Raw genomic sequence first — 54,176 nt, 5'->3', positions numbered from 1 at the left:
GCATCTCGCCGCGCTGGTGGTCGGCATAGTCGCGCAGCGCGGCCAGCAGGTTGCCCAGCGGACCCTCACCACTGCGGTAGAGGATGCGCTTGCCATCGCGTCGGGTCTGAACCAGGCCGGCACGGCGCAGCTGCTGCAGATGCTGGGAGGTATTGGCCACCGACAGCCCGGTCAGTTCGGCCAGGCGCTCCACTGCGCGCTCGCCCTGGGCGATGTGCTCCAGCAGGGCCAGGCGATGGGCATGGCCGAGCGTGCGGGCGATTTCGGCCAAGGCTTCCAGCGGTGAGAGCGGTGGCTCTGTTGCAGCGTTCATGCGGCGCACGCTAGCATCGCTCTATCATTCAAGCAAATAATTGAAGGTGCGCGATATGGCTGGCTTGGCGACATTCGTGATGGATGCGGTGGTAGTCGGCGTGGGAGCGACCGCTGTGATGGACCTGTGGGCGCTGGTGCAGCGGCGGCTGCTCGGCATTCCCTCGCTGGATTTCGCGATGGTGGGCCGCTGGTTGGGGCATCTGCCGCGCGGGCGCTTCCGCCACGATGGCATCGGCCGCTCGGCTGCGGTCAGTGGCGAGCGCGCGCTGGGCTGGACCGCGCATTACGTGATCGGTGTGGTCTTCGCCGCGTTGCTGCTGGCCGTGGTGGGGAACGGTTGGGTGCAGGCGCCGACACTGTGGCCGGCGCTGGCCTTCGGCATCCTCAGCGTCGCCGCACCGTTCCTCATCCTGCAGCCGGGCATGGGCGCGGGCATTGCCGCTTCGAAGACCCCGGCGCCGGGCAAGGCGCGCCTGCGCAGCCTGGTGGCGCACAGTGTGTTCGGCCTGGGCATGTACCTTTCCGCGTTGTTGTTGGCTGCGGTCCATGCAGGATGAGCGAGAATCCGTGGGGTCACCGGCAACAGGAACACCTCGGCATGGAAGCACCCAAACCCATCACTGATGACATGCCGCTGCCGTGGGCGTGGCAGGACGCATTGGCCGATGCGCGCATCGAGCGGCAATCGATCGGTGTGTCGCGTGCGGATGTTTCCCGCGTGCATCGGCCGGGCCAGGCCGATGCCTTCCTGAAGTCGGAAGTGATCGACGCCTTCAGTGAGCTGGGCGATGAGATCGCACGCCTGCGTTGGCTGCAGGCACAGGGACAACCGGTGCCAGCGGTGATTGCCACTGCCGAAGAGGCGGGCCGGCGCTGGTTGCTGATGAGCGCGCTGCCTGGCCGCGACCTGGCCTCGTCGCCGGAGCTCGCGCCGCAGCAGCTGGTGGAGCTGCTGGCCGACGCGCTACGCGGGCTGCATGCGTTGCCGGTGGCAGCCTGTCCGTTCGATCAGCGACTGGCGTCGCGCGTGCAGGTCGCGCAGGCCCGCATTGAAGCGGGCCTGGTGGATGCCGATGATTTCGATGATGAGCGCCTGGGCCAGAGTCCGCAGCAGGTCTTCGCCGAACTGTGCAGTACCCGGCCCGACCATGAAGACCTGGTGGTCAGCCATGGAGACGCCTGCCTGCCGAACCTGATGGTGGCCGGGGGCCGCTTCACTGGTTTCATCGACTGTGGCCGGCTGGGTGTGGCCGACCGCTACCAGGACCTGGCGCTGGCCGTGCGCAGCCTTGTCTACAATTTCGACAACACGCGTTGGGTGGCGCCGCTGTTCAAGCGCTACGGCATGGTTGCCGACGAGCGCCGGCTGGCGTTCTACCGGTTGCTCGACGAGTTCTTCTGAGGCAGAAGCCGCGCGCTGACCTGCAACAGGCCGTTGCCGGCGGCTGCCGCGCCTCTGAACTGCAGCGCCACGGGTTCCGGCAGTACGTCGAAGAGGCGTACGCCGCCGCCCAGCAGGATGGGCAGCCAGGTCAGCACCAGATCGTCCAGCAGCTGTGCCTGCACCGCCTGGCGGATGATGGCGCCGCCATCGACATAGACGTCCCTGCCGGCGGCGAGGGTACGTGCGCGCTCGACCAGTACCTCGATGCTGCCCTCGGCAACCTGCACGCCATCGGGCGCATCCTGGAGGGGGCGGTGGCTGGCTACCAGGACGGGCAGGCCGGCATACGGCCACTCCGGCATGGCGGCGACCACCTCGTAGGTGGTGCGGCCCATCAGCAGGCAGCCGATGCCAGCAATGAAGCCTGGGTAGTCGAGGTAGTCCGGCGACGCGGGCAGGTCGCCTGCACGGGCGTGGTCTGCGCTCAGCCAGTCCAGCTCGTTGTCGGGGCCGGCGATGTAGCCATCCAGCGAGCTGCCCATGTAGGCACGGATGCGTGATGAAGTGTGGGGCATGATCAGGTTATATATAAACGAACGTTCGTTTATAGTAGTTCCATGGCGCGTACCAAATCCATTCCTGATGAACGTGTGGTCGAGCTGGCCGTGGAACTGCTGGTGCAGGCCGGACCGCAGGGCTTCACTCTTGCCGCACTCGGGGCGCGGGCGGGGCTGTCGGCGGCGACGTTGGTGCAGCGCTTCGGCAGTCGTGCCGCCGTGCTGGAGCGGGCGATCATCCGCTCCAGCGAGCGCATGGCAATCTCGGTGCCGACAGCGGATGCCGCGACGGTGGATGCGTTGGTGGGCTGGCTGGGGGCGCAGACCCGCGGCATGGAGACACGGCAGCGACTGGCCGGGCACATGACACTGCTGATGGAAGACCTGCGGGCAGCGGGTGGGCGTCGGGCGACCCTGGCCAATGCGCATGTCATGGAGATGCGCCACGGCATCGCCAGCCAGCTGCGGACGATGGGATTTGCCGACGCAGAGGCCGCCGCCACGCTGCTGGAGGCGCACTGGCATGGCCTGGTGATCCAGTGGGGGCTGGCGGGCAAGGGCAGCCTGCGCAGCTGGGTCGAAGCTGGCCTGCGCCAGGCGATTACGTTGTTGCCACAGGACTAAGCGGACGAACGCGTAGCGCGCAGCTGCGCGCGCGCGTGACTGGCAATGGCCGCACAGATCAGGCCACCGACCACGCTCAGGTGCTCCAACGCGAAGAACAGGGCCAGTTGCTGTTCGGCACCGTGCTTGCTCCAGAAAGTGTGCACGATCACGATGGTCAGCAGCATGAACACGCCCAGCGCGCCGCTGCCCAGCCAGAGCAGGCGATCAAGCAGCAGGCACAATGCGCCGCCCAGCAGCACCACGGCGCTGGCGATGTTGAACAGCACAGGCGGTTGCAATCCGGCCGCCTGCATTTCGGCCACGCTGTTGTCCCACGCCAGCAGCTTGGCCAGGCCCGAGGACAGGAACACCACGGCCAGCAGCAGTCGGGCGAGGAGCCACAGCACGCGGCTGTCGAGCAGGGTGGTGATCATCCGTGGCATGCAGGAACTCCGGGTTGAGCGTGGGACAGGCCACGCAGCATCGGGCCTCAACTGCAGTTGAGGTCAAGGCTGGCTGAACGGAGCCCGGCGTTGGCTGGATTGCCAGCTTCTAATCGGACGAACGTTCGTTCACTATTTGCGCCATGAACCGAGCCGACCGCAACGAGCAACGCATCGCGCAGATCCTGCAGGCCGCCCTGCAGTGCTTCCTCGTGAAGGGATTCCACCAGACCAGCATGCGTGACATCGCGCAGGCGGCCAGCGTCAGCCTGGGCAATCTCTACAACCACTTCCCGGGCAAGGAGGCGATCATCCTTGCGGTGGCGGTGGCCGAGAGCGAAGAACTGGCACCGTTGCTGCAGCGACTGGCCGCGTCCGATGGCGAACGCACACAGGTGATGGCCTTCCTGCAGGACTTCCATGCGCTGTGCCGGCAGCCGGAGTGGGCAACACTTGCGGTGGAGGTGCTGGCCGAGAGTGCACGCAATCCGGCCGTGGCCGAGGCCTTCGCGGCCAATCGCAGGCAATTGCAGGCGACGCTGGCCGAAGCCCTGCAGCAGATTGCACAGCGCGAACGTCGGCGTCCCGTACTGGCGCCGGCACTGCAGGCGCAGGTGCTGCTGGATGCCATCGAAAGCGATGCGCTGCGTCGGGGGCTGGGCGAAGCCGAGGGCACCGATGAAGCATCGCTGGATCTTGGCCTGCTCGCGCTGCTGCTGGGGGCGCGTGCATGAGCGCCGTGGACCGGCGGCTGCACGGCCTGGATCTGGCACGCTACCTGGCACTGGCCGGCATGGTGCTGGTGAATTTCCGTCTGGCGATGGCCGTGCCGGCAGAGGGTGAGCGTTGGCTGGCAGGGTTCTTCCATCTGCTGGAAGGCAAGGCTTCGGCGACGTTCGTTACGCTGGCTGGCTTGGGCCTGGTGTTGGCCACGCAGCGGCAAGGGTGGTGGCCGGCCAGCGTGCAGACCTGGAGGCGCGCGCTGTTCCTGATGGTGCTGGGCCTGCTCAACCTGACCCTGTTCCCGGCCGATATCCTGCACTACTACGCGGTGTATTTCGCGTTGGCAGTGCTGTGGCTGCGTGCCTCGCCGCGGGTGTTGCTGGCCAGCATCGTGGGCCTGGCGGCCTGTTCGTTCTGGGCGTTGCTGCATTGGGATTACAGCCAGGGATGGAACTGGCAGACGCTGGAATACGCCGGTCTGTGGCAATGGCCGGGCGCGGCCCGCAACCTGCTGTTCAATGGCTTCCACCCGTTGATGCCCTGGCTGTGCTTCTTCCTGCTGGGCATGCTGCTGGCGCGCCTTCCGTTGTCGCAGCCGCGGGTGCAGCATGCATTGCTGGTGCTGGGGCTGCTGCTGATCGGCGCCGGCCAGGGCGTGCAGCATCTTGCGCACGGAACGCCGTGGCAGGCGTGGCTGGGTACGCAGCCGATGCCGCCAGGACCCGCCTACGTGCTTACCGGTGCGGGCGCGGCCTGCAGTGTCATCGCCGCCTGCCTGTGGCTGGCACGGGTACATCCGGGCGACTGGCTGGAGCCGTTCACCGCGGCCGGGCGCATGACCCTGACCCTGTACGTGGGTCACATCCTGCTGGGCATGGGCACGCTGGAAAGCCTGGGCCTGCTTGATGGCAGTGCCTCGCTCGCGTCGGTGCTGTTGTGGGCGCTGCTGTTCCTGATGCTGGCGACCGGCGCGGCGTGGCTGTGGTCATGGCAGTTCGCGCGCGGTCCGCTGGAGGCGGTGATGCGCCGTATTGCAGGCTAGTTCTTTGGTCGTGCCGAGGTGATGTTGTGACGGACATGTCTGTGTCGTGGCGAGCGCATCTGCGATAGTGGCGGCAGGTAACACTTTCCGCTTGCATCCATGTCATTCGCTTCGGCGCAGCATCTCGGCGAAGTCCTGCAACAATCCTATGGCATCACCCCCACCGCCGTGGTGCCACGCCCGGTGGGCGCCGACGCCAATGCCAGCGTGTATCGCGTCGATGCGCGGCACGGGCAGTGGTGGTTGAAATGCCGCACCTACCAGGTCGACCCATCGGTGTGGGACAGCCTGCACTGGATGCGCGGCACGTTGGGAATCGATGAGATCGTCGCGCCGTGGCCGGCACTGACCGGTGGTGCGTCGGTACAGCGCTGGGGATTGCAGTTCACCCTGTTCCCTTACGTGGAAGGCCAGTCCGGGTTCGAGGCGGCGTTGAGCCGCACGCAGTGGAAACGATTGGGTGAGGTGCTGCGGCGCCTGCACGGCGCGCAGCTGCCAGCGGAACTGCAGCAGGCGTTGCCGATCGTACGGCTGGAAACCGCGGCGCTGGAGACCGTCGGGCAGTGGTTGGCCGGCGAGGGCCTGGCGGCCGCGAAGGACGGGCTGGGCCGCGCATTCGTTTCGGTATGGGACCAGCAGCATGCGCGCATCGCGGCGCTGCATGCGCAGGCACGGGAACTGCTTGCGGCCTTGCAGGACGTGCCGGTAGACCTGCACCTGTGCCACACCGATCTGCATGCCGGCAACCTGCTGATGGGCAATGACGGTGGGCTGCACCTGATCGATTGGGATGGCCTGTCGCTGGCACCGCGCGAGCGCGACCTGATGTTCATCGGTGCGGCGGTTGGCGGGCGCTGGGGACGCGAGAATCCGCTGGGCTTCGAGGACGGCTACGGCAGCGACCGCGGCGACCCGCGCTGGATCGCCTGGTACCGGCACTGGCGCATCCTGCAGGACCTGATCGAGTTCCAGCAGGTGCTGCTGGGCAGCGATGGCGAGGAGCGTTCGCCGCAACTGCGCCGACAGTCGCTGCATTACCTGGGCGAGCAGTTCGCACCGGGTAATGTGTTCGATGCGGCGGAGCGGGTGTATCGCGCGTTGTAAATGCACGTCACCTGCCATGGGTGAACCGTCGCGCTTCGCGCGATGAGTCGAGCATGGCTCGACTCTACAGTTACGCTCGGCAGCTCTTTGTGCCGCCATCGTTGATCGGGCGGACAGGAATCATCCGCGCATGGCGCGGATCTACTCGGCGGGCTTGGCTGCTGATGAGGCCGCAGCGCTCGCTGCGCGGCGCGACAGCACGGCCTCGCGATGGGCGATGTAGGCGTTGGCGGCGAGGATGATGCCGGCACCGATGATCGTCCAGCGGTCTACCGTTTCGTTGAACAGCAGCCAGCCGAACAGCGTCACCAGTGGCAGTTGCAGGAAGCTGATCGGGGTCAGTGCCGAGACTTCACCCAGGCGCAGCGCACGCGTCCACAGCAGCTGGCCGATGGTGCCCAGCACGCCGGTGGCCAGCAGCCACAGCCACGCCATGCCGGTGGGCCAGACCCACACGAACACGGCCGGCACCAACGACAATGGCACCCAGAACACGTAGGTATAGAGCACCACGGTGTCGGCGCTGTCGATGCGGGTCAGCTGCTTGATCTGGATCGCCACCAGCGAACTGAGCACGGCCGCACCCACCGCCACCAGGCTGCCTGCAGTGAAGCCCGCGGTACCGGGGCGGACGATCACCAACACGCCGATGAAACCGACCACCACCGCCGCCCAGCGACGCACGCGCACGGTCTCGCCCAGCCACAGCACGGCGGCGATGGTGACGAACAGCGGCGTGGAGTAGGAGAGCGAGACCGCCTGCGCCAACGGCAGATGGCCCAATGCCCAGAAGGCGCACAGCATCGAACCCAGGCCGATCGCACTGCGCACGAAGTAGCGCGGCAGCTGTTGGGTCTTCAGCGGCGCGTGGCCTGGCCGCAGCAGCATCGGCAACAGCGCGAGCAGGCCGAAGGCGTTTCGGAAGAACGCCACTTCCTGGGTGGGCACGTAGCGCGTGGCATAGCGGATCGCCACCGCCATCAGGCCGAATGCCATCGTGCTGCCGAGCATCAGCAGCGCCGCCCGCATCGGGGTGGCGCTGGGGGAGAGGGCGGGGGTGTTCACCACTGTGCGCCGAGCAGGCGGGGCTCCGGTTCGATCGGCACGCCGAACTTCTCCAGCACGGAAGCAGAGATGCGTCGCGCCAGCGCCAGCAGTTCAGCGCCGGTGGCGTTGCCGTGGTTGACCAGCACCAGTGCGTGGCTCGGCGCCACGCCAGCATCGCCTTCGCGGAAGCCCTTCCAGCCGCAGGACTCGATCATCCATGCCGCCGAGACCTTGCGCTTGCCGTCCTGGTCGGACGGGAACACCGGCAGCTCGGGGAAGTGCTGCAGCAGCACGTCGACCTGTTCCAGCGGCAGCACCGGGTTCTTGAAGAAGCTGCCGGCGTTGCCCAGTACATCCGGGTCGGGCAGCTTGCGGCGGCGGATCGCGATCACCGCATTGGCCACGTCCACCGCACTGGGCAGCTCCACACCCTGTGCCTGTAGTTCCTCGCGGATGCCGGCGTAGTCCATGCGCAGGTCATGCAGCAGTGGCAGCTTCAGTTCGATGGCGGTGATCAGGTAGCGGTCCATCTGCTGCTTGAACACGCTGTCGCGGTAGGCGAAGCCACACTGTTCGTTGTCCAGCCGCACCCAGGCCTGTTCCTGGCAGTCCCAGGCTTCGACGGCCTGGATGAACTCGCCGACCTGCGCGCCATAGGCGCCGATGTTCTGGATCGGCGCGGCACCGGCGGTGCCGGGAATCAACGCCAGATTTTCCAGGCCGGACAGGCCTTCCTGCAGCGACCACATCACCAGGCCGTGCCACGGCACACCGGCACCGGCGCGGATCACGGCATGGTCCGCGCGATGCTCGAGGAAGCTGATGTCACGGTTGCCGAACACCAGCACGGTGCCCGGCAGGTCCTCGGCGATCAGCACGTTGCTGCCGGCACCCAGCACCAGCAGCGGGCCGCTGCCCACCTCGGGCAGTGCCAATACCTCCGGCAGCAGCGCGGCATCGTGCAGTTCCAGCAGCTGAGCGGCGCTGGCCTGCACATGGAAGGTGTTCAGGGACTGCAGCGGCGCATTGCGGGTGAGCGTCCAGCGCAGCGGGGCGTTGCCGTCGACGGTATCCATGGGCGCGCTCACAGTGGGGCCACCGCGCCGCGGCTCGGCGCTTCGCGGCGGCGACGGATCGCCTCCACGCATTCGGAGACGAGGGCCGGGCCACGGAAGATCAGGCCGCTGTAGCACTGCACCAGCGCCGCACCAGCAGCCATCTTGGCCACGGCGTCGGCACCGGACAGGATGCCGCCAACACCGATCAGCGGCACCGACTCGGGCAGGCGCGAACGCAGGCGGCGCAGTACCAGGGTGGACTGCTCCAGCACCGGCGCGCCGGACAGGCCGCCGGCCTCGTTGGCCAGCGGGTCGCCGGCCACCTTGCTGTGGTCGATGGTGGTGTTGGTGGCGATCACGCCGTCCACCTGCAGTTCGCCCAGTACGCGGGCAGCGGCATCGATGTCGCGCTCGCTGAGGTCCGGTGCCACCTTGACCAGCATCGGTACGCGGCGACCGTGGCGGGCCGCGAGATCTTCCTGGCGGTCGCGCAACTGGCTGACCAGCTGGCGCAGCGCGGTTTCTTCCTGCAGCTCACGCAGGCCGGCGGTGTTGGGAGAGGAAATGTTGACGGTGATGTAGTCGGCCAGCGGGTACACCTTGTCCAGGCAGGCGATGTAATCGTCCACGGCCTGTTCGTTCGGGGTGTCCTTGTTCTTGCCGATGTTGATGCCGAGCAGGCCGCGGCGGTTGCGCGCGCGCTCGACGTTGCGCACCAGCGCGTCCACGCCCGCATTGTTGAAGCCCATGCGGTTGATGATCGCGTTGTGTTCCGGCAGGCGGAACAGGCGCGGCTGCGGGTTACCGGCCTGCGGGCGCGGGGTGATGGTGCCGATTTCGACGAAGCCGAAACCCAGCGCGAACAGCGCATCAATGTGCTCGCCATTCTTGTCCAGGCCGGCGGCCAGGCCGACCGGATTGGGGAAGGTCAACCCGAACACCGTGCTGGGCATCGGCGCGATGCGCGCGGCCAGCAGCGGCGTGGTGCCGGTGCGGTAGGCCAGGTCCAATGCGGACAGGCCAAGGCCGTGGGCGCGCTCGGCGTCGAGCGAGAACAGGAAGGGGCGGGCAAGCGAATACATGCGTCGGTTCAGTCCAGCGTGCCGAGGAAGGCTCGGGTTCGATATTCAAAAGCGACCTGGCCGTCGACCGCGTGGGCGGCGAACAGGTGCTGCAGAGCGTCGATCATCGGCGCGTGACGCGGATGACCGGATTGCGGGGCATAGGAGGAGGACAGCAGGCGCCCGCGCAGGGAATCGAAGTCCAGATGCTGCACGTTCGGCAGCTCGACCATGCCGCGCAGGCCGGGGCCGAACCAGGCCTGCATGGTGGCATCGTCCTGGTAGCGCTCGGCCACGGCGGAGTAGTCGGTGCCGTAATCCAGCAGCAACTGTTCGTAGCCGACCAGGAACGGACTGGCATCGAGCAGGCGCGAATTCCAGTAGATCAGTGCCAGGCCACCCGGGCGCAGGATGCGCTGCCATTCGGCGCGCACCGCCACGGTGTCGAACCAGTGGAAGGCCTGCGCGACACTGACCAGATCGATGCTGGCGTCGTCCAGTGTGGTGGCCTCGGCGCGGCCGTCGACCGCGCGGAACTGCGGGTACTGCGGTGCCAGCCACTGTTCTGCGGCAGCGCGCATGGCGGCGTTGGGTTCAACCGCGACTACCGGATGGCCGCTGGCCAGGAACAGGCGACTGGAAATACCGGTCCCGGCGCCGATGTCGGCGACCAGCGCCTCGCGGCTGACGCCCATCGGGCCGTGCAGCCATTCCAGCAGCGCGGGTGGGTAATCGGGCCGGTAGCGGACGTAATCGGCGACGCGGCTGCTGAAGCGTTCAGTGCTGTCGGAGGCGGTCATGGCAGTCAGTTCGACATCGCAGCGAGCCAGGCCAGGCCGCCGAAGAACAGGATGAAGACCAGGATGGCGGCGATCACGGCGCCGACCATCACCCAGCCCAGTACCAGACCGGTGACGGCCAAGCCATCGCCTTCCAGTTCATGCGGGCGGCGGCGGATCTCGGCTCGGGCCATGTGGCCGGTGATGATGGCCACGATGCTGGCCACGAAGGGCAGGACGGTCCAGCTGGCGATGCCCATGACCAGGCTGACCACGGCCAGGGCGCTTGTCTGTCGGGGTGCCACGCTCATCGGGGTCCTCCTTGGCAGTGTGCACATGATAGTGCCTCTGCCCGGGCAATCCCATGCCCGGCGGATGCGATGGCAGGCGTCGACCTTGGTAGACGAACGGCATTTCAGCGAGGTAGGCCTCGACCTTGGTCGACGAACCGCATTCCAGCCGTGGTAGGCGTCGACCTTGGTCGACGAAAGGTATGCCAGCCGTGGTAGGCGTCGACCTTGGTCGACGAAAGGCATGCCAGCCGTGGTAGGCGTCGACCTTGGTCGACGAAAGGCATGCCAACCAAGGTTGGCAACTACCGGCGTGCCGGTGTCAGCCCATCAACACCTGGCCACCATCCACGTTGAGCACATGGCCGGTGATCCAGCGCGCCAGCGGCGAGCACAGGAACAGGGCGGCATCGGCGATCTCACGCGGGTGGCCGAAGCGGCCGAACGGAATCTTCGCCAGCGTGCCGTGGTACAGCGCCGGGTCTTCGGTGCGGCGGCGGTCCCAGAGGCCGTCATCGAACTCGATCGAGCCCGGTGCGATGGCATTGACCCGGATCCGTTCCTTGGCTAGCGCGAGCGCCTGCGAGGTGGTGTAGTGCGACAGCGCGGCCTTGGCGGCGGCGTAGGGTGCGCCACCGGGGCGCGGCTGCTGCGCGGCGATCGAAGAGAGATTGAGAATGCAGGCGTCACTGGACGCGCGCAGCCAAGGCAGGGCCAGGCGCGAGGCCCTAACGGCGGCCATCAGATCGATCTGCAGGCTGGCCGCCCAGCCATCCTCGTCGTCGGCCATGCCATAGCCGGTGGCGTTGTTGACCAGCACGTCGATGCCGCCGAGCGCATCGGCGGCGGCCTGCAGCCAGGCCTGGATCTGGCTTGGATCGGCCAGATCGGTGGAAAACGTGTGCAGTTCGAAACCCTGTGCCTGTGCTTCGGCGCGCAGTGCATCCAGACCGGCCTGGCCGCGAGCGCAGGCCGAGACCTGCGCACCGGCGCCGGCAAACGCCAGCGCCATTTCACGGCCAATGCCCTTGCTGCCGCCGGCGACCAGCACGCAGCGGCCGGTGAAATCAATCACCGGCTTGCCAGCCTGAAGAGCCGAGCCATGCTCGGCTGTATTTCCTGCGGTGTTCATGGCGCATCCTGCCGAGCATGGCCCGGCACTACAGATAGCGTTACAGGTCGAACTTGATGCCCTGGGCCAGCGGCAGCGAATCCGAATAGTTGATGGTGTTGGTCTGGCGGCGCATGTAGACCTTCCATGCATCCGAGCCGGACTCGCGGCCACCGCCGGTGTCCTTCTCGCCACCGAAGGCGCCGCCGATCTCCGCACCGGACGTGCCGATGTTGATGTTGGCGATGCCGCAGTCGCTGCCGGCCGCCGACAGGAACTTCTCGGCGGTCTTCAGGTTCTGGGTGAAGATCGAGGACGACAGGCCCTGCGGCACGCCGTTCTGCATGTCGATGGCTTCGTCGATGCTGTCGTACGGCATCACGTACAGGATCGGCGCGAAGGTTTCGTGCTGGACCACGGCGTCGCTGTTTTTCAGGCCCGAGACGATCGCCGGCAGCACGAAGTTGCCTGCGCGGTCGATGCGGGTGCCGCCGGTTTCGATGGTGCCGCCGGCCGCCTTGGCCTGGGCGATGGCATCGAGGAACTGCTGCACGGCGCCATCGCTGTTCAGCGGGCCCATCAGGTTGGCGGCATCGGTCGGGTCGCCGATCTTGCCTTCGACCTGCTTGTAGGCCTTGACCAGCGTGGCCAGCACGTCGGCATAGATCGAGCGGTGCACGATCAAGCGGCGGGTGGTGGTGCAGCGCTGGCCGGCGGTACCGACCGCGCCGAACACGATGCCCGGCACGGCCAGCTTCAGGTCGGCGGTTTCGTCCAGGATGATGGCGTTATTGCCACCCAGCTCCAGCAGGCAGCGGCCGAGGCGGCGCGCAACCTTTTCGTTGACGGTGCGGCCAACCTGGGTCGAGCCGGTGAAGCTGATCAGCGGCACGCGGCGGTCATCGACCATCTTCTCCGACAGCGCGGTGCCGGCATCGTTGATCAGGAAGAAGATGTCCGGGAAACCGGCTTCGCGCAGAGCGTCGTTGCAGATCTTCAGCGAGGCGATGGCGGTCAGCGGCGTCTTGTTGGACGGCTTCCAGATGCACACGTCGCCGCAGATGGCGGCCAGGAACGAGTTCCAGCTCCACACCGCGACCGGGAAGTTGAAGGCCGAGATGATGCCGACCAGGCCCAGCGGGTGGTACTGCTCGTACATGCGGTGGCCGGGGCGCTCGGAATGCATGGTGTAGCCGTACAGCATGCGGCTCTGACCCACGGCGAAATCGGCGATGTCGATCATCTCCTGCACTTCGCCGTCGCCTTCGGGCTTGCTCTTGCCCATTTCCAGCGCAACCAGCGAGCCCAGGGCGTCCTTGTGCTTGCGCAGCGCCTCGCCGCACAGGCGTACGGCTTCACCGCGGCGCGGGGCCGGCGTGGTGCGCCAGACCTTGAAGGCTTCCTGGGCGCGGGCGACGACGGTCTCGTACTCGGCCTCGGTGGTCGCGCGGACCTGCGCGATCGGCTCGCCGGTGGTCGGGTTGACCGGGGTGATCAGCTCACCGCTGGTCGCGCTCGACCACTCCCCGTTGCCCAGGTACGTGCCAGCGTTGATCGCGTCCAGGCCAAGGGACTTGAGCAGCTCGGAAGACATGCAGACTCCTGTGTTTCGTTACGTTGTTTGGCGCCATCGCGGGCAGGTGGGGGACGCGATGAACAGAACCGCCGATGGTAGCAGAGGGAGGTTGCTGGGCTTTGGTGCGGTGCGGGGTGGGGTGAGCTCGAGACTGTCAATTTGCCGACATGCGATCCGGACGTGGATGGATGATTTCGACGCAAAATGACGCACATTGACTCATTGTGACACATATGAAATTCACAATAATTCTAGGGACTTACGTAACTTCCTGACGATATCTTCAGTCAGTCCCCGACTTGACGTTCCTATCTTTTGCTTCGGACTTCATTCACAATCCCTCCACATTTAATTGACGCAGCCTCGATATTTCCGTGCTGGGTGGGGAGTCCATGCACGTGACCGCGGACGCTCCGGCGTCCGGTCGAGCAGGTATTGGAGAAGTGCTTTGCTACATGGATCAGTAGAAGACCTTCCCGCAGAGCGGGCCCGGGCGGGTCGCCGTCGCGTCGAGGCCCGAGCCGCCCTCGAGTTGGGGTTGCGCTTGGGCGATCTGTTGCTGTTGCCGGGTATGGCGGTGCTCTCCCACATTCTGCTGAACGGAGCAGGCGCGCCGGATTCCTCCCAGCGCATCGTGTTCGGCGCGGTGATCCTCAGCGCCATCGTTTGCTTCTCTGTAGCGCCGATGTACCGCAACTGGCGGATCCGTGGCCTTCTGGCTGATCTTTGGCTGTTGTTGCTGGCCTGGTCCGGCACCTTCGCGTTGTTCTCGCTCTACGTCGTCCTGGTCGGACTTGCCGATGCGGTCCCCTCTACCTGGCTGATCGGCTGGTATGCCTTTGGCTTGGGCTCCATGGCTGCACTGCGCGTATTGCTGAGAGTGCAGTTGCATCGCTTGCGTTCATGCGGGATGGATCATGAGCGGATCCTGCTGGTCGGGCTGCGGGCGCCTGCCTTGAGGCTGCACCGTCTGCTGCGTGGGAAACCAGAGCTTGGCAAAGACGTCATCGGCTACTTCGCCAGCGCAGGCGATATCGCTACCCGTCGCGGTGGGGATGCGCCGTGCAGGCTGGGGCGGTTGGAAGACGTTCCGCAGTACATGGATCAGCACCGCGGCGAATTCGATCAGGTCTGGGTGTCGATGCCGATGGGGCACGCGGCCGCGATCAAGGACATGCTCAAGCAGATCGAGCGATTTCCGGTGCCGGTGCGCCTGATTCCGGACACTACGGGGCTGGGCGCGTTGAATCCCGGCGTGCACCAAGTGGGTGACGTGCCGATGATCGGTGTGCGCCAGGGCTTGGCAGACCACCGGTTCCGCCTGTTCAAACGCGTCGAGGATATCTTGGTGGCGGGTGTCGCGGTGATCCTGCTGGCACCGTTGTTTGCCGTGCTGGCCGTTGGCGTGAAGCTGAGTTCGCCCGGGCCGGTGTTGTTCCGCCAGAAGCGCCATGGGCTGGGTGGCAAGGAATTCTGGATGCTCAAGTTCCGATCCATGCGCGTGCATGCGGAGGGGGAGGGGCGGATCACCCAGGCCACGCGCGGGGATCCGCGCGTCACCCGGTTTGGCGCCTTCCTGCGCCGCAGCAGCCTGGACGAGCTGCCGCAGTTCTTCAATGTGCTGGGTGGGAACATGTCGGTGGTGGGGCCGCGACCGCACGCGATCCAGCACAACAACCACTACGAGCGGGTGATCGAACGCTACATGCACCGCCACTACGTCAAGCCGGGAATCACAGGCTGGGCGCAGGTGCATGGGTTGCGTGGTGAGACGCCGGAGCTGCGCTCGATGAAGAAGCGCGTCCAGTACGACATCGATTACATCCGGCGCTGGAGTCCTACGCTGGACGTGAGGATCATCGTGCTGACGGCGTTGAAGGTTCTGGGGCAGAAGTCGGCGTACTAAGGTGGTCGATTTCTGGAACTGCGACGTAATTCCATGAATCTGTTAGCGATTTCATCGCCTGTAGTGTGCTTGTAAGGTATGCTGTACGGCTGCCGCCGGCCCTGGATGTTCTGGTCGCGTGCGCCGCAAGGAATGCCACAGGATCCAGGTCAGTGTTCAAGAACGTTCTTTTTGTATGTGTCGGCAACATCTGCCGCAGTCCCTCCGCAGAAGTGATGCTGCGCCAGGCGGTCGAGGGCAAGGGGATCCAGGTATCCTCCGCTGGTCTCGGTGCGCTGGTTGGGCATGGCATTGATGCCACAGCGCAGGAGCTGCTGGTCGAGCAGGGCATGGATGGCCTGGCCCATCGCGCGCGCCAGATCGATGACGCCATCCTGGGAGCCGCTGATCTGGTGCTGACCATGGAGCGCAAGCACGTGCGCCGTATCGCCGAGATCGCGCCCCAGGCGTCCGGAAAAACCTTCCTGCTTGGCAAATGGCAGCAGGATCGGGAGATTCCTGATCCATACCGCCAGCAGCGCCCGGCGTTTGAGCATGTTTACAAATTGATGGCTGAGGGCCTGGAGAGTTGGGGGCGGCATCTCTGAAGTCCCGCTGCGTATTCCGCCCTGTAGCCCTTCCCTCGCATTGAAGATCCTCAATCCATGACCACTGAAACCCGAACCTCTGCACTGGAAGACACCGACGAGATCGATCTGCGCCAACTGCTTGGAACCCTGATCGATTACAAGTGGTGGATCGTCGGCATTACCGGGCTGTTCTTCGTGGTCTCGGTTGCATACGCCTTGCTGGCCACGCCGATCTATCGTGCAGATGCGATCGTGCAGGTTGAATCGAAGGTTCCCTCGCTGCCTGGGCTATCCGACATCAGTCAGTCGTTGGGGATGGGCACAGGGTCGGCGGAGGCAACCACCGAAATCGCACTGATTACTTCGCGTGCGGTGGTGGGCAGTGCGGTCGATGCGCTGAAGCTGGATATCGTGATTGAACCCAATCGATTCCCGATCCTGGGTAGCTATTTCGCCCGTAAGGCCGAGCGTGCCGACCCGGATGCTTTGGCTGATATGCGTTTTGGCATGAGCCGTTTCGGCTGGGGTGGTGAAAAGCTGGAGATCTTTCAGCTGGACGTGCCTCGCGCGCTGCTGGCGCGATCGATGACCCTGGTCGTCGGCGAGAACAGCAGCTATGAATTGTTGGACGAAGACGACAATCTTCTGTTGAAGGGGCAGGTCGGCAAGGTCGCCACCGGGAAGGGGGTCACTGCGCAGGTTGCAGAAATGCGAGCCCATCCGGGCATGCGTTTCAGGCTGCTCCGTCACCGTCATCTAACGATGGTTAACGACCTGCAGAAGCAGATTGTCGTCAATGAGTCAGGCAAGGACTCTGGCATTCTGACGCTGGCATACGAAAACGCTGACCCCGAACTGGCCCAGAGCTTCCTCCAGCAGATCGCGCAGGCTTACGTCCGGCAGAACGTCGAGCGGAACTCTGCGGAAGCCTCTGCTCAGCTCGCATTTGTGAAGGAGCAGTTGCCGAATGTACGCAACCAAGTAGACGCTGCGCAGAAGGCGCTTAGCGCATATCAGACTCGCGCGAACTCCGTGGATCTGACGCTGCAGACAAAAGGACTACTGGATCAGGAGGTTGCCGTTGAGTCCAGCATTCAGCAGCTGCGACTGCAGCAAGCCGAGTTGGATCGCAAGTTCACTCGTGATCATCCGGCCTACCAGGCATTGATGCGGCAAATTGGCGAGCTGGAAGGCCGCAAGAGCGAGTTTCAGGGGCAAGTAAAGCGCTTGCCGGAGGCGCAGCAGGAGCTTCTTCGCCTCACCCGAGATATGCAGGTAAGCAATGAGATGTACACCGGCATGTTGAATCAAGCACAGCAGCTCGACGTTGCCCGTGCAGGTACCGTTGGTAATGTACGGATTGTCGACGCTGCTGAGGTCGATTCCGCAACGCCGGTCAAGCCATGGAAATCCATGGTGGTCCTGATCGGCACGGTGCTGGGCGCATTCCTGTCGATCGCCTTGGTAATCGTTAAGCAGTTGCTCAATCGCGGTGTCGAGGATCCGGCGCAGATCGAAGAGATCGGGCTTCCCGTGTATGCGTCCATTCCGGTCAGTCCTCAGCAGGAAAGTGATTCGGTGCGAGGGAAGTTCCGTGCCGATGGTCGATTGCATCTGCTGGCAGTGAAGGATCCGGCGGACCTCGCCATTGAAGCGGTCCGCAGTCTTCGCACGAGCCTCCATTTCGCCCGCCTTGAGGCGAAGAACAACATCGTTCTGATTTCGGGCGCAAGTCCGAACGCAGGCAAAACCTTCGTGTCATCGAATCTTGCTGCGGTGATCGCGCAGGCGGGACAGCGGGTGTTGATCATTGATGCGGATATGCGCAAAGGCACCCTGCATAAAGCGCTGGGCGCTTCTCAGGCTCCAGGGCTTTCGGATTTACTGGTCGGCAAGGCGAACAGAGAGCAGGTCCTTCGTACGCTTCCCGGACTGGATAATCTCCACTTCGTCACGCGAGGCGATGTGCCGCCAAATCCTTCAGAGCTTCTTATGCATGCCAACTTCACCCGCCTTCTGGAAGAGCTATCGCCGCAGTATGATCTTGTAATTATTGATACCCCGCCGATTCTTGCGGTCACGGACGCAGCGATCATTGCGCACCACGCCGGTACCTGCCTGATGGTCGCTCGATTTGGTTTGAATCAGGCTAAGGAGCTGGCATTGGCAAAGCGTCGGTTCGAGCAAAACAGCGTTCGTATCCGAGGCGCGATTTTCAATGCAGTGCAGCGTCGAACGGCCGGCTACTACAGCTACGGTTACTACGAGTACAAGTCAACGCAGTAGCCCCTCTGGGCGCTGAGTTGTAAGGATGGGGCATTTCAGGTCTGAGAGGCTTCCGGGCATAGCCGGATCTCAAGGGCATGGGGTACATGCGTTCTTCAGGCGGGTATTTATGTGGTCATGGGTTGGAGGGTGTAGCTTTGAACGAGAAGGTTAGAATGCTCGCTGTTGCATCCGGCGGAGGGCACTGGGAGCAACTCATGGCGATGCGGCCGGCGTTCGCTGAGGCTGAGATGTTCTACGCGACCACCATGAGCGGCTTACCCGAAAAATTTGGTCTGAAGCACTTCTCCATTATCCCGGATTGCAACCGGAACGAACCTCTCAGGTTCGTGGCATGCCTGATTGCACTATTGGGGATTCTGTTGAAGTTTCGGCCCAAGGTTGTCATTTCAACAGGCGCGCTGCCGGGTCTCGTAGCTTTGGCGCTCGGTCGCATGCTCGGAGCGCGAACAATCTGGATCGACAGCCTGGCGAACGTGGAGGGAATGTCCATGTCGGGCCGGTACGCACGAAGGTTCGCGGACCACTGGATTACTCAATGGCCTGCGGTTGCCCAAGCAAGCGGGGCAGAGTATTGCGGGAGAGTACTTTGATCTTTGTGACCGTCGGCACTCAGCTTCCCTTTGATAGGCTGATGAAGGGAATGGACACCATCTCCCGGGAACTTGGCCTTGATGTTGTCGCACAAGTGCATAGGATGCCTGCCTGGAGCACCGTTATTAAGTGTTTCGAGAAGCTGACCCCCGAAGAATTTGAAGGCTACTTCAAAGCTGCAGATGTGGTGGTCTCCCACGCGGGAGTGGGTTCAATCATTTCCGCGCGGCGAGTAGGTCGGCCTATCATTCTGTATCCGAGGAGAAGTGAGCTGGGGGAACATCGGAATGATCATCAGGCAGCGACTGCACGGCAGCTTGGGGCTGCGGAGGGTATTCGAGTGGCATGGAATGATCGGGAGCTGAGGGAGCTGCTGATCAATCGGGCCGACCTAATGGCTGGCACAGGCTTGGGTTCCGAGCACGAAAAGCTGATTGCGAATCTGGCTGCAATTATTCATGCGGTTCGCTGAAACGTGAAGATCCGGATCTGACCACGTGTTATTTGCACTCGTTGCATCATTCTCTCTACTGCTTGGTCTCGTGGCGGTTGTCGCGCCCAGGGCTTCCATTCGAGCCTATCTTGTGATGGTTTGTGTGTTGCCATCTGGGCACTACATGAAGGAGATCAGCACTTGGTCTGGCGCCTATTTTTACGATTTTTTCGCTGTGGGCGCGGTGATCGCACTGCTGCTGCGTGTCTGCGCAGGCGCGCGCCCGCAATTCAATGAACCTCGTCGAAAATGGTGGCGGTCTACCCGTTCGTGGGCGTTGCTTTGGATTCTTCTCGCTGGCCCCTATGCAATTCTTGGCCTGGCCGATGTTAACAAGTTCTACATCCGCGACTTCCGTCCCCTCATTTTCTTGCTGCAGATCGTCGTGCTGGTCTATCTAGCGCTTCATGTTCGCCGTGAAGTCGTCACTCCGCGATTTGTCTGTTGGTTGGCAGTCGCGGCAGGCGCCTCAGTGCTGCTCAAGTATGGAGTTATTCTGACTGGCATCTATCAGCAAGCGGATGTCTACTATCAGGACTCGTCCTATCGCTATCTGGATGCCAGTGCCTACTTCTGCGCCGCGTTCATTCTCTTCTACTTCTCTGATAGAGCTCAATTTGAGCGGTTGAGATGGCTCGCGTGGATCGCGTTGGCATCGTCGATTGTTGCTGTACTGATCACCAATTCGCGGTTCATTGTTCTTTCACTCGTTGCTGGCGCTTTCTTTGTTTCCAACATTAGCGCGGCAAGAAGGATCGGCCTTGCGCTCTTTGGCGCTTGCGCTGTGTCGGTATTCGTTTTGGCCAGCTACTACGCGGGCATCGAGCGGGTCCTTGGCGCGCTGACCTGGGAGGGATTGTCTGGACAGGTGGTCAGCAGGTATTCGCCTGCTCTTGAGCGAATCCACGAAATGTCGGCATTCCAGTTCATCTTTGGAATGGGGCAGGGGACGCCATTTGATATTCCTTGGTTCGAATACCGAGGGCTGGAGAGTGATGCGGGATCGATTGATGGCGCCTATCTTACGTATTACGTTAAGTACGGCATCTTCGGGCCCTTGATGCTTCTAGCCTACTATTGCGTTCAGGCCCCAATGAAGACATCCTTTCGTATTCCAATTAGTGTCTTCGTCGCGTGCATGTTCTGCGTATCGACGACGTCATACCAGCCGTACGCGGTTGGTCTGAGCTTGGCGCTCTTCTGCTTCAATGCACTCAGTGTCCGCACAGAAGTCCTGGCTTCCGACGGTTCCCGTCATGTTACGTAGACTGGTTTGGGAGCTTTTGCTTAGCATGGCTTCCACCGTGCTTAGTCGATCCCTCTACATAATCTCCGCTGTTGTGGTCGCGCGGTGGTGGGGGGCGGACGAGGCTGGGTACTTTGGGCTGGTGCAAGCGGTGATAGTTATGCTCAGCGCGGTGCCGGCGCAAGCAGCATCCATGGGGGCCGCAACCCATTTGTCCGCGGTGATCAGGGAAGGGCGGAGGCCGGCAATCCGTGACCTCAGGATGCTGTTGATCTTTTCGCTCTGTGTCGCGGCTTTGCCGGGTCTGGTGTTTCTCGTAGCGCCTGCTTGGAGTAGTGAGAATATCGTTCGCTTTGGTGGCCAGGGAATCCTACATGCTGTGGGCCTGACCATTCTCTTCACCGTTCTCGCGGCCGTTGCAAACGGGGTGCTGGTTGCATTGGGTCGATTCCGAGAACAGATGATCGCTAATGCGCTGGCCGCATTACCTGGGGCGATGGTTGTTGCTTTCGGTGGTGCAATGGCGGGGAGTGTCGGGGCGGCGTGGGCGCTTTGCCTTGCATTTCTAATGCAACTAATTGCACTTTCTTATGCTGCTCTCCGGATGCTGTCAACGGTAGTTGGATCTCCCAGCGAGAGTGGGGTTGTGACCACTCGCGCTACCTCGGCGGGGCGGAATCTATGGCTGGTCGCGGTTCCCGTCCTGCTTACCGGGGTCATGGTGGCGCCCACTGGGTGGATAGCTACGCGAATTCTCCACGAAATGGGCGGAGGCATTTCTCAGGTCGGACTTTACTCGGCTGGCAGTCAGATTCTTGCTGTCTTCTCTCAGTTGTCGGTGGTACTTGCCGTGGTTCTTGTTCCGCGCTTGACTCGAAGCTCGGGCCTTGGGGAGGATCAGATCGACGCAGTAAACATGTTGGCCGGATGGATTGCGGTTTTGGTATGCGCACTGCCCCTGTTACTGTGGCCAGAAGTCATTGGGCACGTTTTTGGCGGGCAGTATGTGTCGCAGCGCTTCAATCACGTGGTGCAGTTCCTTTCCATTGCTGCCATTCTGATGGCCTTCAAGGGAGGTATCGGCCGCAAGGTTGTTGCCAAGGGCTATTCGTGGTTCAGCGTGGTAAGTAATGCGGGATGGCTGATCGGGTTCGTAATCCTTGCTTGGCTGATGGCGCGTTATGGCGCTGCCGGCATTGCCTTTGCCTTTTTTGTTGCCCACCTTGGTCACTTCGTCGTAGGCCTTCCATTTTTTGCACGAATGGGCCTGATGCACTGGCGATATCTCGTCTCGCCTGGCGCAATCGGAGTCTGGTGTTCAGTCATCTTGGTCGCTGGCGTCGGACTTTCTGGCTATGGATTGGTCGTCCGTACAGGTGCGTTGTTCCTGGGAATTGTAGGTATCGTCTTCGGTACCTGGTATCTGCTGCGAACCAATAAGGAAATCAAGTGAAGCGAGTTAAGGCCTATATCCGCGGAGCCTACGGCCCAGGGAATCTTGGGGACGATGTTCTGATGGTTGCCACGCTCGGAGTGATCAAGACCCGATTTTCTTCGTCTGAGATTGCTATTGGTGTGGATCATCCTGTTCAAGCATCCGCGTTCGATCCCGAGGTGCAGTGGCTTCCGCTCAAGAGCCCATTTTCGGCCGAACTGGTCGTGCTTGGGGGTGGAGGCCAGTTCTTTTCATTCGCTGGACGCGCGGCGTTGAACTCGAGATCTCTATTGTCTCGCTTTGGCCAGTCAGTTCGAGCGCAAAGCAGTATTCTCTCTGGCCTGATCCGCTTGATCATGAAGGCGCGCGGAGCGGTGGATGGGCTGTATTTCGCAGACAACATCGGAACTTTCTGCATCGGTCTCGGGCCGTTTCAGGTGGACGGGAAGGGCAAGTCCAGGGCTGAGAGATTTCTGGCTCTCGCCAGTTACGTTTCTGTGCGTGATCAGACAAGCGCAGAGCACTGCAAGGAGCTCTCAGGCGTACGTGCAGAAGTTTTTAGCGATCCCAGTTTGCTGCCTGAGTTGTGGTATGGATCGTGTCCCACGCCACTGAAGCTGGCTGATGTCGAGAGCGGCTATCATTCCTTTGTCCTTCGCGACTGGCCTCTTGATGAAGCCGGTGCCGCCGCAATTGGTGCCATGGTGACGGCAGCCCGAGACCTGAGCAGCCAAGGCAGGAAGGTTCGAATGGTCTCCTTGTACCGAGAGCGTGACGCACATCTGATCGCAAACCATGCAGATTTCGAATGGCTGATTTGGGAGCCCTCGACAATGACAATTCGTCAGTTCATGGATCGCTTCTGCAATGAATCCTGCGTTATCGTCAGCGCCAGAGCACACGGTGTCTGGCTGCCTGCGGCCTTAGGTGTGCCGAGTATTGCAATCAGAATCGAGAACAAGCTGGAGGAAGTGCACAATATGCTTCCCAATGGCACGCTCTTGGTCAGGCAGCCCGGATCGAGAGCGATCTGCGACTGCATTGATGAGTTCCACGTGGGCCGGCTGGCACTAGAGGAGGGCGTCGCCGCCGATGTTGGTGAAAACTCAGAAAAGGTAAGACGTGGTGTCGCTTCACTTCTTGCTTGGATTGACTCTACTGGAGCCAGATCCCGATGAAATTTGTGCGGTTGAATGTGAAGAAGCTACTGCTGGCAATGGCCAATTTTTTGCTGAGTCTGGCGACTCTGTTCTGGCTGCGACGGTTGATCTTATGCCTGATGGGAGTAAAGGTCGGAACAGGCGTGACCATTCACCGCTCGGTTCGCCTGTTCGAATTTGGATCCTTGGAAATCGGTGCTAATGCCACGATCAACCCATGGTGCTTCCTCGACAACAGGGGCGGGCTGAAGATTGGCAACAACGTAAACATCTCCCATTCCGTACGCATATACACCATGGGCCACGATGTTGATGATCCAGCGTGCGCGGTATTCTCGGATCCTGTAGTCATCGAGGATGATGCGTGGATTTTCCCTTCGTGTCTTGTGATGCCCGGTGTGACCGTCGGGAGAGGCGCTGTTCTTTATCCGGGGTCAGTCGTCGTCAGGGATGTGCCTGCCTATGCGGTAGTGGGCGGCAATCCCGCTCGGGTTATTCGTGAGCGCAAGAGGGATCAGAGATATTGCGCTGCATTCCCCGTATGGTTTGGAGTTTAAGATGGAACAAGGAAATAATAATGGAATCTACATCGCTTGGGTGCCGTTCCAGCGGCGAGCCGAATCGATATCGAGGGTGCTCGGTCTGAGGTTGTTCTACGTCCCTCGTATTTCAAATCGCGGGTACCTGCTTCCATTTAGTTACATTGTTCAGTCCGTTCGTACTTTTAATATTTTGTGGCGGAACAAGTCGTCGGAAAATGTGTGGGTCCAAGTACCTCCGACGTTCCTGATTCACTTGTTGGCCCTGGTTCGGCCCCTGTTGTACAGGACCCGCTTCGTTCTAGATTGCCACAATTCAGCGTTTCGTGGGGTCTGGTCGAAGTTGCCTGGCGCATTTTGGCTTGCGGCGCGGCTTGGTCGTATTGTTGTACATAATCGGGAGATTTTGAAGACTCTTGGAGCGTTCGGAGTTTCACCCGGCGATGCCTACGTGATAACTGACCCTCCGGCGCGCCTACAGGCTGCGGAGATGCGTTTCGGCGTCGTTCCGCAGGCTTCCGTTGTGGTTCCCTGTTCTTTTGCAGAGGATGAACCCATTGATGCAATCATGGGGGCGGCTCAGCTCAGCCCTGAAATTACGTGGTTTATCACGGGTAGCCGAAAGAAGGCGCAAGCAAAAGGATTCGTAACCAATGCACCGAGCAACGTTGTTTTCACTGACTATCTGTCTTTGGACTCATACAATGATCTTTTTTGTCGGGTCGGTGGTGTAATTGGCTTGACGACCATGGAGGGCATTCAGCTCAGTGTTGGGAATGAGGCAATTGGCGCCGGAAAGGCTCTATTGCTGTCCAGTACGACGATTTTGAGGGCGATGTTCGAAGATGCGGCGTTGTTCACATCCAATGATGCCCAACAATTGGCGATAAATGCACGCAGGCTTCTGGAGGGGAAGGCGGCATTGGAGGCAAAGTCATTCCTTCTTAGTCGCCGGCGAGAGCAGGTGTGGATGACTGAAGCAAAGGCTGCGGGAGTTATATGATAAATTTCGCCAGGTGCATTGATGACTACGGTATGGTCGTCAGTGTTGCGCTTGTTCTGGGCCTTTGCTGGGCTCCGGGGCAGGTTTTTGCTGGCGATGACCAGAGCTGCCTCCAAGGCCTTGGCGCTTCAGCCGACAGCTTCGCATTCCCGTCTGTGCGGACGTTCTATGCGCAGGATTCCAACTCGGTTATTGATCATGAGAGCTATGCAGAGTATCGGGAGTCGATGGTCAAGGTGGATTCCCTTGCTACCAGGCTTGCCGATTGCGCGAATAGATATGTGGCAATGCGCGACTCCAGCAGCGCGGACGCGGTTCTTGCGGCACTGGTGACACTAGCGCGCAAGGGTCCAGTGCGGGGAGGGCAGAAGGGTTTTCAGGCCCGCGTTTCGGCAATGATGTATGGTCTGGGTTTCGCCGCAGCCTACGGACAGGTCCGCTCACACTGTCGGGCGGCTAGCTCATGCAGTGAAATTGATGCATGGATTGTCGCGGACGCGCGCGCGAGCCTGGATTTTTTCAGTCGCCGTCCCCCGAACAATCTGACTTACTGGGCAGCCACGCAAGCTGTGCTGGCCGGTAGACTTGCGTCGCGTCCTGATCTCGTTGACAAAGGGGGAAGGGTGATCGCGCAAGGATGGTCGAGAATCTCCGAGAATGGTTTTGAAAGCGAGCGACGGGGTGCGAGGACCCGCTTCTACAATGAGTACGCTCTGGCCGCCCTTTCCTGGGGGACCGCATTTCAAGGGCTTGATCAGCTGGAGATCACCTACAAGCAGAACTTGGGGCTGCGGTTGATGACGAGAAAGCTTGCGGCAGGAGATAGCGAGTTCAATCCGGGAGGCAAATTGCCGACGCAGGACCAGACCAGGTATCCCGCCTGGTGCGCTCCATGGTCGATTTCTGGTCTACTTTCTTGCCGCGCAGTTTCGGGTGCTGCCGGGTTCAATCGAATTCTTGGTGGCAACCCGGAACTGATGCTGAGATCAGCCTGGAATGATTGGGCGACTAGTCGCTGATCGTTCGAATATTGTCATAGAAGAAGCGTTCATCGCGGTCACCGGTCATGCCGTACAGGCCGTACTTGCGGCCGAGCATGGCGCCGCCGTCGCGGATCAGCGGGTTCCAGTTGAAGGCCGCACGGCCGCGCGTGGAGCGCGGCAGGAAGCCGTCGAGCGGAATGCTGAAGTAGATTCCCTTGTCGAAGCTGCCTTCGCCGAAGTCGCGCGCCGAGACGTTGGTCTTGGTCGCATAGGCGCCCATGGTCACGCCGTTGTTGAACACGCGGGCCAGGTCCAGAGTGGCACCCTTGTCGCCAGCTAGGTACTGACCAACCGATAGCGAGCCGATGATGCGCTCACGGGCGTCGAAGGCGTAGTAGAGCGTGGCGTGGCCGGTGGTGACGCGGTAGTCGCGCAGACCCCAGTGCTGGTCGTAGTCGCGCTGTTGCACCCGGTTGAGATTCGCACCAACCGCCCAGCGCTCGCCGCTTGGGCGATACAGTAGTTCGCCGCCGACGCCGGCATACATCCACTCCAGGTAACCCGCGTAGGCGATGCCATACAGGTCTGGTGCCAGTCGTCCGGCGATGTTGGCCTGCAGGTTGGGCAGCATGATGTCGGAAGTGGTCAGGTACTGGCGGATGTCGGTACGCACGCGCGGCAGGCGGCTCGGGGCGTTGTACTTGAACTTGTGGTAGTTGTTGGTGACATCGGCGCTGACGGTACCGGTGAGCCAGATGTTGTCGCGCAGGAACAGGCTTCCCGTGTAGTTGGCTGCAATCTGGTACAGGATGAAGCCATCAGGACCGCCAAGGTTCTGTCGGTAGCCGATGTTGAAGCCGCCGCCGAACGGGTTGCGCTTGGGCCTGTACAGCGTTTCGCGCGCGAGCGTGCCAGGCGCCTGCAGTTCCGTGCTCCGCCGCAGTACGTCTTCGCTGAAGGTGCCATCCAGGTATCCCGCGAACGCTTCGCGGTTGATCGATAGGTCGGCGATCGGCATGCCCACGCGGGTGGTACGCAGGGTGAACCAGTCGTAGTCATCGCCGGTCGCGTTGGCAAGAATGCGCGTGGCGCGGCCCAGGCCCTTGGCGGCATGCAGGTAGCGGGTCTGGTAACCGTCGATATACAGCTCGTCGCCGCGGCGCGAAATACGCTCGACACGGAAGCCGGCATTGCGCTGCAGTTCGGTGCTGATCGCTGCCCAGTCGGTAGTGTTGGCAGGTGCGGCACCAAGCGCGTTGTTGCTGGCCACAGATGCGCGCTGATCGGCGGCGACCGTCTCGGGCAGCAGTCGCGGCGGTGGCGGGTCGAACGGTTTCGGTGCAGCAGGCGTATTGCCCGGGTTGCCACGCAGGGTGAGCGAGAACATCGCCGCGTCGCCGCGCTCCCAGGCTGCAGTCAGCTCGACATTGCGGCTGGGGACATAGACAAGGCCCACGTTGATGGGCGTGCGCTGGCGCAGGTTGTTGTTGCGGGGTTCACGGCGGTAGTCGTTGCCGTCATATTCGACCTTCAGCAGCAGTGCGTCCATCGGCGTCTGGTAGGTGATGCCGCCGAAGATGCCGACCGGCCCCTTGAACATGTTGCTCAGGCCGAACTTGCCGGCTTCGGTGGTACTGCTGATGGCTCCGCGGCGCCGATTCTTGAAGCGATCATCAATCGCGCCAAGCGGATTGGAAAAGTCGCCACGGTTGCCAATATAGCCCGTGGCCAGCCCGATCGACGCGTCGATCGGGCCAAAGTTCTTGTTGGCGACCAGATACTCGCTGGAAAAGAAGCCGGTGCCGCCGAAGTCACGCACGCCGAATGCTACTTCTGGTAGAAGGCGGGACTCATCCCAAAGGCGCAGCTTGAAGTCGATCGACTTGTCCTTGTAATGCTGGTTGCCAGCATAGCTTCGTCCGTAATACAGGTTATTGACGTTGATGTAACGGAACGAGGCCTCCAGCCATGGGAACGGCTGCATGGTCAGGTTGTAGCGTGCATACGGAGCGTTGTACGACGCCGTGAAGTTCAGGTCTCCGTCGCTTGCCATGCGCGCGGTAGGCGTCTGCAGAAGGCCGATCCCGCCCCATTCGTTGGCGGTGGGGGGCGGTGCCTCTTGGGCATGCAGTGCGCAGGACAGCGAGAAGGCGAGCGCGCTCAGTGCGAAACGGGCGGGGCGCACCGGATGCGCGCGCAGGCAGGACTGGGTCATCACGGATTGATGGGCTGGGTGGCGATGAACGCGGCGAAATCGCTGTTGAACAGCGGGTCGATACGCTTGATGAGGGAGGCACGTACGGGCACGAAGACCGTACCTCCTGGCGCGACAGCCTGGGGATCTGCGCGGTTCCACAGGCCGATGCCCAACTGCTGGATTCGCCCGTCGGGCTGGATCACGTAGATGTCGTTGCGGTCCGCGAGTGGGCTGCGATGACAGTCACGCAGATAGTCGCGTGCATCGCGCTGCGGGTCGTGCAGCAGCTCGCATTCCTTCTCCACTGCGCCCATGACGGTGATTGTGCGTGGCCGTAGTGGGAACCGCAGCCTATCGCCCGTGGCTAGTACAGGGTTGTTCGCGGGCTGCACCTGGATCAGTCGTGCGGGGCCGATGATGGGCGTCCGGCCGGTGGCCGGATGTGTCTCCAGCCAGGTCTGCAGGGCCTGCGCGAGCGTCACGACCTGTGCGTCGGCAGACTCTGCCAGCTGCCCAGCGCCATACTGCAGCCCCGCGCGCAGCCGCACCTGAGCCTGCAGGGCCTGCGGGCGTTCGAGGCTTGTCCCCAGCAGGTAGGCGTCGGCGTTTGGGCGGGCCAGCAGCAGGCCCTCGGCCAAGCGGGCGCCGGCGCTCAGCTCGTACACCCCGACCGCTTCAGCGGCGCCGTCAATATGTATCTGCGCGGCCTGGACAGCATTGGTGGCAAACAGCGTGGCGAGGATAGCCGGGCTGAAAAATCTGAACGTCATGGCTCAATCCTTGGCCGTGCGATAGGGTTTGAGCTGGGTCAGTTCTGCGACGCGACCGGGCGCCAGATGCTGTCGGCTCTTCCAGATGAAGCCGGTGGCTGGGTCTGCCCAGTAGACATTGCGGCCACTCATGCCGCCGCCCTGCAGCTGTTCGTCGAACCGCTGCAGGGTTCGGCGCGAACCAAGGATGTCCACCTGCTCCAGTGCACCCCTGCTAAGGGTGCCGGTCACGGCGACGTCGACCTGGTAGGCGGGCACCCAGTCGTAGCGGCGCTGCACGCTCACGGGCGTGGTCACGCCCCTCAGGTCATCAAAAGGTGACGGACCGATGATGCGGGCACGCCATTGCTGTCCCAGACCGCTGCCGCCCAGAAGCAGGCCATGGTGGTCCATCTCGAACACCGCGTGTGTACCTGCGAACCACTGCTGTCGGCCCGCATCGACGTAGCCCAGTACTGCCACGGCGACGATGTCAGGTGTGTCCACCTGCATCTGCGGGAAGCGGTTGTTGGCCACGCCTTCTGCGGTCGCCTGTGCCGGGCGATGGGTGATTAGCCGGAAGGTATCCACTGTGGAGCGGCTGCCGGTGGTGCACCCGGTGAACAGCAGGGCGGCGGCGATGGCCAGCAACAGCGCGCCATGGGCGCGATGTGCCGGGCAGTGGCAGGCCGCATCCATGCGAGCCATGTCAGTTGTCCTTGATTTCGGTTCCGGTACGCGCCGCGTTGTACAGGATATTGGTGAAGGGCAGCAGCTGATTCACAAAGCGATTCCAACGGCTGACGCCGGCTGCGCCAACAAATACCACGTCCCCTGGCTGCAGATGGAACTGACTACCAGCGGCAAACGCGGTCGGCGAGCGCGCCTCCAGCTGATAGACCATCGAGGGCTCCTGCTGCAGATCCGTGCTGCCGCGGATGACATACACGGCGTTGCCGTTTGCGGTCTGTTGAAGCAGGCCGCGAGCACGGCCGAGTGCCTGGTTCAGCGAGACATCGCCAGTGCGGAAGCTGTAGGCGCCGGGCTGATTGACTTCGCCCACCACGAAGATCTCTTTGCGATCAAGGTAGGGCACGAAGATGGAGTCGCCATCCTTGAGGAGCAATTGGCGGCCGCCAAACTCGCGGGCCAGGGTTTCCAGATTGATCGTGTAAGTGGTGCCTTCCCGGCTGAGCTGGATGCCGGACAAGTCGGCTTGCTGGTTGTCCAGTCCGGATTGGCTGATCGCATCCGCCAGCGTCAGCGGCGAGGTGCCCAGAGCAATCGGCGAGGATCGCTGGGCAGCGCCTGTCACCCAGACTCGCTGGCTGCCATAGGTGAGGACGGATACGTCCACTTGCGGCGATTCCACGTACTTGGCCAAGCGGGTGCTGATCTCCTCGCGGAGCTGCATCGGCGTCTTGCCTGAGGCTGTGACCTTGCCGATGTACGGGTAGAACATCGTGCCGTCACTCTGCACAAGGCGCCCTGCCAGAGCACCCTGTTGCTGGGGGCCGGCCGGCACGGTCAATTCCGGGTGATCCCATACGGTGACATAGAGAATGTCGCCGGCGCCGACCGTGTACGGTGCAGGCTGATAATCGAACAGTGCAGCTGGGAGTGAATTCTGCGTCCGCGCGGCGTTTTCCTGCGCGATCAGCTTCGGCGTGATGGTGACGATTTCCAGCTGACCATCGCCGCTCTTGCGGTCAACGGCGACGTCGCTGCGGCGCAGGTGCTGTCCCGGCGCAAGCGCACAGCTGGACAGTGCCAGTGCGGTCAACGCAGCGGCAAGAAGGCGAGGGGTGATGTTGTTCATGGGAATGAGAGTCTGGCAGGCATAAAAAACCCCCGCCGGGCCGCGCCCGGCGAGGGCCTGAGTGGTACGCGGTGCGCTGATCAGCCGCCGGTGCCGCCCGTACCGCCGGTGCCGCCCGTACCGCCGGTGCCACCCGTACCAGGGCCGCCCGGACCCGGGCCGCCCGGATCAGTGCCGCTGCCGCCGTCATTGCTGCCGCTCGTGCTGTCGCCGCCGATGCTGTAGGCAACGGCAGCGGCGGCCACGCCGATTACGGTGGTGCCCACGACTGCAGCGGTCGAGATGCCAGCAGCTTCTGCGCCGGCAACTTCAGCCGCAGTAGCCTCCGTGCCGGCCGTAGCCTGCGCTTCCTGCGCGAAACTCATCATCGGGGAGGCGGACAGGGCCGCCAGTGCCACAACTGCGATCGTCTTCTTGAACATGGGAGGCCTGCTCCGTCAGGGGAAATTCCTTTCACATATTCTGCGGATGAACCCTTGCTGTCAAGATTTGTGAAAACTCCGTGTCTAATGATGGCTTCTGTCTGGCGACGAATGGCCGCGTAGATTCTGGCGCTCGAATGCCTGCGCGCGGCCGGACAGTGTCTTCGCAGCGGCCTTCACGAGGTCATGAGTGTGTAAATCTGCGAGCAATATCGGCGTGGTCATGGCGGCGGCAATGGCCAGCAACGCGGCGCGGCCATGCACCGCCAGGATGTTGCCCAGCGTCTGTCCGCGACGCAGCACCCAAGCCGACGCAGCCAGGCCGAGGCTGAGTCCTATGATGATCTCGGAGGGGGAATGGGCCCGCAAAGGCAGTCGAGAGTATCCGATCGCGACTGCAAGCCCCGCGCCAGCGACGGCCCAGGCCCGCAAGTGTCGGCTGCGGCCGCTGGCCAGCAGCCATAAGGTCACGGGATAGAGCACGCTGGACATGGCGGCATGCCCGGAGATGCCGGTGAAATCCAGATGCTCCAACCCGAAACCCCAGCCCATGAAGGCGATCTTGCTGGCAAGAGTGGTCGCGGCGACCACAGTGATGGCCACGGCCCAGCGCCACAGCAGGTGGCGGTGAGAGGTTGGCAGGAACAATGCGAGTACAGTGGCAAGCGGAAACAAGGCGCGGCTGTCGCCGAGTGCAGACAGGCTCTCCCAGAAGGTCATCATGCGGCGACGATATAAGTGCAGCGGGTAGATGCGCACAGAATACTGATGCTGGGCGTCCTGCAGAACGCCCCGCGCTTGGTCCATTCAGCCAGACGAGGTATCCTTTCCCGCTGCCAATGGCCCCGTAGCTCAGCTGGATAGAGCGTCCCCCTCCTAAGGGGAAGGTCGCCCGTTCGAATCGGGCCGGGGTCACCATCCGGCACTGCTGCATTGCAGCCGCTGGCGGGTGTTCTACAACAACCCCAACCCACCCAGCACCGCCGCCACCTCCTCGCGCTCGCCACCACGCAGCCCCTGCAATGGCAACGGCAGGCAGTCCTCGCCGCACAACCCCAGCAGGATCGCCGCGCAGGCCATGACGCGAATCCCGCCAAAGCGGTCATACAGCGACCACAGCGGCGCCAGTCGTACGGACTGGGCAATCGCACCCTCCTCATCGCCGTTTCCCACGGCCCGCACGATCTGCAGCGCAACCTCTGGGAACAGCCCTGCTGTCACCGAGTACCAGCCATCACATCCCGCCAGCAGACCACGCACCGCCGAGGCGTCGCCACTGACGCCCAGCGTCACATGCGAAGGGACGCTGGCGCGCAATGCCGCGACACGTGTGGCAGCCTCAACCGGATCATCAGCGAGGCGCGGAATCTTGATCGAAGCGATGTTGGGCAGCGCGGCGATCCGGCCATGCAAGGCATCGGAGAAGCGGAAGTGCGTGGTGCCCGGGTTGTCGTAGACGCAGATCGGTGTACGCACCGCCGCACAGACGGTTTCAAACAGACCATACACCTCATGGTCCTTCAGGGGCTGGTAGGACACGGGCGCGAGTAGCAGACCCGCTGCACCGGCATCTTCGGCATCCAGGGCCAGCTCCAGCACATCCCGGGTGCGTAATGCACCGATGCCGGCGATGACCGGTACGCCTCCGGCGTGTGCCAGGGCTTCGCGCAACACGCGCTTGCGTTCATGCGCCTGCAGATAGGCATAGCTGCCGGTAGAGCCAAGGACGCCCATCGAATCAACACCGGAATCGACCAGGCGCTCGACCAGGCCGGTAAACGCACGAAAGTCGATACCTGCTTCAGAGAGCGGGGTCAGTGGAAACGCGCTGAGGCCTTTGAACATGGGATCTCCCGAGAGGGGAATGGGCTGGACGCCTGGCATTGTTTATTGTCCTATGACAAAACTCAAGTGCCGTCCTGCAGTGTGTCTGCCCAGTGCAAATGGCGCACCATGAGCGTCATGGAACCGAACCTCTACGCTGTCCAGCCTTCGCACTACGCCACCATCGCCGGCTGGCTTGATTCCGCCGCGGCCACCCAGCGCTGGGCGGGCCCCGGCGTGCCGTTTCCCTTGCCGCCGGAACGGTTCGCGCAGGTGCTCAAGCTCGCGGCGCGGCCGGGCTGGGCACTGCTGGACGAGCAGGACCAGTGCCTGGGCTTTGGCCAGTACTGGATGACCGACGCCGGCACCGCGCACCTGGGCCGCATCATTGTTTCCCCGCTGGCACGCGGGCGCGGCCTTGGCCGGCTGCTCATGCAGGCCTTGAGTGCACAGGCCATGTGCGAAGCCGGTGTGCAGTGCCTCACGTTGCGTGTCTATCGTGACAATACGGCCGCAGTGGCCCTGTACCGCGATCTCGGTTTCCAGCAGGTCGAAGCGTCCTCGACGCCAGAACTTCTGTTCATGCAGCGAACGCTGGCCTGAACTCTGCTCAGGCCGGCGAGGTGGCCTGCAGGGCACACCATTGTTCTCGGGTGATGCGGCTGATGTGCTCGGTCCGATAGTCGCCGAGGAAGCTGTTGAACTTGTTGATTTCGGTGTGGTGATGCTGGAAACCGCATTTGCTTTGCGCGGCCAGCGATTGCAGGTTGTCGGCGAAGTAGCCGCACCACAGTGCGTCCAACTCCAGGTCCATGAAGGCGTGCCGCATCACTTCGCGCACCGCTTCGGGCACCAGTCCGCGGCCCCAGTACGGAACGCCGATCCAGTAGGCGATCTCGCCTTCGCGGTCACTGATCTCGAAGTTGCTGTCAGCGCCGATCAGGATGCCGACGCAGCCGATCGCGTGGCCGTCCTCGCGGCTCTGCAGGGCGTAGACCTCTGGCCGGTTGAAGACGGTGCGGATGACTTCGGTACTTTCCTCGATGCTGGTGTGCACCGGCCAGCCAGCGATCGGCCCCACCCGCGGGTCGCGGGCGTATTCGTACAGATCAGCAGCGTCGGTGTCGCGCCAAGCGCGAAGAATCAAGCGTTCGGTGTACAGCTGCATGGCAGTTCCAGAAGAAGAAAGGACGTTCAGACTAGGCCCCGGAGCATCGCGGGCACAGGGCGGGACCTTGATGATTTCGGTACTTTTCGAAACATGCCACGAAGGCCCGCTATGCTGTGTCCCGGAATCCAGTAGGAACGGCCCATGGACCGCATACCCCAGCTTCTGGATCAGGACGAATCCATGCGCCTGGAGGTCAGCACGCTGGCCGAAGGGCAGGGCGTCCCGTTGTCGTTCGGCCACGCTTATCTGGCGGTGCTGGTATGCGTATCGGGGCGCGCACGCTTTGCACTGAACTTCCGCGAGGTAGCGGTGCAGCGGCACGATGTGCTGGTGCTGGCAGAGGACACGCTGGCGCTGCTGCGGCAGCGCTCACGCGGCTTTCTGGCGGTGGTCTGCCTGATGCCCAAGGCGCTGGCATCGGAGGTGGCCTATGTGCTTCCCAATGCACTGTTCAAGTTCCTGCACGATCAGCCCCACTGCGTGCCGTCGCCGCTGGACGTGCCGCTGCTGCAGGGCTGGCTGCAGCAGTTGATGGATGCGCAGCACAATGGCGGCCGCTATCGTCACGTGATGCTGCGCAACCTGCTGCAGACGTTCTTCCTCAAATTCGCAACGCTGTTGCCGGCGCGCAGTGTGGCCGTGGCGCAGGTCAGCCGACGCGAGCGCTTGGCCTGGAATTTCTGGGAACTGGTCGGTGAGCGCAGCACGCGCCAGCGCGACGTGCAGTCCTATGCCGACGCGCTGTGCATCACCCCGTTCTATCTTTCGCAGCTGACCCGCGAGTGCTTCGACGAAACGCCAAAGGCGTTGATTGATCGCCAGGTGGTGCTGGAAATCAAGGCGCTGCTGACCTACAGCGAATTGCCGATCGGTCGCATCGCCGAGCGACTGTGCTTCGAGGATGCGTCCTACCTGTGCCGCTACTTCCGGCGGCACACCGGGCAGTCGCTGACCGGCTATCGCCGGGCAGGGCAGGGCGATACTAGTGCGACACGAACAAGGGCGCCGGTACTTCGGCCAGCAGATCCTCGGTGACCCCGCCGAGCACACGCTCGACCACCCGGCTGCGGCTGTAGGGGCCCAGCACCAGCAGGTCGGCGTCGGCATCGAGCACGTGCTGGCGGATGGTCGCGGCAACGCCGCCCTGGCTTGAACTGATCGCCTGGATCTCTACTTCGACGCCGTGCCGCGCCAGGTGCTGGGCCATCTCGGCGCCAGGTGTGGCCTCGGCCTTGGGCGTGTCGACCATCAGCAGGTGCACCGCTTTCGCACGTGCGAGCAGCGGCAACGCATCGGCTACCGCACGACGTGCCTGCTTGCTGGCATTCCAGGCCACCACGATGCGATGGCCGACCTGGTCGCCTTGCCAATGTGGTGGTACCAGCAGCATCGGCACGCCGGTCTGGCGCAGCGTTCCCAGCGGGTGCCAGCCAGAAGGGGCGCCGGGAGTACGCGGATAGCCGGCGATGATCAGGTCGCAGTACAGCGACTGCAGGGCCAGGTCGGCGCCGCCGAGATAGTCCGAGACGATGCGCAGTTCGGTGCTGATCTGCAGCGGCTCGGACACGGCACGCAGGTTCTGCATCAGCTGCGCGGTGCAGGCGGCATCCGCACGCGCCTCATGGTCGAGTGCGGCGGCGATGCCGGCACCGCGCGCGAAGCCGTTGGCGATGTCGGTGGGATGCTGGGCGGTGGAGACCGCGACCAGATGGGCCTGCTGTGCCTGCGCCAGATGGGCGGCGATGTTGAGAACGCGGTCCCCGGTGTCGCTGGCGTCGAACAACACAGCGATATCGCGTAGTGGATGCAGCATGGCGTTGTCTCCTTCGATGCCTGTGACGCGTTCCCTGCCGTGCACCGACCCGGGTGCACCGGACGCATCCCTGTTTTAGCGCATCGGTGATCCGAATGAATCATCTTTGATTCAGTTTATTAATTGGTGATTCATGCTAGCGTGAGGGCGAACCCATACCTCAGCGCTTTCATGCGACCTGCCGCAGCACGCACCCGCCGCGACCTGCCCCATGCGCTGGCGGCCACCCTGGTCAGCCATCCACGCTGCACCCTCAGCGAACTCGCGCGCGGGGCCGGTATCAGCCGCGCGACCCTGTACCGGTTTGCGCCCACCCGGGAGGCGATCGACGAGGCACTGTTCGCGGCCGGCTTCGAGCGCGTGGAAGCGGCGGCGGTCTGGTTCGATGAGGGCGGTGATGCGCGCCACGTGCTGGAGCAGGTCACCGCCACGCTGCTGGCGGACTGGGAGCTGGTAACGCTGCTGTTCGCGCGGATGATGGAAGAGCAGCAGCGCCAGGGTGACCTGCATCTGCTGCCGGAGCGCTGGGCGCCGATCGGCGAGCGCTTCGAGGCCTTCTTCCTGCGTGGTCAGGCGGCCGGAGAGTTCAACGTTGGTTTCACCGCAGTGTGGCTCGCGGACTTCTACTGGACCTGCTTCTACGGCATCACCTGGTCACTGGCGCGCGGTCGGCTGGCGCCGGCAGCGGCAGCCTCTACGTTGCTGGCTTCGTTCCAGCGGGGGGCGATGACGGGTTGACCGCAGGGCCCTGCTGCCGGGGCACCGTGGATTACGCCTGCTTCAACAACTGCACCAGCTGGCGCAGGCGGTACGGCTTGGGCAGGAATTCCACCTGTTCCGGCAGGGGCGGCAGCTGCGAGCGCGCATAACCGGACGACAGGATCATCCGCGCCTGCGGCTGTTCGCGCGCCACATGCTCGCTCAGTTCGATGCCGGACATGCCGTTGGGCATGCTGACGTCACTGAACACCACGTCGAAACGCGCTTCGCCCTTCAGCAGGGCGGCGGCCTCATGCGCATCGGCGGTCGTGGCCACGTCGATGCCGAGGTCGCGCAGGGCCAGGCCGATCATTTCACGCAGATCGGTCTGGTCTTCCACCATCAATACGCGGATCGGGTCATCGGTCATCGGCAGGGTCCTCCATTGCGGGGAGCAGCAGGCTGACCGTGGTGCCGACACCTGGCGTGGTGGACACGTCGACGAAGCCGCCGCTCTGGGTAGTGAATCCGAACACCTGGCTCAGGCCCAGGCCGCTGCCTTTGCCGATGTCCTTGGTGGTGAAGAACGGCTCGGTCGCCCGTTCGGCGATGTCGGCCGCCATCCCGTGGCCCTCATCGCAGACGCTGAGGGTGACATAGCCACGTTGCAGCGTGGAGTCCGCATCCGGGTCGAGGCGATGCTCCAGCGCGGTGCCGATCAGGATGCGGCCGCCTTCAAGGGTAGCATCCGCGGCATTGGCGACCAGATTGGCCAGCGCCGTCTGCAGCTGCAGCGCATCGGTGTTGATCGCAGGCAGGCCGGGCGCCAGCTGGGCATCCAGCACCACCGTGGGCGGGCAGGCGCGTTGCAGGTCCGGCAGCCACTGCCGTATCAGCGCATTGATATCCAGTGGTTCGCGGATCAGGGTCTGGCCGGTGCTGAAGGCCAGCAGCTGGCGGGTCAGCAGCGCACCACGATCGGTCGCGGTCTGCGCCGCATCAAGCAGCTCGGCGGCGCGTGCATCGTCACCGTTCACGCGCAGGGACAGCAGGTCCAGGGCGTTGCCGATGGTGGTCAACAGATTGTTGAACTCGTGCGACAGGCCGCGGCTGAGGCGGCCGACGGTCTCGAACTGTTGGGTATTGCGCAGTGCACGCTGGGCATCACGCAGCAGCCGCTGTGCCTGCCACTGCTCGGTGATGTCGCGGGTGATCTTGACGAAGCCGAGCAGCTCGCCTGCTTCGACGACCGGCTCGATGACCACGCTGGCACGGAAAGACGAGCCATCGCGGCGCACCCGCCAGCCTTCACTGGCGACGTGACCGTGCTGCGCTGCGAGGCGGAGCAGGCGCTGCGGTTCCCCGGCTTCGCGATCGGCAGCCAGATAGAAACGGCCAAAGTGCGTGCCGACCACTTCATCGGCTGAATAGCCCTTGATGCGCTCCGCGCCCGGGTTCCAGCTGCAGACGATGCCATCAGGATCAAGCAGGTACAGCGCATGGTCGCGCACGCTGTCGATCAGCAGTCGCAGTTGGCGGGAAGGGTCCGTCAGCACGGACGTCGTAGAAGCAGCTGCGTCCACGTGGAAATGAGCATTACCCCTGGGAGGGACGTGAAGCTAGGCAGTGCAGTGTGAAGAGTGCGTGCAGGCGCGGCACGTGCCAATGGTCCTGTGCGGCTGAATACGACACGGAGTACCATCACCCACCCTTTAGTGCTCTGGAACCGACCTGCATGCGTCCTGGTGCGACTACGCGTGACCGCTGGATCTGGATGACCTCCGCCGTACTGCTGGCAGCGACCATTGCGTTGGAACTGGTGGTTCCGCTGGGCTACGCCGTCTGGCTGGCGTACTTCCTCGCTGTCGGCGTCACGCTGTTCCAGCGCAGTGCACGCGCGCCGTTCATCGTGGCCGTCGTCGCCTGCATCCTGTTGATCATCGGCTACAACGTTGCCCCGGCCAGCTCCAACTCGGCGTTCTCGTTCGTCAACCGCAGCATTGGCGGGTGTGCGTTCCTGATGATCGCGCTGATCGTCTCCCGCGCCATCCAGGCGCGGCGCGACGCGATGCGGGCGCTGTGGCTGCAGGAGGCCGAGAACGCGGTGGCGATGAGCCTGCGCGGTGATCTGGGTCCGGAGCAGATCGCCGAGGCGGCGGCAACCAGCCTGGCGGCTCAGCTGCAGGCGGACGTCGCCGCCGTCTACCGTCTGGAAGGGGGAAGACTGCAGCTGACCGGCGGTCTGGCGTTGCCGTCCGGCATGCCGGCGTCGCTGGCATTGCAGGAGGGCGTGGCCGGGCAGGTGGCACGCGACGAACGCATCCGCCACCTGCATGGGGGTGATGATGCGGTGCTTGAGCTGCAGACCAGCCTGGGGCGGTTGCCGGTGCGCGAGCGCATCCTGGCGCCGATCAGCAGCGATGGCGCGGTGGTGGGCATCATTGAACTGGGACGCACCCGCGCCGGCGAACAGGATCGACTCGATGTCGAGCTGCTGGAGCGCTGTGGCGAGACCATCGGCATGGCGCTGCGTGCCTCGCTGCTGCGCGCACAACTGGTGGTGCTGCTGGAGGAATCGCAGCGCCAGGGCGAGGAACTGCAGGCCCAGCAGGAAGAGCTGCGCGTGGCCAATGAGGAGCTGGAAGAGCAGAGCCGCAGCCTGCAGCACTCGCAGACCCATCTGGAAGAGCAGCAGGCCGAGCTGGAACAGAGCAACGTCCAGCTGGAAGAGCGCACCCACGAGCTGGAAGCGCAGAAGCAGGCGCTGCTGGTCGCGCAGAGCCAGCTGGTGCGCAACAGCAACGAACTGGCCGCCACCTCGCGCTACAAGTCCGAGTTCCTGGCCAACATGTCGCATGAACTGCGCACGCCGCTGAACAGCTCGCTGATCCTGGCCAAGCTGCTGGCCGACAACAAGGACGGCACGCTCACCGAAGAACAGGTGAAGTATGCGCGCGCGATCCTGTCGTCCAACAATGATCTGCTGGCGCTGATCAATGACATCCTGGACCTGTCGCGCATCGAGGCCGGCCACGTCGAGCTGGCCGATGAAGTGGTGGTGACGGGCAGCGTACTGCAGCGCCTGCGCGAGACCTTCGAGCCGATGGCGCGGCAGAAGGGCCTGGCCCTGCAGATCGAGGCCGATGCGCTGGCCCCCAGCCAGCTGGTGGTCGACAGCCAGCGCCTGCAGCAGATCCTGAAGAACCTGCTGGCCAATGCGGTGAAGTTCACCGAGCATGGGAAGGTCAGCCTGCACGTGCGTGCGGGCGGTCAAGGACGCATCCGTTTCGAGGTCTGCGACAGCGGTATCGGCATTGCCCGCGAGCAGCTGCAGGTCATCTTCGAAGCCTTCCGCCAGGCCGATGGCAGCACCCGCCGCCGCTACGGTGGCACCGGCCTGGGCCTGTCGATCTCGCGCGATCTGGCCGAGCGCATGGGTGGCAGCATCCAGGTCGACAGTGAACCGGGTCGCGGCAGCTGTTTCATCCTGGAACTGCCGTTGCAGGGCGCGCCGGTTTCGGAACCGGGCGAAGTGCCTGCCGCCGCCTCAATAGCGCCTGCGCCGCAGCCTGCGCCGCCGATCGCTGCGCGTACCCCTGTCGCACCGACCGTTGCATCCGTGGCGCCCGTCACCGCCAGCGTGGCCGATGACCGCGGCCGTCGCCAACGCGCCGGCCGCTTGATCCTGGCCGTCGAGGACGACGCCACCTTCGCCGAAGCGCTGGTGGCCCTGGCCCATGAACTGGACTTCGACTGCGTGGTGGCCGGGACTGCCGAAGAGGCGCTGACCCTGGCCAGCGAACTGCGCCCGAACGGCATCCTGCTCGATATCGGCCTGCCGGACGTGTCCGGCCTGAGCGTGCTGGAGCGCCTGAAGCGCAACCCCGATACCCGGCATATCCCGGTGCACGTGGTTTCGGCGATGGACCGCAGCCAGGTGGCGCGCGAGCTGGGTGCGATTGGTTTCGCGATCAAGCCGACCACGCGCGAGCGGCTGGTGACGGCCATCGAACAGCTGGAACAGACCAGCCAGCGCGACGTGCGGCGCCTGCTGATCGTCGAGGACGACAGCGAGCTGCGCCACAACCTGGAACTGTTGCTGGGCCGTGATCAGCTGCAGATCGTTGCAGTGGGAACGCTGGCCGGCGCGCTGGAGCAGCTCAGCACGGTCACCTTCGACTGCATGGTGATGGACCTGTCGCTGCCCGACGGCAGCGGCTACGACCTGCTCGAGCACATGGCCGGCAACGATGATGTCGGCTTCCCGCCGGTGATCGTCTATACCGGTCGCGCGCTCGGCCGCGAGGAAGAGCAGCGCCTGCGCCGCTATTCGAAGAGCATCATCATCAAGGGCGCGCGTTCGCCCGAACGCCTGCTGGATGAGGTCACCCTGTTCCTGCACAGCGTGGAAGCCAGCCTGCCCACCGACCAGCAGCGCCTGCTGCGCGAGGCCCGCCGTCGCGACACCGTGCTCGATGGCCGTACTGTTTTGCTGGCCGAGGATGACGTACGCAACATCTTCGCGCTGTCCAGCGTGCTTGAGCCGCTGGGCGTGACGCTGGAGATCGCGCGCAACGGCCAGGAAGCGGTGGATCGCCTGGCCGAGCGCGAGGTCGACCTGGTGCTGATGGACATCATGATGCCGGAGAAGGACGGCCTGGCCGCGATGCGCGAGATCCGCGCGCAACGTCACCTGCAGGACCTGCCGATCATCGCGCTGACCGCCAAGGCCATGCCCGATGACCGCGAGCGTTGCCTGCAGGCCGGTGCCAACGACTACATCGCCAAGCCCATCGACGTCGACAAGCTGGTCTCGCTGTGCCGGGTCTGGTGCTCGCGGCAATGAACGAACAGGCGTTGTTCGACCTGGAACTGAAGGTCCTGCTGGAGGCGCTGTACCAGCGCTACCACTACGATTTCCGCAGCTATGCGGTGTCGTCGCTGCGCCGGCGCATGCGCCAGGCGATGCAGCGCTATGAGTGCGAACGGCTGGTCGACCTGCAGTACCGGCTGCTGCACGAGCCGGAGCTGTTCGCCCAGGCCATGCAGTTCTTCACCGTGCAGGTCTCGGAGATGTTCCGTGATCCAGCGTATTTCCGTGAACTGCGCGAGCAGGTGGTGCCGGTACTGCGCACCTATCCCTCGGTGAAGCTGTGGGTGGCTGGTTGCAGCACCGGTGAGGAAGTGTGGTCGCTGGCGATCCTGCTGCATGAGGAAGGTTTGCTTGATCGCAGCATCGTCTATGCCACTGACATCAATCCGGCCGCGTTGGCCACCGCCGAGGCGGGCGCCTATGGTATCGACCGGATGGCCCAGTTCAGCCGCAACTACCTGGCGGCCGGTGGCACGGCGTCGCTGTCCGACTACTACGCCACGGCCTACGACGGCGCGGTGTTCGACCGCCAGCTGCGTCGCAACGTGGTGTTCGCCGACCACAGCCTGGCCACCGATACCGTGTTCTCCGAAGTGCACCTGGTGTCGTGCCGCAACGTGCTGATCTATTTCAACCGCGACCTGCAGGACCGCGCCGTCGGCCTGTTCCGCGAAGCGCTGGTGCACCGGGGCTTCCTCGGTCTTGGCAGCAAGGAATCGCTGCAGTTCGGGTGCCACCATGACGCCTTCGAGGTCTGTTCGCGCGAGCACCGCCTGTACCGGAGGGTGGCCTGATGGCGCTGCCGGCGCGTCCTGCCGTGCTGGTGATCGGCGCGTCTGCCGGTGGCGTGGCGGCCCTGCAGGCGGTACTCGGTGCGCTGCCGGCGACGCTGCAGGTGCCGGTACTGGCCGTGCTGCACCTGCCGCGTGACCGCACCAGCCGCATCGCCGAGGTGCTGGCGCCGTACTGCGCGCTGCCGGTGCGTGAAGCCGAGGACAAGCAACCGCTGCGGCCGGGCACGGTGACGTTCGCGCCGCCGGATTACCACCTGCTGGTGGAGGACGAGGGGGCGGTGGCGTTGTCGGTGGATGCGCCGGTGCTGTTCTCCCGTCCGGCCATCGATCCGCTGTTCGACTCCGCTGCTGCGGTGTTCGGCAGGCGGGTATTGGCCCTGCTGCTGACCGGTGCCAGCAGTGATGGAAGCGAGGGCGTTGCCGCCGTGCGCCGTGCCGGTGGCCGTGCCTGGCTGCAATGTCCCGAGGAAGCCGAAGCGTCGATGATGCCGGCCTCCGCCCTGCAGTACGCCGGCGCCGATGCCGTGCTGCCCCTTGAACTGATGTGTCGTCGCCTGAAGGAGTTGTTTGCATGAACCTGCTGCCACCGGACCCTGCGCAGTCGCAGTCCCCGGTCAACCTGCTGATCGTCGATGACGTGCCGCAGAACCTGGTGGCCATGCAGGCGCTGCTGCAGCGCGACGGCGTGAATCTGCTGCTGGCCGGTTCCGGCGCGCAGGCGCTGGAGCTGCTGCTCGAGCACGAGGTGGCACTGGCCCTGCTGGACGTGCACATGCCGGAGATCGATGGCTTCACCCTGGCCGAACTGATGCGCGGTTCGCATCGCAGCCGCGACGTGCCGATCATCTTCCTGACCGCCTCCCCGGATGATCCCCTGCGCGTGTTCAAGGGCTACGAGAGCGGTGCGGTCGATTTCCTGCACAAGCCGGTGGCGCCGCAGGTGATCCTGAGCAAGGTCAACGTCTTCATTGAGCTGTACCAGCAGCGGCAGCTGCTGAAGGCGCGCAACGAGGCGCTGGAACGCGCGCTCAAGCTCAACGAAACAATGGCGGCGGTGCTGACCCACGACCTGCGCACGCCGCTGTCGGCGATCCTGCTGTGCAGTGACAAGCTGGCGCTGGAGATCCCGCAGGACAATGCGGGTGCGCAGCAGACCCTGCAGTACCTGGAGGCCAGCACCCTGCGCATGGCACGCATGGTCGAACAGCTGCTGGACTTCTCGCGGATCCGCAGCGGTGGCCTGCGCCTGCAGGCCAGTGCCTGCGATCTGGCCGACGTGACCCGCGCAGTGGTGGCCGAAGCGGGCAGCGCGCATGGCGCGGACCGGATCCATCTGGACATGCACGGCGATACGCGGCTGCAGGGCGATCTGGACCGTCTCGGCCAGGTTGCCGCCAATCTGGTCGGCAACGCGCTCACCCATGGCAGCGAGGCGAGGGTGGAGGTGGACGGGCGCGATCCGCGCAGCGTGATGCTGCGGGTCAGCAATGCCGGCCGGATCGACGACGCGCTGCTGCCGCGGCTGTTCGAGCCGTTCAAGGCCAGCTTCCACCAGAGCAAGGGCCTGGGGCTGGGCCTGTATATCGTCGATCAGTTCGTGCGCGCGCACGGAGGGCGCATCGCAGCGCGCAACGAGGCCGGGCAGGTGGTGTTCGAAGCCCTGCTGCCGAGACGCGCAGAAGGGCTGCCTGCAGCGGCAAACTGAATTCTTCAGGAAACATCCACGGGCACTGAGACGGACTCGTCCGCAACTGCTACCGTGGGTGTACATCTTGTCAAGGAAGCACCATGCCACTGCGTGCCATCGCCTACGTCAGCCAGGCGTTGCCGGATCTTTCCGCTGAACGGTTGCAGGCGCTGGTCGACGATGCCGCCCGCTTCAACAAGATGGCGGGCGTGACCGGTGTGCTGCTGCATGACGGCGGGCGATTCCTGCAGTACATCGAGGGGCCGCCGGACGGTATCGATTCGGTGTACGAGCGCATCCTGCAGGCCGGCAGCCATGTCGACATCATCGAGCTGGCGCGCGGCCGCCTGGGCCAGCGTCAGTTTCCGTACTGGTCGATGCGCGCGTTGCCGGTGGATGCGGCGCTGCTGCGCCAGCTGTCGGCCAGCGACTGGTCGGGTTTCAGCCGGGCGCTGGAAGGTGATCGTTCGGCGCCGACCCCGGTGGATCTGCTCGACAACGTCGTGCAGCCCGCCCTGCACGCCGGCTGAGCGTCAACGCGAAGTGCCGCCACAGTAGGCGGCATGCAGCGCCTGCAGCACGCCCAGTGCGGGCCCTTCAATCACGCGGTAGTGGATGGCCTGCGCTTCGCGACGCGTCGCGACGATATCCAGTTCGCGCAACACCGCCAGATGCTGTGACAGCGCCGATGCGCTGAGGCCGGTCAATGCCTGCAGTTCCGGTACTGGTGCCTCACCTTCGACCAGGCGGCACAGCACGCGCAGCCGCGCAGGATGGGCCAGGCTCTTAAGCAGCGTTGCAGCCTCGGCGGCGTGTTCGGCCATGGCGGCGCTGTCGAGCGGGGTGCGGGCCATGGTTGACCTTTTTGTTTAGAAGTGTCTAATTTAGATAAATCTAAATCAAAGGGCAATCCCATGAGCGGCGTGAAAGAGGGCAGGGCATGAACCTGCCATGGACTGCGGTGGCTGGCGGTGCGCTGATCGGCGCCGCCGCGGTGTTGCTGCTCGCCACTGTCGGGCGCGTGGCGGGTATCAGCGGGATCGCTGCGGGCAGCCTGCGTGCAGCGAAAGGTGAGCGCGGCTGGCGCTGGGCATTCCTGCTGGGGCTGCTCGCAGCAGCGGGGCTGGTGCTGTGGTGGCAGTCGCTGCCCGAGGCCTCGCCACGTGTGCTGCTGCGCGATGCCTTGCCCGCCTGGCAGTTGATCGGCGCCGGCCTGCTGGTGGGCTTCGGCACGCGCCTGGGGAGTGGTTGTACTAGTGGTCATGGCGTCTGTGGCATGGCCCGCGGCTCGAAGCGCTCGCTGCTGGCAGTGCTGGTGTTCATGGCCTGCGCGATGCTGACCACGTTCCTGGTCCGTCACGGCGGAGGCCTGGCATGAGCCGCGCGGTCGTGGCCGCGGTGGCAGGCGCGCTGTTTGGCGCGGGGCTTGCGCTCTCGGGGATGACCGACGCGCGTCGCGTACTCGGCTTCCTCGATGTGGCCGGTGATTTTGATCCGACGTTGATGTGGGTGCTGGGCTCGGCACTGCTGGTCAGTGCCGTCGGGCAGCGTTGGGTACTGCGACGCGCGCAGCCGTGGTTCGCACTGCGCTTCCAGCTACCCAGTGCACGTGATGTCGATGCTCGCCTGCTGCTGGGTGCTGCACTGTTCGGTATCGGCTGGGGATGGGCCGGTTATTGCCCTGGACCGGCCATCGCCGGGCTGGCCGTCGCATCGCGTGAAGCGCTGTGGTTCGTGCCTGCCATGGTGGTGGGCTTCTGGCTGCACGATCGCTTCGTGCGCTGAGGCTTCACCCCTGTGTCACCATGGATCGGGTCAGATCGACGGACCACGGGGAAAGGAGCGTAACGACATGGCACGGATGAAGTGGAAGGGAAAGGCAATGCTGGCCATGGCGCTGGCATCTGCGATCACGCCGGCACTGGCCTGCACGCGTGCGGTGTATCGGGGCGACAACGGCGATGTGATCACCGCGCGCTCGATGGACTGGAAGGTCGATGTGGCGACCAACCTCTACGTGTTGCCGCGTGGCATCGCACGCACCGGCCTGGCCGGTCCGAAGTCGCTGGCCTGGACTGCGCGCTACGGCAGCGTGGTGGCCACCGGCTACGACGTGTCGACCACCGATGGCATGAACGAGAAGGGCCTGGTGGCCAACCTGCTGTGGCTGGTGGAATCGGAGTATCCGCAACAGCGTGGCAACAAGCCGGGACTGGCGATCTCGCTGTGGGCGCAGTATGTGCTGGACAATTTCGCCACCGTGGACGAGGCGGTCGCGGCGCTCAAGCGTGAGCCGTACTCGATCGTCACCGACAAGGTGCCGGGCGAAGACCGCCAGGCGACGCTGCACCTGTCGATGTCCGATGCCACCGGCGACAGCGCCATCGTCGAGTACATCGGCGGTCGCCAGGTGATTCACCATGACCGGCGCTATCAGGTGATGACCAACTCGCCGATCTTCGAGCAGCAGCTGGCCCTCAACAGTTACTGGCAGCAGATCGGTGGCACGGTGATGCTGCCGGGCACCAATCGCTCCGCCGATCGTTTCGCGCGCGCCTCGTTCTACATCAACGCCATTCCCAAGGCCGAAGATCCGGTGGAGGCGCTGGCCAGTGTGTTCAGCGTGATCCGCAATGCGTCGGTGCCGTATGGCATCACCACGCCGGGTGAGCCGAACATCTCATCCACGCGCTGGCGCACGGTGGCCGATCACAAGCGGCGGCTGTACTTCTTCGAGTCGGCGTTGACCCCGAACACCTTCTGGGTCGATCTGAACAAGGTCGATTTCGGCGGCCAGGTGCTCAAGCTCGATCTTGGCAAGGACCAGCGCAACACCTTTGCCGGCGATGCACTGGGCCAGTTCGTGCCCAGCGCACCGTTCACCTTCCTTGGCGTCGACGGTTAGTTCGACGCCTGGCTGGAGGCCGGGTAGACCGCCTGGATCGTGCAGCTGCCGCGGGTGTACTGCGGCAGTGGGGCGATGCTTTCACCGCGCAGATCGTCTGTCTCGAACTCGGCAGTCATGATCCGATCGCCGGGATTGCCACAGATCAGGCCGTTCTGCAGGCCCGAGTGGAAGCTCAGCTGCGGCGCACGGTCGAGCTGGCGGCAGTGGCTGCCGAGTTCGACCCGGTAGTAGCGGTGGCCGCCATTGCGGCGCGGATTGGTCTCCACCAGCATGCCCTGCGGGTCGGATGACCAGGCACGCACGTTGCGGGTGGCAAAGCAGTACGACGGTGAGCCGCCGAAGCTGCGGCGGATTTCCCTGCGCTCGCGGATGGTCACGGCGGGCAGGGTAGCCGTGCGCAGGCGGTCGCTGTCGCGGGCGACGCTGGCGTAATCGCGATCCTGCAGCGGGGTGACCGCGGTGATGCCGCAGTGGCGGCCGTCGACCACGACGCGTTCGCTGGGGCGACCACAGGCCCAGCCGGCAGGTGCTTCCAGCTTCAGCGAGGTAGCACCGCGGACGCCGGGACAATCTTCGTTGAAGTCGATCCGATAGGCCTGACCGGAGGCGGCGCGCAGTGCGATCGAGCGCGGTGATGCCTGCTCCACTTCCTGCACGCCGACCGCGTCCATGCAGTGCGGGGCCGGGGGCGTACGCTCCTGTGCGGAGACCGAAGCTGCGAGCGCCAGGCCGAGGCTGCTGGCGAGCACCAGTGACACCTGCCGATGGGCCATGTCCTGCACTCCCTGCGTTGGATGACGGATCGACTATAGCAGCGGTTTGCACGGCCGTTGCTACACGCGCACACTGCCCGGATGGGCGCCATCTTCCATCTGCGGCACTACGGCCAGGCCACCGGCCTGGACCGCCATGACTACGCGCAGTGGGTGCTGCCGCTGCAGGGCGAACTGCACTTCGAGATGGAAGGCCGCGGTGGTCGCCTCGACCTGCTGCAGGGGGTTTTCGTTGCGGCCGGCGAAGCGCATGACCAGATGGCCGATGGCCCGAACGGTTTCGTGATCGTCGATTGTCCTCCCGGCGTGCTTGATGACGGCACGCAGGAGCATCTGTGCCGGCAGCGCTGGCTGCACCTGCCGCATGCGCTGCGACAACGCCTGGCGGGCGTGCAGGACGGGCAGCCGATGCCAGCCCTGCTGCCGCAGCTGCTGCAGGTATTTGCACCGGCCGGCAGTGGCGCGCGCATGCAGGGACTGTGTGCGGCAGTGCAGGCCGATCCGGGCCAGGCGTGGCCGGTGGCGCGCATGGCCGCGTCTGTCGGGGTCAGCGAGAGCCGGTTGCACGCGCTGTTCCAGCGTGAGTTCGGGCTCAGTCCGCAGGCCTGGCTCAGTGCAAGCCGGTTGCGCTGGGCCAAGCACCAGCTGCGCACCAGCACGGCGCCGATCAGTGATATCGCGCTGGCCGCAGGCTATTCCGAGCAGAGCGCACTGACCCGCGCGCTGCGCCGTGAGTGTGGGCAGACCCCCGCCGCGTGGCGCAGGAACGCCGGACTGTAGCGTCGAGCCATGCTCGACGGCTTCTGCACCGACCACCTCGCGAACGGCAGTCGAGCATGGCTCGACGCTACAAAGGCGGGAGGGCAGTAGCCTCGGTCAAGAGCGCCCAGCGGCCAGCGCTTACACTGCGCGGCCTGTTCTCTCCCCCCGAAGAACCCGAATGCGCAACAACCCGATGGCCCTGGGCATCGCCAATGGCGTTGCCGCTGGCGCGCTGTGGGGCGTGGTCTTCCTCGCGCCCGCCGTGCTGCAGTCGTTCAATGCACTGCAACTGTCGGCCGGCCGCTATCTGGTCTACGGTCTGATCGCCGTAGCCCTGCTGCTGCCGCGCTGGAAGCGGCTGGCACCACGGCTGGGCCGCGCCGAGTGGATCGGCCTGTTGTGGCTGAGCCTGGCCGGGAACCTGGTGTATTTCCTGCTGCTGGCGACGGCGGTGCAGTGGGCCGGCGGTGCGGCGGCGTCCTTGATTGTCGGCCTGATTCCGGTGGTAGTAACCCTGGTCGGTGTGCGCGAGCAGGGCGCGGTGCCGCTGAAGCAGCTGCTGCCGGCACTGGGCCTGTGCGTGCTGGGCGTGGCACTGGTTGGCTGGGAAGCACTGATGTCTGAGCACCTCGCGACACCGTGGCGGCAGCGCCTGATCGGCCTGCTGTGCGCGTTCGGCGCGCTGTTCTCGTGGGCGTTGTACTCGATCGGCAACAGCCGCTGGCTGGCGCGCCGACCGGATCTGTCCAGCCACGACTGGTCGCTGCTGACCGGTGTCACCACCGGCGGCCTGGCTCTACTGCTGGTGCCGATGGCCTTCATCGGCCACACCGGCGGGCACACGGCGGCGCAGTGGAGTGGTTTCTGGGCGATCAGCGCGGGTGTGGCGGTGGTCGCCTCGATCCTTGGCAATGCGTTCTGGAACCGTGCCAGCCGCCTGCTGCCGCTGACCCTGACCGGCCAGATGATCGTGTTCGAGACCCTGTTCGCGTTGCTCTACGCATTCGCCTGGCAGCAGCGCTGGCCCTCGCTGCTCGAAGCGCTGGCGATCGTGTTCCTGGTGGCCGGCGTGATGCTGTGCGCGCATGCGCATCGCACGCCCCGCGCGATCGCCGAACATGCCGGCTGAATGCGGTCGTCAAGCTTACTGATGGCCGCTTTGTCTCAGATGCAACCAAATGCCGGCATGTTGGCCGATGATCGCGGCAACGACTTTTTGCACCGCAGCACTTGACAGCGGCCCGGCGCACGGTGTTTTCTGTGCGTCATGTTTCTTGATGCCGCCCACGCCAGCCTGATCGCCCCCGCTACTGCGGGCCGTTCTACTGCGCCGGTCGCCACCACCACCATTACCACCACCACCGTCACCACTGCCCTGGTGCGGCCCGTCGTCTTCGTGTAACTCCCGAAAACCACGGCCCCGCACCATACAGGTGGCGGGGAAACTCGACACCTGCATGCGACGGGGCCTCCTACCGAGGTCTGCATGTCTTCCCACGCCCCCGCTCATCCCGTTGCCCCGGCCGATCTGGCTGCACCGTCCATCGTCGTGCACAAGTTCGGCGGCACGTCGGTGGCCGATGCCGAACGCTACCGCCATGTTGCTGGCCTGCTGCTGGCCCGCCCCGAATCGCTGCAGGTCACTGTCGTCTCGGCGATGAAGGGCGTCACCGACGCACTGATCGATCTGGCCCAGCTGGCAGCCAAGGGGGACGAAGGCTGGCGCGAGGCCTGGCATGCGCTGCGCGCGCGCCATCGTGGCGCCGCTGTGGCGCTGCTGGGCGAGCAGGTGGGCGAGACCGTCGAATGGATCGACGCCCGCTTCGATCAACTGGCCGAAGTGCTGGCAGCGTTGGCGGTGATCGGCGAGCTGCCACGCGAAGTACTCGACCGCGTGCAGGGCCTGGGCGAAGTGTTTTCCGCGCAGCTGCTCGGCACGCACCTGCAGGCGCTGGGCGCAGACTGTGCAGTGCTGGATGCGCGCGACGTACTGGTGGTGGGACATGGCGAACTGGGCGTGGATGTCGACTGGGAAGCCAGCGCCGACCGCCTGGCCAAGTGGCGCCTGCAGCATCCGCAGCCACGCCTGGTCGCCACCGGCTTCGTCGCCCGTGACCGTCATGACCGCATCACCACGCTCGGCCGCAACGGCAGCGATTACTCCGGCGCGATCTTCGCCGCGCTGTTCAACGCCGATGAACTGCACATCTGGACCGATGTCGACGGCGTGCTGTCGGCCGACCCGCGGCTGGTGCCCGAGGCGGTGCAGCTGGAGTCGCTGAGCTACGACGAGGCCTGCGAGCTGGCTTATTTCGGCGCCAAGGTGGTGCACCCGCAGACGATGTCGCCGGCGATCCGCCTCGGCCTGCCGATCTTCATCCGCAATACCTTCCAGCCGGCGCATCCGGGGACGCGCATCAGCGCCGAGCGCTCGCCGCGCGGGCCGGTGAAGGGCCTGACCCTGAGCCCCGGCTTGGCCCTGCTGAACCTGGAAGGCACCGGGCTGATCGGTGTGCCCGGTACCGCCGAGCGTGTGTTTGCCGCCCTGCGTCAGGCGCAGGTGTCGGTGGTGATGATCTCGCAGGGTTCGTCGGAACATTCGATCTGCTGCGTGGTGCGTGCTGCTGAAGCCGGCCGTGGCCGCGAAGCGCTGCTGCATGCGTTCGCGCATGAGCTGTCGGTGGGCCAGGTGCAACGCGTGCAGGTCAGCGAGGGCGTCAGCGTGCTGGCCGCGGTCGGTGACGGCATGGCCGGCCAGCCCGGTGTGGCCGCACGTCTGTTCGAGGCGCTGGGCCGTGCGCAGGTGAACATCCTGGCGATCGCGCAGGGCTCGTCCGAACGCAACATTTCGGTGGCGGTGGACAGTGCCGATGCCACCCGCGCCCTGCGCGCCGCGCATGCCGGCTTCTGGCTGTCGCCGCAGACCTTTGCGGTCGGTGTGATCGGGCCGGGCAACGTCGGTGCCGCACTGCTGGACCAGTTGCTTGCCGCACGCCCGCAGCTGCTGGCCAAGGCCAATGTGGATCTGCGCCTGCGCGCGCTGGCCTCGCGTTCGCGCATGCGCCTGGAAGTGGATGGCCTGCACGCCGACTGGCGGGAGGCCTTGCGCGAAGCGGGCGAGTCCAGCGATCTGGATCGTTTCACCGAACACCTGCTGGCCGCCCACCTGCCGCATGCGGTGGTGATCGACTGCAGTGGCAGTGCCGAGGTGGCCGAGCGCTATGAGGGCTGGCTGGCGGCCGGCATCCATGTGGTCACCCCCAACAAACAGGCCGGTGCCGGGCCGCTGCCGCGTTACCAGCGCATCCGTGCTGCAGCGGCGGCCAGTGGCGCGCGTTTCCGCTACGAGGCCACGGTCGGCGCAGGCCTGCCGGTGATCACCACGCTGCGCGATCTGGTCGATACCGGTGACGAGGTGCTGGCGATTGAAGGCATCTTCTCCGGCACGCTGGCCTGGCTGTTCAACCGCTTCGATGGCAGCCAGCCGTTCTCGCAGCTGGTCGCGCAGGCGCGGTCGATGGGCTACACCGAGCCGGACCCGCGCGATGATCTTTCGGGTGTGGATGTGGCGCGCAAGCTGGTGATCCTCGCCCGCGAAGCCGGCCACGCGCTCAGCCTGGAACAGGTACAGGTGGAAAGCCTGGTGCCGGCGCTGCTGCGCGATGGCAGCGTGGATGAGTTCATGGCGCGGCTGGGTGAGTCTGATGCCAGCCTGCTGCAGCGCCTGCAGGACGCGCGGGCGCGGGGGGCGGTGCTGCGCTATGTGGCACAGCTGGGTGCCGATGGCGCCTCGGTTGGCCTGCAGGAACTGCCGGCCGATCATGCCTTCGCCAACCTGCGGCTGACCGACAACGTGGTCCAGTTCCGCACCCGCCGTTACTGTGATAACCCGCTGGTGGTGCAGGGGCCGGGCGCCGGCCCGGAAGTCACCGCGGCGGGTGTGTTTGCCGACCTGCTGCGGGTCGCGGCCGGTGAAGGAGCGCGCCTGTGATCGCACGTGCGTTCGCGCCTGCCTCGGTGGCCAACGTGGCGGTGGGCTTCGATATTCTCGGCCATGCCATTGCCGGCATTGGCGATACCGTGAGCGTGCGCCGCATCGATGAACCGCTGGTGCGCATCGAGGCGATCCGCGGCAGTGCCATTGAGTTGCCGCTGGATGCGGCTGGAAACACTGCGGGTGCAGCGTTGATGTCGCTGCGCGCAGGGCTGGGCCTGGACTTCGGTTTCGCGGTGGAGATCGACAAGGGCATTCCGTTCGGTTCCGGCATGGGCGGTTCGGCAGCGTCGAGTGTCGCGGCGCTGGTCGCCGCCAACGCGCTGCTGGATGTGCCGCTGTCGCGCGAGGCGTTGTATCCGTTTGCGCTGGATGGCGAGGCGGTGGCCAGTGGTGGCCGCCACGGTGACAACGTGGGGCCGCTGCTGCTGGGTGGTCTTGCGCTGTGCACGGCCGACCGGCTGCTGCCGATTCCGGTGCCGGCTACCTGGCACAGCCTGCTGGTGCATCCGCATGCGGTGCTGGAAACACGCCGCGCACGCCAGGCCCTGCAGGGCAGCTATGCGCTGGGCGAGTTCGTGGCGCAGAGCGCGAACCTCGCACTGGTGCTCAGTGGTTGCCATCGCAGCGATGCCGCACTGGTGCGCGCGGGACTGCGCGACGTGCTGGTCGAACCGCGACGGGCCGGATTGATTGCCGGCTTCGAAGCCGCACGTGATGCGGCGCTGTCGGCCAATGCAATGGGCGCGGGCATTTCCGGTGCCGGTCCCAGCGTGTTCGCCTGGTTCGAGGATGCCGACCAGGCGCGTACCGCCGCCACACCGGTGCAGGCCGCATTTGCAGCCGCAGGTTTCGACAGTGACGCCTGGGTGTCGCCGCTGGATGCACCGGGAGCTCGCTTGTGCTGAATCCTTCCCCTTTACTGGATACCGAACCCATGCAATTTGTTTCGACCCGCGGCCAGTCTCCGGCCGTTGGCCTCAGCGCGGCGATCGCCGCCGGATTGGCGCCTGATGGTGGGCTGTACGTTCCGCAGATGCTGCCGGCGCCACGCGAGCTACAGGCCGGGGCGACCCTGGCCGATACCGCCGCCGATCTGCTGATGCCGTTCTTTGCTGGCGACGCGCTGGAGTCTGCACTGCCATCGATCTGCCGCGAGGCGTTCGACTTTCCGGTACCGCTGCGCCCGCTGGGCGACGGTGACCATGTGCTGGAGCTGTTCCATGGGCCGACGGCGGCGTTCAAGGACATCGGCGCGCGCTTCCTGGCCGGTACGCTGTCGCGGCTGCAGGCCGGCAAGGACCGTGACCTGACCATTGTCGTGGCCACGTCCGGCGATACCGGTGCCGCCGTTGCGGCGGCGTTCCATCGCCAGCCCGGCGTGCGCGTGGTGGTGCTGTATCCGGATGGCCGCGTATCTCCGCGCCAGGCGCATCAGCTCGGTTGTTTCGGCGACAACATCCAGGCCCTGCGCGTGGCGGGTGCGTTCGACGATTGCCAGGCGATGGTCAAGCAGGCACTGGCTGACCGCGAACTGCAGGCGCAGGTGCCGTTGAGTTCGGCCAACAGCATCAGCCTGGGCCGACTGCTGCCGCAGATGAGCTACTACGCGCATGCAGCGTTGAGCCACTACGCCGCGCATCGTCGCCGGCTCAACCTGGTGGTGCCGACCGGCAACCTGGGCAATGCGATGGCGGCCGTGCTGGCGCGCGCGCTGGGCGTGCCGATCGGTCAGATCGTGCTGGCCACCAATGCCAATGCCGTGCTGCCGGTGTACTTCAATGGCGGCGACTACCAGCCGCAGGCCAGTGTGGCGACGGTGGCCAATGCAATGGACGTGGGTGCGCCGAGCAACTTCGAGCGACTGCGCTGGCTCTACCACGGCGACGACGCGGAACTGCGTGCTGCGTTCCGCGCGTTCGCGGTGGATGACGTGACCATCCGCGCGACGATTGCGGCAGCGCATGCCAGCCGCAGCGAGCTGTTCTGCCCGCACACGGCGACGGCGGTGAAGGTGCTGCAGGACCTGCGTGCACGCGGTGCCAAGGGCGACTGGGCGGTGGTGGCCACGGCGCATCCGGCCAAGTTCGAAGCCGTGGTCGAGCCGTTGATCGGCGAAGCGGTGGCGGTGCCGCCTGCACTGGATGCGTTGCTGCAGCGGCCGGCGCACGCCGAACCGCTCGCGGCTGACTATGCCGCGCTGCGCGACGTGCTGCTGCGCTGATCGGAGAGGGGCGCGGTTGCCGGCCAGCGGCCGGCACTACCCGGAAGGGGCTCTGGTACAGGCCGGCGCGGGGGCGGGCCCCCCTTCAACCCCCGAGGGGGCGGTGGAACCCAGAGCCGGGCGGCGTCGCCTCCCCCGCGCGGGGGCGCTGTCGCGC

At 64.4% G+C, this 54,176-nt stretch carries 57 protein-coding genes and 1 tRNA gene (1 of these 58 running past the window's edge); 34 read left to right on the top strand and 24 right to left on the bottom strand.

Annotation, left to right across the window (positions count from 1 at the left end; translation table 11 throughout):
* Positions 1-313, bottom strand: partial view of an ArsR/SmtB family transcription factor gene (locus tag AC5O77_RS06725; protein WP_478482454.1) — the beginning only. It extends 353 nt beyond the left edge of the window; the window shows 313 of its 666 coding nt (coding positions 1-313); the start codon lies at positions 311-313; the stop codon falls past the left edge of the window.
* Between the two features lie 55 nt (positions 314-368).
* Between AC5O77_RS06725 and AC5O77_RS06720 the strand changes: the two genes are divergently transcribed.
* Positions 369-872, top strand: a complete 504-nt coding sequence (locus AC5O77_RS06720; protein WP_180844098.1) for a DUF2938 domain-containing protein — start codon at positions 369-371, stop codon at positions 870-872.
* Positions 873-913: 41 nt separating this feature from the next.
* The gene (locus AC5O77_RS06715) at positions 914-1,717 is read left to right on the top strand and encodes an APH(3')-II family aminoglycoside O-phosphotransferase (protein ID WP_494506598.1); all 804 of its coding nucleotides are present in this window, start codon (positions 914-916) and stop codon (positions 1,715-1,717) included.
* Here the strand turns inward: AC5O77_RS06715 and AC5O77_RS06710 are convergent.
* On the bottom strand, positions 1,690-2,274 hold the full coding sequence (locus AC5O77_RS06710; protein WP_494506597.1) for a dihydrofolate reductase family protein: 585 nt from the start codon (positions 2,272-2,274) through the stop codon (positions 1,690-1,692). The genes AC5O77_RS06715 and AC5O77_RS06710 overlap by 28 nt on opposite strands.
* A gap of 42 nt (positions 2,275-2,316) precedes the next feature.
* On the opposite strand from AC5O77_RS06710, the gene AC5O77_RS06705 reads away from it, so the two are divergent.
* The gene (locus AC5O77_RS06705) at positions 2,317-2,880 is read left to right on the top strand and encodes a TetR/AcrR family transcriptional regulator (RefSeq protein ID WP_494506596.1); all 564 of its coding nucleotides are present in this window, start codon (positions 2,317-2,319) and stop codon (positions 2,878-2,880) included.
* Here AC5O77_RS06705 and AC5O77_RS06700 read toward each other — a convergent pair.
* On the bottom strand, positions 2,877-3,305 hold the full coding sequence (locus AC5O77_RS06700; protein ID WP_494506595.1) for a DoxX family membrane protein: 429 nt from the start codon (positions 3,303-3,305) through the stop codon (positions 2,877-2,879). The genes AC5O77_RS06705 and AC5O77_RS06700 overlap by 4 nt on opposite strands.
* 143 nt (positions 3,306-3,448) lie before the next feature.
* On the opposite strand from AC5O77_RS06700, the gene AC5O77_RS06695 reads away from it, so the two are divergent.
* The 3 genes from AC5O77_RS06695 (at position 3,449) to AC5O77_RS06685 (ending at position 6,174) form a co-directional block, all read left to right on the top strand.
* Positions 3,449-4,039, top strand: a complete 591-nt coding sequence (locus AC5O77_RS06695; protein WP_494506594.1) for a TetR/AcrR family transcriptional regulator — start codon at positions 3,449-3,451, stop codon at positions 4,037-4,039.
* The gene (locus tag AC5O77_RS06690) at positions 4,036-5,070 is read left to right on the top strand and encodes a DUF418 domain-containing protein (protein WP_494506593.1); all 1,035 of its coding nucleotides are present in this window, start codon (positions 4,036-4,038) and stop codon (positions 5,068-5,070) included. The genes AC5O77_RS06695 and AC5O77_RS06690 overlap by 4 nt, the downstream gene beginning before the upstream one ends.
* A gap of 99 nt (positions 5,071-5,169) precedes the next feature.
* Entirely contained in the window at positions 5,170-6,174 is a 1,005-nt protein-coding gene (locus AC5O77_RS06685) for an aminoglycoside phosphotransferase family protein (protein WP_180836934.1), read from the top strand.
* Between the two features lie 141 nt (positions 6,175-6,315).
* On the opposite strand, the gene AC5O77_RS06680 is transcribed toward AC5O77_RS06685, so the two are convergent.
* The 7 genes from AC5O77_RS06680 to amaB all read right to left on the bottom strand — a co-directional run bounded on the left by AC5O77_RS06680 (position 6,316) and on the right by amaB (position 13,114).
* Positions 6,316-7,203, bottom strand: a complete 888-nt coding sequence (locus AC5O77_RS06680; RefSeq protein ID WP_149909165.1) for a DMT family transporter — start codon at positions 7,201-7,203, stop codon at positions 6,316-6,318.
* Positions 7,204-7,235: 32 nt separating this feature from the next.
* Entirely contained in the window at positions 7,236-8,297 is a 1,062-nt protein-coding gene (gene murB / locus AC5O77_RS06675; protein ID WP_478057193.1) for a UDP-N-acetylmuramate dehydrogenase, read from the bottom strand.
* Positions 8,298-8,305: 8 nt separating this feature from the next.
* Entirely contained in the window at positions 8,306-9,361 is a 1,056-nt protein-coding gene (locus AC5O77_RS06670; RefSeq protein ID WP_032127499.1) for a quinone-dependent dihydroorotate dehydrogenase, read from the bottom strand.
* Positions 9,362-9,369: 8 nt separating this feature from the next.
* Positions 9,370-10,140, bottom strand: coding sequence for a class I SAM-dependent methyltransferase (locus AC5O77_RS06665; protein WP_478057194.1), 771 nt, complete (start codon positions 10,138-10,140; stop codon positions 9,370-9,372).
* Positions 10,141-10,145: 5 nt separating this feature from the next.
* The gene (locus tag AC5O77_RS06660; protein WP_010484694.1) at positions 10,146-10,430 is read right to left on the bottom strand and encodes a DUF4190 domain-containing protein; all 285 of its coding nucleotides are present in this window, start codon (positions 10,428-10,430) and stop codon (positions 10,146-10,148) included.
* A gap of 301 nt (positions 10,431-10,731) precedes the next feature.
* Positions 10,732-11,541 (bottom strand): SDR family NAD(P)-dependent oxidoreductase, encoded by an 810-nt coding sequence (locus AC5O77_RS06655; RefSeq protein ID WP_494506592.1) that lies wholly within the window; start codon positions 11,539-11,541, stop codon positions 10,732-10,734.
* A 40-nt stretch (positions 11,542-11,581) separates the two neighbouring features.
* Positions 11,582-13,114, bottom strand: coding sequence for an L-piperidine-6-carboxylate dehydrogenase (gene amaB / locus AC5O77_RS06650; RefSeq protein ID WP_049398541.1), 1,533 nt, complete (start codon positions 13,112-13,114; stop codon positions 11,582-11,584).
* A gap of 526 nt (positions 13,115-13,640) precedes the next feature.
* On the opposite strand from amaB, the gene AC5O77_RS06645 reads away from it, so the two are divergent.
* The 11 genes from AC5O77_RS06645 to AC5O77_RS06595 all read left to right on the top strand — a co-directional run bounded on the left by AC5O77_RS06645 (position 13,641) and on the right by AC5O77_RS06595 (position 25,346).
* Complete coding sequence (locus AC5O77_RS06645; protein WP_494506591.1) at positions 13,641-15,002, top strand: undecaprenyl-phosphate glucose phosphotransferase; 1,362 nt, start codon at positions 13,641-13,643, stop codon at positions 15,000-15,002.
* 152 nt (positions 15,003-15,154) lie between these two features.
* Positions 15,155-15,589 carry a low molecular weight protein-tyrosine-phosphatase gene (locus AC5O77_RS06640; RefSeq protein WP_494506590.1) on the top strand — a complete coding sequence of 145 codons (435 nt, stop codon included), beginning with the start codon at positions 15,155-15,157 and terminating at the stop codon, positions 15,587-15,589.
* A 57-nt stretch (positions 15,590-15,646) separates the two neighbouring features.
* Positions 15,647-17,857, top strand: coding sequence for a polysaccharide biosynthesis tyrosine autokinase (locus AC5O77_RS06635; protein ID WP_494506589.1), 2,211 nt, complete (start codon positions 15,647-15,649; stop codon positions 17,855-17,857).
* Positions 17,858-18,012: 155 nt separating this feature from the next.
* Positions 18,013-18,450 carry a hypothetical protein gene (locus tag AC5O77_RS06630; RefSeq protein ID WP_494506588.1) on the top strand — a complete coding sequence of 146 codons (438 nt, stop codon included), beginning with the start codon at positions 18,013-18,015 and terminating at the stop codon, positions 18,448-18,450.
* Positions 18,396-18,923: a glycosyltransferase gene (locus tag AC5O77_RS06625; RefSeq protein WP_494506587.1), complete on the top strand. Its 528-nt coding sequence runs from the start codon at positions 18,396-18,398 to the stop codon at positions 18,921-18,923. Before AC5O77_RS06630 ends, AC5O77_RS06625 begins: the two co-directional genes overlap by 55 nt.
* 145 nt (positions 18,924-19,068) lie before the next feature.
* Positions 19,069-20,211, top strand: a complete 1,143-nt coding sequence (locus AC5O77_RS06620) for a DUF6369 family protein (RefSeq protein WP_494506586.1) — start codon at positions 19,069-19,071, stop codon at positions 20,209-20,211.
* 241 nt (positions 20,212-20,452) lie between these two features.
* Positions 20,453-21,643 (top strand): MATE family efflux transporter, encoded by a 1,191-nt coding sequence (locus tag AC5O77_RS06615; RefSeq protein ID WP_494506585.1) that lies wholly within the window; start codon positions 20,453-20,455, stop codon positions 21,641-21,643.
* A complete protein-coding gene (locus tag AC5O77_RS06610; RefSeq protein ID WP_494506584.1) occupies positions 21,640-22,803 on the top strand; it encodes a polysaccharide pyruvyl transferase family protein in 1,164 nt (387 codons plus the stop codon). Before AC5O77_RS06615 ends, AC5O77_RS06610 begins: the two co-directional genes overlap by 4 nt.
* Positions 22,800-23,342, top strand: a complete 543-nt coding sequence (locus AC5O77_RS06605; RefSeq protein ID WP_494506583.1) for an acyltransferase — start codon at positions 22,800-22,802, stop codon at positions 23,340-23,342. The genes AC5O77_RS06610 and AC5O77_RS06605 overlap by 4 nt, the downstream gene beginning before the upstream one ends.
* A 1-nt stretch (position 23,343) precedes the next feature.
* The gene (locus AC5O77_RS06600; protein WP_494506582.1) at positions 23,344-24,327 is read left to right on the top strand and encodes a hypothetical protein; all 984 of its coding nucleotides are present in this window, start codon (positions 23,344-23,346) and stop codon (positions 24,325-24,327) included.
* Positions 24,328-24,359: 32 nt separating this feature from the next.
* Entirely contained in the window at positions 24,360-25,346 is a 987-nt protein-coding gene (locus tag AC5O77_RS06595) for an alginate lyase family protein (RefSeq protein ID WP_494506581.1), read from the top strand.
* Here AC5O77_RS06595 and AC5O77_RS06590 read toward each other — a convergent pair.
* From AC5O77_RS06590 to AC5O77_RS06565, 6 genes are all read right to left on the bottom strand, one after another.
* Positions 25,336-27,525, bottom strand: coding sequence for a YjbH domain-containing protein (locus tag AC5O77_RS06590; RefSeq protein ID WP_494506580.1), 2,190 nt, complete (start codon positions 27,523-27,525; stop codon positions 25,336-25,338). The genes AC5O77_RS06595 and AC5O77_RS06590 overlap by 11 nt on opposite strands.
* Positions 27,525-28,277 carry a capsule biosynthesis GfcC family protein gene (locus tag AC5O77_RS06585; protein ID WP_494506579.1) on the bottom strand — a complete coding sequence of 251 codons (753 nt, stop codon included), beginning with the start codon at positions 28,275-28,277 and terminating at the stop codon, positions 27,525-27,527. Before AC5O77_RS06585 ends, AC5O77_RS06590 begins: the two co-directional genes overlap by 1 nt.
* A 3-nt stretch (positions 28,278-28,280) precedes the next feature.
* Entirely contained in the window at positions 28,281-28,964 is a 684-nt protein-coding gene (locus AC5O77_RS06580; protein ID WP_232460631.1) for a YjbF family lipoprotein, read from the bottom strand.
* A 1-nt stretch (position 28,965) separates the two neighbouring features.
* Positions 28,966-30,075, bottom strand: coding sequence for a polysaccharide biosynthesis/export family protein (locus AC5O77_RS06575; protein WP_049436285.1), 1,110 nt, complete (start codon positions 30,073-30,075; stop codon positions 28,966-28,968).
* Positions 30,076-30,155: 80 nt separating this feature from the next.
* Complete coding sequence (locus AC5O77_RS06570; protein WP_125428093.1) at positions 30,156-30,497, bottom strand: hypothetical protein; 342 nt, start codon at positions 30,495-30,497, stop codon at positions 30,156-30,158.
* 84 nt (positions 30,498-30,581) lie between these two features.
* The gene (locus tag AC5O77_RS06565) at positions 30,582-31,256 is read right to left on the bottom strand and encodes a phosphatase PAP2 family protein (RefSeq protein WP_478057206.1); all 675 of its coding nucleotides are present in this window, start codon (positions 31,254-31,256) and stop codon (positions 30,582-30,584) included.
* Between the two features lie 82 nt (positions 31,257-31,338).
* On the opposite strand from AC5O77_RS06565, the gene AC5O77_RS06560 reads away from it, so the two are divergent.
* Positions 31,339-31,415: transfer RNA gene (locus tag AC5O77_RS06560), tRNA-Arg, on the top strand.
* A gap of 36 nt (positions 31,416-31,451) precedes the next feature.
* Here AC5O77_RS06560 and AC5O77_RS06555 read toward each other — a convergent pair.
* Entirely contained in the window at positions 31,452-32,342 is an 891-nt protein-coding gene (locus AC5O77_RS06555; RefSeq protein ID WP_478057207.1) for a dihydrodipicolinate synthase family protein, read from the bottom strand.
* Positions 32,343-32,459: 117 nt separating this feature from the next.
* Between AC5O77_RS06555 and AC5O77_RS06550 the strand changes: the two genes are divergently transcribed.
* Positions 32,460-32,924: a GNAT family N-acetyltransferase gene (locus AC5O77_RS06550; protein ID WP_494506629.1), complete on the top strand. Its 465-nt coding sequence runs from the start codon at positions 32,460-32,462 to the stop codon at positions 32,922-32,924.
* Between the two features lie 7 nt (positions 32,925-32,931).
* On the opposite strand, the gene AC5O77_RS06545 is transcribed toward AC5O77_RS06550, so the two are convergent.
* Entirely contained in the window at positions 32,932-33,489 is a 558-nt protein-coding gene (locus tag AC5O77_RS06545) for a GNAT family N-acetyltransferase (RefSeq protein ID WP_478057208.1), read from the bottom strand.
* A 144-nt stretch (positions 33,490-33,633) separates the two neighbouring features.
* On the opposite strand from AC5O77_RS06545, the gene AC5O77_RS06540 reads away from it, so the two are divergent.
* Positions 33,634-34,527: a helix-turn-helix domain-containing protein gene (locus AC5O77_RS06540; protein WP_478057209.1), complete on the top strand. Its 894-nt coding sequence runs from the start codon at positions 33,634-33,636 to the stop codon at positions 34,525-34,527.
* Here the strand turns inward: AC5O77_RS06540 and AC5O77_RS06535 are convergent.
* Complete coding sequence (locus tag AC5O77_RS06535) at positions 34,475-35,305, bottom strand: universal stress protein (protein ID WP_049398529.1); 831 nt, start codon at positions 35,303-35,305, stop codon at positions 34,475-34,477. The genes AC5O77_RS06540 and AC5O77_RS06535 overlap by 53 nt on opposite strands.
* A 171-nt stretch (positions 35,306-35,476) precedes the next feature.
* Here AC5O77_RS06535 and AC5O77_RS06530 point away from each other — a divergent pair, with 171 nt between their 5' ends.
* On the top strand, positions 35,477-36,043 hold the full coding sequence (locus AC5O77_RS06530; RefSeq protein ID WP_071228897.1) for a TetR/AcrR family transcriptional regulator: 567 nt from the start codon (positions 35,477-35,479) through the stop codon (positions 36,041-36,043).
* A 31-nt stretch (positions 36,044-36,074) separates the two neighbouring features.
* On the opposite strand, the gene AC5O77_RS06525 is transcribed toward AC5O77_RS06530, so the two are convergent.
* Together AC5O77_RS06525 and AC5O77_RS06520 are read right to left on the bottom strand one after the other, a co-directional pair.
* Positions 36,075-36,434 carry a response regulator gene (locus AC5O77_RS06525; RefSeq protein ID WP_010482617.1) on the bottom strand — a complete coding sequence of 120 codons (360 nt, stop codon included), beginning with the start codon at positions 36,432-36,434 and terminating at the stop codon, positions 36,075-36,077.
* Positions 36,424-37,587 (bottom strand): two-component system sensor histidine kinase NtrB, encoded by a 1,164-nt coding sequence (locus AC5O77_RS06520; protein ID WP_049421339.1) that lies wholly within the window; start codon positions 37,585-37,587, stop codon positions 36,424-36,426. Before AC5O77_RS06520 ends, AC5O77_RS06525 begins: the two co-directional genes overlap by 11 nt.
* 152 nt (positions 37,588-37,739) lie before the next feature.
* Between AC5O77_RS06520 and AC5O77_RS06515 the strand changes: the two genes are divergently transcribed.
* From AC5O77_RS06515 to AC5O77_RS06495, 5 genes are all read left to right on the top strand, one after another.
* Positions 37,740-40,850 (top strand): response regulator, encoded by a 3,111-nt coding sequence (locus tag AC5O77_RS06515; RefSeq protein WP_494506578.1) that lies wholly within the window; start codon positions 37,740-37,742, stop codon positions 40,848-40,850.
* Positions 40,847-41,671 carry a CheR family methyltransferase gene (locus tag AC5O77_RS06510; protein WP_494506577.1) on the top strand — a complete coding sequence of 275 codons (825 nt, stop codon included), beginning with the start codon at positions 40,847-40,849 and terminating at the stop codon, positions 41,669-41,671. The genes AC5O77_RS06515 and AC5O77_RS06510 overlap by 4 nt, the downstream gene beginning before the upstream one ends.
* On the top strand, positions 41,671-42,246 hold the full coding sequence (locus AC5O77_RS06505) for a chemotaxis protein CheB (RefSeq protein ID WP_049398526.1): 576 nt from the start codon (positions 41,671-41,673) through the stop codon (positions 42,244-42,246). The genes AC5O77_RS06510 and AC5O77_RS06505 overlap by 1 nt, the downstream gene beginning before the upstream one ends.
* A complete protein-coding gene (locus AC5O77_RS06500; RefSeq protein WP_494506576.1) occupies positions 42,243-43,376 on the top strand; it encodes a hybrid sensor histidine kinase/response regulator in 1,134 nt (377 codons plus the stop codon). Before AC5O77_RS06505 ends, AC5O77_RS06500 begins: the two co-directional genes overlap by 4 nt.
* Before the next feature lie 83 nt (positions 43,377-43,459).
* Positions 43,460-43,888, top strand: a complete 429-nt coding sequence (locus AC5O77_RS06495; protein ID WP_032127425.1) for a BLUF domain-containing protein — start codon at positions 43,460-43,462, stop codon at positions 43,886-43,888.
* Between the two features lie 3 nt (positions 43,889-43,891).
* Here AC5O77_RS06495 and AC5O77_RS06490 read toward each other — a convergent pair whose 3' ends face one another.
* Positions 43,892-44,212: an ArsR/SmtB family transcription factor gene (locus tag AC5O77_RS06490; RefSeq protein WP_071228893.1), complete on the bottom strand. Its 321-nt coding sequence runs from the start codon at positions 44,210-44,212 to the stop codon at positions 43,892-43,894.
* Between the two features lie 86 nt (positions 44,213-44,298).
* Here AC5O77_RS06490 and AC5O77_RS06485 point away from each other — a divergent pair, with 86 nt between their 5' ends.
* From AC5O77_RS06485 to AC5O77_RS06475, 3 genes are all read left to right on the top strand, one after another.
* A complete protein-coding gene (locus tag AC5O77_RS06485; protein WP_478057212.1) occupies positions 44,299-44,736 on the top strand; it encodes a YeeE/YedE family protein in 438 nt (145 codons plus the stop codon).
* Positions 44,733-45,143 carry a DUF6691 family protein gene (locus tag AC5O77_RS06480; RefSeq protein ID WP_494506575.1) on the top strand — a complete coding sequence of 137 codons (411 nt, stop codon included), beginning with the start codon at positions 44,733-44,735 and terminating at the stop codon, positions 45,141-45,143. Before AC5O77_RS06485 ends, AC5O77_RS06480 begins: the two co-directional genes overlap by 4 nt.
* 67 nt (positions 45,144-45,210) lie before the next feature.
* Positions 45,211-46,263 carry a linear amide C-N hydrolase gene (locus tag AC5O77_RS06475; protein WP_494506574.1) on the top strand — a complete coding sequence of 351 codons (1,053 nt, stop codon included), beginning with the start codon at positions 45,211-45,213 and terminating at the stop codon, positions 46,261-46,263.
* On the opposite strand, the gene AC5O77_RS06470 is transcribed toward AC5O77_RS06475, so the two are convergent.
* Complete coding sequence (locus AC5O77_RS06470; protein ID WP_494506573.1) at positions 46,260-47,039, bottom strand: DUF6491 family protein; 780 nt, start codon at positions 47,037-47,039, stop codon at positions 46,260-46,262. The two genes, AC5O77_RS06475 and AC5O77_RS06470, sit on opposite strands and share 4 nt — an antisense overlap.
* A gap of 81 nt (positions 47,040-47,120) precedes the next feature.
* Here AC5O77_RS06470 and AC5O77_RS06465 point away from each other — a divergent pair, with 81 nt between their 5' ends.
* Together AC5O77_RS06465 and AC5O77_RS06460 are read left to right on the top strand one after the other, a co-directional pair.
* Positions 47,121-47,819 (top strand): helix-turn-helix domain-containing protein, encoded by a 699-nt coding sequence (locus AC5O77_RS06465; RefSeq protein ID WP_049462025.1) that lies wholly within the window; start codon positions 47,121-47,123, stop codon positions 47,817-47,819.
* Between the two features lie 160 nt (positions 47,820-47,979).
* On the top strand, positions 47,980-48,930 hold the full coding sequence (locus AC5O77_RS06460) for a DMT family transporter (RefSeq protein WP_049462024.1): 951 nt from the start codon (positions 47,980-47,982) through the stop codon (positions 48,928-48,930).
* A gap of 15 nt (positions 48,931-48,945) precedes the next feature.
* On the opposite strand, the gene AC5O77_RS06455 is transcribed toward AC5O77_RS06460, so the two are convergent.
* Positions 48,946-49,260, bottom strand: a complete 315-nt coding sequence (locus AC5O77_RS06455; RefSeq protein WP_494506572.1) for a hypothetical protein — start codon at positions 49,258-49,260, stop codon at positions 48,946-48,948.
* A gap of 27 nt (positions 49,261-49,287) precedes the next feature.
* Here AC5O77_RS06455 and thrA point away from each other — a divergent pair, with 27 nt between their 5' ends.
* From thrA to thrC, 3 genes are read left to right on the top strand one after another with little or no spacing between them, the layout of a single operon-like run.
* Positions 49,288-51,792, top strand: a complete 2,505-nt coding sequence (thrA, locus tag AC5O77_RS06450; protein WP_494506571.1) for a bifunctional aspartate kinase/homoserine dehydrogenase I — start codon at positions 49,288-49,290, stop codon at positions 51,790-51,792.
* Positions 51,789-52,703: a homoserine kinase gene (locus tag AC5O77_RS06445; RefSeq protein WP_201118982.1), complete on the top strand. Its 915-nt coding sequence runs from the start codon at positions 51,789-51,791 to the stop codon at positions 52,701-52,703. The genes thrA and AC5O77_RS06445 overlap by 4 nt, the downstream gene beginning before the upstream one ends.
* A gap of 29 nt (positions 52,704-52,732) precedes the next feature.
* Positions 52,733-54,019, top strand: coding sequence for a threonine synthase (thrC, locus tag AC5O77_RS06440; RefSeq protein WP_478057219.1), 1,287 nt, complete (start codon positions 52,733-52,735; stop codon positions 54,017-54,019).
* Positions 54,020-54,176 lie beyond the last annotated feature (157 nt).

It is taken from the genome of Stenotrophomonas sp. INTA L402-1 (assembly GCF_059295135.1).
The sequence above is the reverse complement of the archived record's forward strand: the minus strand, read 5'-3'. Positions and strand labels throughout refer to the sequence as shown.

Coding starts and splice junctions, on each gene's coding strand:
- AC5O77_RS06460 (WP_049462024.1), top strand. CDS start 47,980: ATGCGCAACAACCCGATGGCCCTGGGCATCGCCAATGGCGTTGCCGCT.
- AC5O77_RS06595 (WP_494506581.1), top strand. CDS start 24,360: ATGGTCGTCAGTGTTGCGCTTGTTCTGGGCCTTTGCTGGGCTCCGGGG.
- AC5O77_RS06630 (WP_494506588.1), top strand. CDS start 18,013: ATGCTCGCTGTTGCATCCGGCGGAGGGCACTGGGAGCAACTCATGGCG.
- AC5O77_RS06505 (WP_049398526.1), top strand. CDS start 41,671: ATGGCGCTGCCGGCGCGTCCTGCCGTGCTGGTGATCGGCGCGTCTGCC.
- AC5O77_RS06470 (WP_494506573.1), bottom strand. CDS start 47,039: ATGGCCCATCGGCAGGTGTCACTGGTGCTCGCCAGCAGCCTCGGCCTG.
- AC5O77_RS06655 (WP_494506592.1), bottom strand. CDS start 11,541: ATGAACACCGCAGGAAATACAGCCGAGCATGGCTCGGCTCTTCAGGCT.
- AC5O77_RS06620 (WP_494506586.1), top strand. CDS start 19,069: ATGAAGGAGATCAGCACTTGGTCTGGCGCCTATTTTTACGATTTTTTC.
- AC5O77_RS06545 (WP_478057208.1), bottom strand. CDS start 33,489: ATGCAGCTGTACACCGAACGCTTGATTCTTCGCGCTTGGCGCGACACC.
- AC5O77_RS06660 (WP_010484694.1), bottom strand. CDS start 10,430: ATGAGCGTGGCACCCCGACAGACAAGCGCCCTGGCCGTGGTCAGCCTG.
- AC5O77_RS06585 (WP_494506579.1), bottom strand. CDS start 28,277: ATGACGTTCAGATTTTTCAGCCCGGCTATCCTCGCCACGCTGTTTGCC.
- thrC (WP_478057219.1), top strand. CDS start 52,733: ATGCAATTTGTTTCGACCCGCGGCCAGTCTCCGGCCGTTGGCCTCAGC.
- AC5O77_RS06575 (WP_049436285.1), bottom strand. CDS start 30,075: ATGAACAACATCACCCCTCGCCTTCTTGCCGCTGCGTTGACCGCACTG.
- AC5O77_RS06490 (WP_071228893.1), bottom strand. CDS start 44,212: ATGGCCCGCACCCCGCTCGACAGCGCCGCCATGGCCGAACACGCCGCC.
- AC5O77_RS06685 (WP_180836934.1), top strand. CDS start 5,170: ATGTCATTCGCTTCGGCGCAGCATCTCGGCGAAGTCCTGCAACAATCC.
- AC5O77_RS06580 (WP_232460631.1), bottom strand. CDS start 28,964: ATGGCTCGCATGGATGCGGCCTGCCACTGCCCGGCACATCGCGCCCAT.
- AC5O77_RS06570 (WP_125428093.1), bottom strand. CDS start 30,497: ATGTTCAAGAAGACGATCGCAGTTGTGGCACTGGCGGCCCTGTCCGCC.
- AC5O77_RS06715 (WP_494506598.1), top strand. CDS start 914: ATGGAAGCACCCAAACCCATCACTGATGACATGCCGCTGCCGTGGGCG.
- AC5O77_RS06555 (WP_478057207.1), bottom strand. CDS start 32,342: ATGTTCAAAGGCCTCAGCGCGTTTCCACTGACCCCGCTCTCTGAAGCA.
- AC5O77_RS06695 (WP_494506594.1), top strand. CDS start 3,449: ATGAACCGAGCCGACCGCAACGAGCAACGCATCGCGCAGATCCTGCAG.
- AC5O77_RS06550 (WP_494506629.1), top strand. CDS start 32,460: ATGGAACCGAACCTCTACGCTGTCCAGCCTTCGCACTACGCCACCATC.
- AC5O77_RS06665 (WP_478057194.1), bottom strand. CDS start 10,140: ATGACCGCCTCCGACAGCACTGAACGCTTCAGCAGCCGCGTCGCCGAT.
- AC5O77_RS06615 (WP_494506585.1), top strand. CDS start 20,453: ATGCTGTTGATCTTTTCGCTCTGTGTCGCGGCTTTGCCGGGTCTGGTG.
- AC5O77_RS06465 (WP_049462025.1), top strand. CDS start 47,121: ATGGGCGCCATCTTCCATCTGCGGCACTACGGCCAGGCCACCGGCCTG.
- AC5O77_RS06495 (WP_032127425.1), top strand. CDS start 43,460: ATGCCACTGCGTGCCATCGCCTACGTCAGCCAGGCGTTGCCGGATCTT.
- AC5O77_RS06510 (WP_494506577.1), top strand. CDS start 40,847: ATGAACGAACAGGCGTTGTTCGACCTGGAACTGAAGGTCCTGCTGGAG.
- murB (WP_478057193.1), bottom strand. CDS start 8,297: ATGGATACCGTCGACGGCAACGCCCCGCTGCGCTGGACGCTCACCCGC.
- AC5O77_RS06670 (WP_032127499.1), bottom strand. CDS start 9,361: ATGTATTCGCTTGCCCGCCCCTTCCTGTTCTCGCTCGACGCCGAGCGC.
- thrA (WP_494506571.1), top strand. CDS start 49,288: ATGTCTTCCCACGCCCCCGCTCATCCCGTTGCCCCGGCCGATCTGGCT.
- AC5O77_RS06690 (WP_494506593.1), top strand. CDS start 4,036: ATGAGCGCCGTGGACCGGCGGCTGCACGGCCTGGATCTGGCACGCTAC.
- amaB (WP_049398541.1), bottom strand. CDS start 13,114: ATGTCTTCCGAGCTGCTCAAGTCCCTTGGCCTGGACGCGATCAACGCT.
- AC5O77_RS06600 (WP_494506582.1), top strand. CDS start 23,344: ATGGAACAAGGAAATAATAATGGAATCTACATCGCTTGGGTGCCGTTC.
- AC5O77_RS06480 (WP_494506575.1), top strand. CDS start 44,733: ATGAGCCGCGCGGTCGTGGCCGCGGTGGCAGGCGCGCTGTTTGGCGCG.
- AC5O77_RS06540 (WP_478057209.1), top strand. CDS start 33,634: ATGGACCGCATACCCCAGCTTCTGGATCAGGACGAATCCATGCGCCTG.
- AC5O77_RS06680 (WP_149909165.1), bottom strand. CDS start 7,203: ATGCGGGCGGCGCTGCTGATGCTCGGCAGCACGATGGCATTCGGCCTG.
- AC5O77_RS06720 (WP_180844098.1), top strand. CDS start 369: ATGGCTGGCTTGGCGACATTCGTGATGGATGCGGTGGTAGTCGGCGTG.
- AC5O77_RS06625 (WP_494506587.1), top strand. CDS start 18,396: ATGGCCTGCGGTTGCCCAAGCAAGCGGGGCAGAGTATTGCGGGAGAGT.
- AC5O77_RS06485 (WP_478057212.1), top strand. CDS start 44,299: ATGAACCTGCCATGGACTGCGGTGGCTGGCGGTGCGCTGATCGGCGCC.
- AC5O77_RS06475 (WP_494506574.1), top strand. CDS start 45,211: ATGGCACGGATGAAGTGGAAGGGAAAGGCAATGCTGGCCATGGCGCTG.
- AC5O77_RS06635 (WP_494506589.1), top strand. CDS start 15,647: ATGACCACTGAAACCCGAACCTCTGCACTGGAAGACACCGACGAGATC.
- AC5O77_RS06525 (WP_010482617.1), bottom strand. CDS start 36,434: ATGACCGATGACCCGATCCGCGTATTGATGGTGGAAGACCAGACCGAT.
- AC5O77_RS06700 (WP_494506595.1), bottom strand. CDS start 3,305: ATGCCACGGATGATCACCACCCTGCTCGACAGCCGCGTGCTGTGGCTC.
- AC5O77_RS06535 (WP_049398529.1), bottom strand. CDS start 35,305: ATGCTGCATCCACTACGCGATATCGCTGTGTTGTTCGACGCCAGCGAC.
- AC5O77_RS06515 (WP_494506578.1), top strand. CDS start 37,740: ATGCGTCCTGGTGCGACTACGCGTGACCGCTGGATCTGGATGACCTCC.
- AC5O77_RS06705 (WP_494506596.1), top strand. CDS start 2,317: ATGGCGCGTACCAAATCCATTCCTGATGAACGTGTGGTCGAGCTGGCC.
- AC5O77_RS06605 (WP_494506583.1), top strand. CDS start 22,800: ATGAAATTTGTGCGGTTGAATGTGAAGAAGCTACTGCTGGCAATGGCC.
- AC5O77_RS06530 (WP_071228897.1), top strand. CDS start 35,477: ATGCGACCTGCCGCAGCACGCACCCGCCGCGACCTGCCCCATGCGCTG.
- AC5O77_RS06590 (WP_494506580.1), bottom strand. CDS start 27,525: ATGACCCAGTCCTGCCTGCGCGCGCATCCGGTGCGCCCCGCCCGTTTC.
- AC5O77_RS06710 (WP_494506597.1), bottom strand. CDS start 2,274: ATGCCCCACACTTCATCACGCATCCGTGCCTACATGGGCAGCTCGCTG.
- AC5O77_RS06455 (WP_494506572.1), bottom strand. CDS start 49,260: ATGCAGGTGTCGAGTTTCCCCGCCACCTGTATGGTGCGGGGCCGTGGT.
- AC5O77_RS06500 (WP_494506576.1), top strand. CDS start 42,243: ATGAACCTGCTGCCACCGGACCCTGCGCAGTCGCAGTCCCCGGTCAAC.